Origin of the sequence: Brevibacillus sp. HB1.1 (assembly GCF_013332445.1) — a bacterium.
In the GTDB taxonomy this organism is placed as follows: Bacteria; Bacillota; Bacilli; order Brevibacillales; family Brevibacillaceae; genus Brevibacillus; species Brevibacillus porteri.
On record NZ_JABMIV010000009.1, the window covers coordinates 173,015 to 230,685 of the forward strand.

Here is a 57,671-nt window from a genome sequence, read left to right on the forward strand (position 1 = left end):
CCGTGAGCAATTACCAAAACCACTGTTTTCGCCATCGGATAATCCCCTTATCCAAACTTATTTTGTAATTCATATATGTTTACTCGGAATTATAATTGGGATGGATTGCTCCGTCAATAACAAAATCAATATTCCACTTGAACATAATAAAAAAGCAACCGCTATCTCGTGCGGCTGCTTACAACGTTTGTTATTTTGTTGTAAATACGTCTTTTAAAAACTTCGAAACCTGAGAACGTGCTTGAACCCCTTTATCCATAATCCCAGCCAGCCAAAAGAATCCATGGATCATTCCCTCGTAGCACTTATATTCTACAGGAACTCCAGCTTCCTTCAGACGCTTGGCATATTCCGCACCATCGTCTCTTAAAGGATCGTATTCTGCTGTAATAATAAGAGTCGATGGTAAATTCTCCAAGTCATAGTTCAATAAAGCTGAAGCAAATACATTGTATCTGTGAATTTCGTCACCTAAATAGTTTTGAGCTGCCCAGAAAACTCCCTTAGTCGTAAGCAGATAACCTTCGGCATTGTCACGGTATGATGGTGCCTTGTCGAAAGTCAAAGTAAGATCGAGGTTCGGATAAACTAATACTTGAGCCGCTAATGAGAGATTGTTGTACTTTTGTGCCATGGTGGCAACTCCAGCAGCAAGATTTCCACCCGCGCTGTCCCCACCAATTGCTATTCTTGTTTTATCTGCATTCAGCATGGAACAATTTTCAGCTACCCATTTGGTAGCTTCATAACAATCCTCTAGAGGAATCGGGAATTTATGCGTAAAAGCTTTGCGATACTCTACTGAAACAACGATGCACTCAGCTTCATGTGCTATGTTTCGGCATAGGGTATCCACTTCATGAATGTCTCCTGCCACCCATCCACCACCATGCAAATAAACAAAAACAGGTAATGAATCTCTTTCATTTGGCGTATAAACTCGAACCTTGATATCACCGTTCTTTACAGGAATTTGAAAATCTTCTACTTTCGATACAGCTTTTGGTTCCCCATGCTCTCCACGAAGGGAAGTAACATCATTCACTCGTGCAAGATACGCTTTGGCTTGTGGATCTAAGGCCATAAAATAGTCCTCCTTAAAGTTTTTTATCAAATATTGATCTGGAAATAGCGACGAGCCGCTTCCTCGATCTCGTGTCCTTCCAGTTTTTCTTTTGTTTTCTCTTTGCCGTTGACGATAATCAACGTATTTCCTAACAATGTGATACGTCCATTTTCCGTTACTCTCGAAAGGAAATACATCTTGTTGAACATCGATTCAGGAGAAGTTTCCGTTAAAACACAGATTGGGTGGATGTTCTCTAAATTCCATTGATGGGAAGGTGTCTCAAATCGATATTGATTTTCCCACTCCTCGCCGGTCTTCTTTTGCAAATAGTAAAGCGAATGGGTCTCATCCTTGTATACGCGGTAAACTCCATCACTATCAATAACTTCACCGCCACTCATTGGAACAGGGAGCCGTGGCGAATTACCGCCCATGCCTACATCCACCAAGTATTCCTCGTTATTAAGCGGTACGATGTTGAACAAATGGGCGTTTTCAAGAGCCCAGACTCCATTTCCTACATAGACGGTTCCTGCCATCAGATAAGGCGCAAATCCCAGTTCTTTTAGCAGAAAATAAAATATTCCGTTTAACTCGTAGCACACTCCACCCTTTTTGGCATGGACAATTTTTTGATATAGGTCTTCTTCATGCAAAGACAGAGGTTTTTTTGCAAGAATATCAAGATTCTCAAAATGAACATGGAGGACATGCTGTTTTTGGAGATGGGACAAGTAATCGAGACTCAGCTCACTTCTTCTTTCAGCCTGAATATGTTCTAAATATTTTTGTGTATCCATGATATGATCCACCTCTTTTTATACTTAATCATTTATAATGTTTCTGTTTACGTTTTTATTATAAAGTTGATCATCAATAAATAAAAATATATAATTCATTATCATATTAATAACACTGAATATATCAATATAAGGTGGAAATGTACTATGGAATTACTTCAGCTCAAGTATTTTCAGACAGTCGCCCGTACGGAACATATGACAAAAGCGGCACAGGAACTCCGTATAGCCCAGCCAGCTCTCAGTGTTACCATCGCTCGTTTGGAGGAAGAATTAGGAGTCCCCTTATTTGATCGGATTGGGCGACAAATCCGCCTGAATGTTTTTGGACAAGCTTTTCTCAAGAAGGTGGATATCGCTCTTGGGGCATTAGAAGATGGGAAACGCGAAATTTCAGACCTAGCTGGATTGGAACGTGGAAGTGTTTTGTTAGCTACGACAACCTTGAATCGAGTATCTGAATTACTGGCACCTTTTCTATCCTTATATCCTCACATCAGCTTTCGCATCACCCAAGCAACGACAGAAGAATTGAAGGTTCAACTGCTCGAAAAAGGTGAAATCGACTTTTGCCTCGCTACTTCCTCGATTGATCGGCCGGGAATCTGTAATCTGCCCTTATTGACAGAAGAGATCGTACTGGCAGTGCCAAGTGCTCATCGTCTCGCAGGCCGCCATCGAATCCACCTCAGCGAAGTAGCAAATGATCCGTTCATCAGTCTAAAACCGGGGTATATGTTCCGTGAGATCACCGATGATTTCTGCCGAGAGGCTGGTTTTCTACCCAATATCGTATGTGAAGGGGACGAACCTGCAGCCATCAGCGGCTTGGTACGCACTGGCCTTGGTGTTGCATTTTTACCAATCGCCGCTAAAAAGGAATTGCCACCGCTTACGCTCCTTCATATTGAGGAGCCTGTTTGCCAATGGACTCCTCATTTGGTTTGGCATGAAAAGCACTACTTGTCACTTGCTGCACAGACCTTTCGTGAATTTGTTGTACAGCATTACGCTCAAGAAAAACAGTAATCACAACAAAAAAGCTGTCAGGCCAATACCTGACAGCTCCTCTTATTCCTCACTCTTTTTCCTCGTTCGACGATACAGCAAATCCATACTTTCCTTGAGCGTCTCATATTCGTGCTCGCTCAAGTTTTCGATCTGTTGGATGTTTGCGATCGTCTGCTTTTTGATCTCTTCGGTCAAGCGATCTTTCTCATCCGGGCCTTTGCTTTCATGTGTCTCTGTCCAATGCGTAGCAAAATTCGCCGTCAAAGCTCCTAGCATTCCGATCCCCGTTATCATCAAGATCGTCGCCATGATTCTTCCTCCCGCCGTCACGGGCGAAATATCACCGTAGCCGACTGTCGTGGTTGTCACAATCGACCACCACAACGCATCCGGGAAGCTTTTGATGTTCTCGTTTACACCGTATTCGAGCAAATAAATAGCAGTCGAGCTCCACAGCATGATGATCGTGACGACACCAACTACTTGACGCATCGGGCCTGATCGAATGATTCCCAACAAAAACGGCGAAGCACGCACGATACGCACCAGCCGAAGCACACGCATGATTCTGGCTAAATACAAATAAGAGTCCAATGGAATCATCGCGATCAGGTCGAACCAGTTGGCGAAAACGAATTTTCGTTTGTCTTTCGCCCTCCATAGCCGGACCAAATACTCGACAATCAGCATGATGATCAGCGCATTGTCTACCTTGTCCATCAGTTCATCAGTCAGCAGAGGGTGATTAGAGAAGTCTGCAAACAACAGGATCGCATACGTAATCACTAGCATAATGATAAAAATCTCATACATGACGCGCCAGAACAAAAAGACTCCTCCCCGTGCTCATAAGTGCCTGCTCAAAATATGATCTGTTCCGCATCGAAAAAGAGGCGAGAACCTGAAGCGGGAGGAGCCAAATGTAGAGAACCTACACGAGCACCAGACTTCGAAGGTGAACGCCTCTTTCCATGCTTAGTAGCTGATCAGCGCAGCCATCAACAAGCCCGCTGCAATGCTCAATCGCGAAGCGAAAATACCGACGGCTACGTTCCCGTTCGGAATTTCAGACACGACTTTAAATGGTGTGACCCATTCGAACAAATAAAAAACGATGACTTGAAATACCATTCCTACAATACCCCAGATGACTAAATCCCACAAGTTAACGGAGTGGTATACAGCCGAAGCGAGGACGATTGCCAAACCGATGATTTTCCCTCCCAAATCGTGCGAGGCTGCTTTTGCCGCTGCCATTTTCTTCGGATCGTCAGTCTGTGCCCCCTGCTTGATCAGATCAAATTCTTTGTAAGGAGTCGTGATTGTAAACACAAAAATTCCCACAGCCAATATCGGAATGGTTACTGCCAAATACGCCAAAAAATTCAATACGTAATCCAATTGTCCCAACATATAAATTGTCCTCTCCTTTCGCTACTTGTCTATGCCCACCGGCAAATAATAGGATAGGTTGTTTGTAATCGGTCCTCCGACACGGGCTACAATTGCCGATGCCTCTGTGCCGATCCAAAAGGCCCCCCAGAGTAGCCGCCCAGCATAAGCTCCCTTCATCGTCTGAACCGTTATCCGTGGAAGCTCCACACGTTTCTGATAAATCATCGGTTGCTCCCAGTAAAACTCTTCCTGATCCTTCTCTTGCAGCGTACCATCTGATGCAAACAGCATGACACCGCCACCTTCCCGCCCAAAAATCGGCTTCGTGACATAGTCCTCCCTGCCTGCAAACCGATTTTCAAAATAAGTCGGCAGCATATAAGCTTCGATGATCGCGTGCTCCTCTTCGGTAAAAAATTCATTCGCCTCATGCAAGTTCCAGATGAGTGCCTGCAAAGCCTTCGTCTGAATGAGAAACGCAGAAGGAGGATTCATAATGGCGAGTTTTTTGCGGGCAATCAACGAAAGCACATGCTCACCAGTCGGGTAGCCATCTTCATCCTGTTCTACCGCCAGCTTTTCCAAAGCATGCAGACGGTACAGCACATCGACTGGCAGTAGCTCCTCATTCTCCTTTACATAGAGACGATCTTGCCAAACACGCAAATGCTCCAAAGCGGCAAACCGAGCAGACAGACCCGATTGGTTCAATAAGTACAATGTCGTTCCCTTGTCTTCCTCATGCCAGTCGAGCGAGCTAAACCAGACAGAATCCGTATCATAGCCCTGTGCCCGATACGCGTCGACCACCTTGCTGAATGCCGAACGCAACTGCCGCTCCATCCCTTCATTCGGGTCCTCGCGCTGGAAATGGCGACAAGCACGACCGTTCACATAAAAAGCCTCGACGATTCCTGTAGGGGTATCGCTGTTGCACTCAAGCATCTTCAATCCTTCTGTTGTCTGGGCAAAATCAAAGCGTCCAATCACAGTCGGCACTGTTTGGGAAACGACAATCCTGACTGCCTGCAAAGCCTGCTTTGGCACTCCTAGTTCCAACAACAGGGAGTCCTCTGCACGCTGCAATACCGGAACGACCTTGGTAAAAATTTGCCCAAGCCGCTCGGTTGCCATCGCGATTTCCTCTCGAAAGGAGGGCGGGATCAGGTGGATATCATAAAGCGCATACTCCTCGCCATACATCCAATCCCAGGTAAATACGCCCTCTTCCCGCATCGGGCCATACAGCGCCTCTCGTTCTCGTCGGTTAAGGTCTTCCACTTCCATCACCTCACCCGGAGCTGGAATAGCCCGAGCTGCCGATACCGCCTTTGGAGCTGCTCGTGCTTATGCCACTCGATACTCCGGATTTGCTCTTGTAAGACCTGTAAGTAGAGCTCGAACCCCCACTGCTGCTGCTATCGTCACAATAGCCGTCATTGTCGTTATCGTAGCAATCATCATCATAGTCATCCCCGGAAGAACAACCGCTGATCGCAAGTGCTGCAGCGACGAACATTCCGACTACTTTCTTCGATTTCGTTTGTGCCATCTTTCTTCCTCCTACACTGGCTTCGCGTAGTAAATATAAACCTGCCGATCTTCATCCACCTCGGCTGATGTCTTCTCCCATTCGCGTCCATTCACGTACAAATAGTCGCTTTGCAAATGCAAGAGAGCATCGTCATCGTCCTTGAAATAAAACGTGTGTACGAGCGGATAAACGCGTGCATTTTCTTGATATTCACGCATTTCGATCTGGATGCTGCCCCAGCGTGCAGTCACAGCCTCCGCGTAATCGACAGCTTGCTCTTCTGTTGAGCGCTTGACGTAAATGACATACGTGCCGTTTTGGATTGCACAGGAAGTCTTTTCATAAACGACATGCCCCTTCACCAAATAATCGCAAGCAAAACGCAAGGAGACCTCGTCTTTGTTCACGTTGTCGTAGTAAAACTGAACAGGGTATCCCCTCGCCTCATCCAGCAGCCGATATTCCAGTCGTGCCATTTTTCTCACCTCTTTTACCTATCACAGAATAACAAATCATGCGCAACAATTTTATACGTGCACCGAAACATTTAGTTGCCAATAAATGAAAAGAAATCCAGCTGAGCCATAAACCGCTACATAAGTCCTACTTCTTTTGTTCCCGTTACTGTCGAATCATACCGCGAATCGTTTCATGCAAATGTCCGTTGCTCGCCACTAATGAAGGCGTGTGATCTTGTTGGAATGGCTCATGCTGATACGGTTTTCCAGACCAGTCCGTAATCGTTGCACCCGCCTCCTGGGCGATAACAATTCCGGCGGCCACATCCATAATATTGGAACGTTGCATCACGATATAATCGAGCCATCCGTTTGCCAGCAAGCACCAGTCCAGCGCAGGCGCAATATTTCGCATGAGACGCTTGGTCTGGAATACAAACGGTTCCGTAAAAGCCATCTCTTCTTCCTTCGTTACCGTGTCACGTCCACGGATGTATGTACCGACTGCACGTGTGAGGTCTTGACGGTTATTGACGTTCAATCGTTTTCCGTTCAAATAGGCTCCTTTTCCTTTTTCCGCCCAAAACATTTGACCCGCTACCGGATTGTAGACGACGCCCAGCACCAGCTCGCCCTTGTGCTGCAAGGCAATCGAGATCGAGAAATACGGATAGCCGATAAAATAGTTATTCGTTCCATCTAAAGGATCGATAATCCACAGATACTCTTCCTCGCGGGAAACCAATCCGACCTCTTCAGAAAAAATGGTATGTGTCGGGAAGTGACGATGCAGGACCTCAATGATGCGCTTTTCACTGCCTTTATCCTCTGGCAGCTTCACGTCGTTATGCAATTCCTCATCGGGCACGAGCTGTTCGAGAAAACGTTCCTTCAAAAACGCACCCGCGACACTTGCTGCTTCTTTTGCTATTTCAATCATGACATTTCGCTCCTTTTTCTCTTTGGAACACAATAAGTCGGTTTTTCAGCACCGAGAAGATGGCGAGAACCGAAAGAAAGGAGCGGAGTGTAGGCAATCTACATAAGCACCGGACTTCGGAGGTGAACGCCATATTCGATGTCGAATTCGCTTTCTGGACTACTTCGTGATCAAAAGACGACTTTTTGAACAACCTTCCACTTGCACTTGTGCAGGAAAGATTACTATCATAGAAAGACACCCGAAGGAGGGGGATAAACATGAACACCGACTTCATTCGGCTGAAAAATATGGAAGGTGAACTCAAATTCACCCAAATGAATAATAGCTACGGCTTCTCTGTCACCACAAAGGAGCTCGTTTTTTTCAAGCCACATATGACCTACCATTTGTTTTTGCAGGATATCATTAGCATGGTCCCGATGAAGCTGGACGTTAGCCCTGTCACGTTTCGGCATCAGAGTGAGGCGGTTCATGCCTCATTTGGTTCCGATTACTACAAGCTGACAGCCAAATGGGCGCGGATTGTTTCCCGATCCGGTATCGTCGAAAAAGAAAACATGGAGTTTATCGTGCCGCTTTCCACCAAAATGCTCGCTTATGTTTCGGAATACAGCGGTCTCGTTGTCATCAAATAACACCGTCAACCCTCTCTCTCGCCTTTTTGGTGTGGAGCGAGGGCTTTTTATTTCCGATCATTTCTGGATAGCACGATGAACGTTCCTGTACCATGGGCGATCCGCCTATCCCGATCATCGTAGACACTGCCCTCCATGACGACCAACGTGTGTCCGCGATGCAAAAAGCTCGCTTCTGCGCGCAGCCGCTCTCCTATTCCCGGAAGCAAATAATTGACCTTCAGCTCTGTGGTCACTGCATACTGATTAGATGGCAAGGACCGATTGATCAAGGAGCCCATCGCTGAATCGATCAAAGTCGCGAGAATCCCTCCATGAACAACTCGACCTGAATTGTGCATAAAAGGGGTCAGAGGCAATTCGAAGCGATACGACTGTCTTTCTTCGTCGATGAACTCTCCCTTTAATCCAAGAAATCCAGAGATAAACGCGCTATTCCTTTCCCGCTTCTGCTGAATGGCAGCAACAGCCAGCTCGAGAATGCGGCGCTCTTCTTCATTCCCGTCAGACCAGATGTTTTTTAGCTCATCTAACATTTTGTTCACTCCAACCGAAATGGAATCGATTCTTCTATTTTATCCCAAACAAGTTGATTTCGCTATGATTCCTAAACTTATGCCAATCGAGAGCAGCTGTCCGAACCACTCGAGACTGAGCAAATGTTCAGACTTTTACGGTTGTTTCTGTTATTAAAAATTGATAAGATAGTTCAAAACATAAGACAGGCATTATCCGTATAGGAAGGGAGTTTTTCAAATTGGCCAGACAACGCAGTGACATGATCAAAAAAGGATTCGACCGCGCACCGCACCGTAGCTTGCTTCGTGCAGCAGGTGTAAAGGATGAGGATTTCGATAAACCGTTTATCGCCATTTGCAACTCGTACATCGACATTATTCCAGGTCACGTGCACTTGCAGGAGTTTGGAAAACTGGTCAAAGAAGCCGTTCGTGCTGCTGGCATGGTTCCTTTCGAATTCAATACGATTGGTGTTGACGACGGAATTGCTATGGGACATATCGGGATGCGCTACTCCCTCCCGAGCCGCGAGATCATCGCAGACAGTTTGGAAACCGTAGTCGCTGCTCACTGGTTTGATGGCATGATCTGTATACCGAACTGTGACAAGATCACACCTGGGATGATCATGGGCGCGCTTCGTGTCAACATTCCAACCGTATTTGTAACCGGTGGTCCTATGAAAGCCGGAAAAACGAGTGATGGTCGCTCCATCTCACTTTCCTCCGTATTCGAGGGTGTCGGAGCTCACCAAGCAGGCTTGATCAACGATCAGCAACTCGAAGAGCTGGAGCAATATGGATGCCCGACTTGCGGTTCCTGTTCTGGTATGTTTACAGCGAACTCGATGAACTGTCTGCTCGAAGCCATCGGTTTGGCTCTGCCTGGCAATGGTACCGTACTCGCTGTCTCTCCTGAACGTCGCGAGCTGGTACAAGCATCTGCTGAAAAACTGAAAAATCTGATTGAACGCGACATTAAGCCACGCGACATCGTAACACTCGAAGCAATCGACGATGCATTCGCACTCGACATGGCGATGGGTGGGTCAACCAATACCGTTCTCCATACACTGGCGATCGCACAAGAAGCAGGCATCGAATACCCGATCGAGCGCATCAACGAAGTAGCGAAGCGCATTCCGCATATTTGCAAGCTGGCGCCTTCCTCCGACTATCATATCGAGGATTGCCACGAGGCAGGCGGCGTATCAGCCGTTCTGAATGAAATCGCGAAAAAAGCAGGCGCGATCCATCCAGACCGTATCACTGTCACAGGCAAAACCCTTGGCGAAAACATCGCTGACGCCGAAATCAAAAACGATCAAGTCATTCGTCGCCTGGACAACCCGTACAGCGCTTCCGGCGGTCTCGCTGTTCTGTTCGGCAACCTGGCGGAGCAAGGCTCGATCATCAAAACAGGCGGTGTCGATCCTTCTATTAAAAAGCACGAAGGTCCAGCGATCTGCTTCGACTCCCAAGAGGACGCTCTGGCAGGAATCGCTGCTGGCAAAATTAAATCCGGTCACGTTGTCGTCATCCGCTACGAGGGACCTAAAGGCGGCCCAGGCATGCCAGAAATGCTGGCTCCTACCTCACAAATCGTGGGTATGGGCCTCGGTAAAGAAGTCGCTCTCGTCACAGATGGACGTTTCTCCGGTGCTTCTCGCGGGATCAGTATTGGTCACGTGTCTCCAGAAGCCGCAGAAGGCGGTCCAATTGCCTTCGTACAGGACGGAGATATCATCTCCATTGACCTCGAGGAGCGCACGATGCAACTGCTCGTGGATGAAGCCGAGCTGGCTCGCCGCAAAGAAGACTGGAAAGAATTCGAGCCAAAAGTAAAAACAGGCTATCTGGCTCGTTACTCCAAGCTGGTAACGAATGCGAGCATGGGTGGTATTTTGAAAATCTAGTGTTGCAAGTAAAAGCAAAACCCTTCCTTTGTGAATCACTGTCACTTAGGAAGGGTTTTTGTATTGACTTTTCCAGCTATTCCCTTCTACAATCAAGTTAATAAAATTTAACTGGTTAAAAGGATTGTGATGCATATTGGAGCAAAAGTCGATTTTTATCATCGAAAACTACGATCAGCTAAAAGTGATCAGTGACCCGTTACGCACGAAAATGCTGATGCGTCTGGTGGAAAAGCCGCACACAGGGCAACAGCTCTCCCAACTTTTTGGACTGTCACGCGCGAAGATTCTCTACCACCTGCGTGAGCTGGAGAAGCACGGCATCATCCAGTTGGTTAAAAAAGAAGAAAAGGGCGGCAACATTCTCAAATACTATCAGGCGGTGGCAAGAGGCTTCATACCCGCTGATCATCTACTCACGTATACGGAGTCGAAAGAGGCTACCAGACAATCTTACGTCGAAGTCTTGCAACGTGCGAAAACAAGAGCGCTCAGTGCTCCTGAAGAAGCCTTTGCCCTGACGTCAACGGAAGTCGAGAAATGGCCGCGCATCTCCCTGCAGTCTGAAGTCAGAGTCAGCGAGCAGGCGTTTGTGTCCTTTTTGCAAAAATACCGGAACCTGCTCCACGAATTGCAGCAAAGCTCCCTGGATGACCCATCTTCCATGCAGGATTACTACCTGATGATTACGGGATTTCAAATTGATGAACCGTTATTCAAAAAGGATGGACAGCAGTAACAAAGGAAACTGTCATACGAAAATTCCACCTGTGTATGAAAAACCTATTCGAGTAGGTTTTTCTTTCGGACATTCGGTTAATATTTTTTAACCGGTTAATAATAAGGAGAGTGAATTTCCATGGAAGCTGTCCCCAAGCAATCTAGCCTTCCCTCGGCGGATACATCCCGCTTGTTTACGAAACCCTTTACCCTTCTTTGGTTGTCCGCCCTTTGTTCCGGACTCAGTATCTCACTCTTTCTTTTCTCGCAAACCTGGTATATCATCCAGGTTTTAGCTCAGGAGGCCTCATTAGGCATCGTATTTATGGCGGCAACCATTCCCAGGATCGTCTTCATGCTCATAGGCGGAACGCTCGCTGATCGGATGAGCAAAAAGAGAATCCTATCGATCACAAGCATGTTGAAAGCATGTTTGATGCTGTTGCTTGGAGGAATCATTTGGTGGGGGTATTCCTCGCTTGCGCTATTTGTTTGGTTCGCTTTCTTCTTCGGTACCATTGATGCCTTTTATTGGCCAGCTCAAAATTCGCTTATGCCGTCAATCGTACCCTCTACTTCCCTTTTGCGTGCGAATTCGGTGCTGCAAACGACAAACCAAACCTCACAGCTGCTCGGTCCTGTTCTTGCCGGTTTTGTGATTGAGTGGGGAAGTTACCCCCTTTTATATGGCTTTGTTGGGCTGCTTCTTCTGGTTGCAAGTGTATCCGCATGGTGCATGCCGAAACAGGAACCAGCCATTCTTTCAAAACCACAGCAAAGGCTCAAGGAATCGATAAAGGAAAGCTTCTATTATGTCAGACAATCGGATTTCCTTCCCTTGCTATTAACCTCTATCATCTGCCTGAACGTATTTTTGATGGGCCCCTTATACATCGGCTTGCCAATTTTTGTAGATCAGGTGTTGTCTGGTTCTACCCTGCAGTACAGCTTTTTGGAAGGGGCACTCGCTTTTGGCATGCTTGCCGGTGCAATCGTGCTCGCACTCACGACACTGGGTCAAAACAGGTTGCAGATCGCCTTTCTTTTCATGATGATGCAAGCGCTTGTCTTCTTTGCTTTTAGTCTCACTCAACAGTTCTGGCTCAGCTTGCTTATTCTTTTTACGCTTGGCGTCACGTTTTCTCTCATTAATATTCCGATCCTCTCTTTTGTTCAGGAAAAGGTACCACAAGCCTCGTTGGGGAAAGTCATGAGTTTGGTCTCGCTCTCCTCTTTAGGTTTGCAGCCGATTTCACAGGCGATAACGAGTCTTTTGATCGCATGCGGACTAACGGCCAAGGAAGTGATGCTGCTTGCCTCCATCCCTCTCTTCATTGCTTCCTGTTTCTTTTATTGGCGGCAAAAGTACGCACGGCCTACAAAGAGATCCGATTGAATTATTCGCGAAAGCAAAAAGGGATGATCTGCAATGGATCATCCCTCTTCCGTATCGTATTTACAAAACTTGCATATTCACTCTTCGCAACTTTACAGTGTGCGAGACGTATTAGTAAGTAGAGAGCCAAACAAGTAGATTACAAGACTCGCCGTGCCGAAACGAAGCGCTTCTCCCAGGACGTGCCTTTAAAGGTCGAATACGTCACTCCTGGTTTTCCATATGTATGTAAGAGTTTATTGTTGCCTGCATAAATCGCCACGTGTGTAATCCGTTTGGACGTCGTCGTTGTACTCGCCTTGAAGAACACCAGGTCTCCTTTTTTCAGGTTCGACTTGGACACACTCGTTCCTACCTTGGCTTGATCGCGAGAAGTGCGTGGTATGCTCTTGCCAACTGCGACTTTCAATACGCGCTGTGTAAAGGAAGAGCAATCAAATACGGCTGTGGTATTACTGCTCGCACCGAATTTATAAGGCGTACCCATATACTTTCTTCCCGTGGCAATGACCTTGTCCGCCTTGGATTGCGTCCACGCAGCCTCGGCTACATTTTGCTCCCCTGGCATTGGAGCGACAATCGCTGTGACTCCCAATGCTACTCCCATTACGATTCCTATGAGGGCTTTATGTAATTTCATGCTGTTCATCCTCCCTTTTCTTGTGAAAAAGATCCCTGCTCAACAAGGGACCATTTTATGCAAAGTTTGGCTGACTTCTCACTTGTTCTCTACTTTACCAAAGCCCACCCTCTATGAAATTACCAAAAACTTACCAAAAACTATTTTTCCAACTGGATACGATTACCGCTTGACGCCTTCGCGCTTGATTTAACAGGCATTCCTCAAATTTTCAGTCTATTTCCTTACCATAATGTCCCTCTCAAATTGGCAAAATTTATCCAGCCCCCATTTGTTAAAATCCGCGTCCCATGTGACTTTCGTCCTAGTTCCATTTACAAAAAACCCCTTTTCCCTCCTTTTTCACGTAATCTGCATTTGGAATCTCTCTTTCCTTTCTTCTCTCTCTACTTGCAACTAGCAGGGAGTCATCGTAAAGTAGATAGGAGTTCGTTTTGAAGGAGGCACATATGCGACTGCGTAACATTCCAGGTGCCGAAGCGGCCCTGAGAGAATATCCGACGTTCGTAGACAATCCCCTTTCCTATAAAGGAAATTGGAAGGAACGCTTCGGGAATAACAATCCGATTCATGTGGAGATCGGCTGTGGAAAAGGACGCTTCATTAATACACTGGCCGAGCGTCACCCTGACATCAATTTCATTGCGGTTGAACTGAAGGCGGAGGTCGTTCTGCGCGCTGTCCAGCGTACGGAGTACAAAGCGGTTCCGAATCTGGCCTTTGTCCAGTACGACGCTTCCAAGTTGACCGAGTTGTTTGCCGATCATGAAATTTCTCGCATCTATCTGAACTTTAGTGATCCGTGGCCAAAAACCCGTCATGCGAAACGCCGCCTTACTTACAAAAACTTCTTGAACACCTATCGTCAGGTACTTGTAGCAGACGGCGAGATTCATATGAAGACAGACAACGAGAACCTTTTTGAGTTTTCACTCAACCAATTCGCTGCGGAACGCTTCCAGATGCGCAATATCACCTTTGACCTGCACCAGTCCAAGTTGGCGGCAGATAATGTAATGACGGAGTACGAGGAGCGCTTTTCTTCTCGTGGGCAGCGCATTTATCGGGTGGAAGCGAGCTGTGTGATTAAGTAGACCCTGGTTTGAGTCAACATAGGGGAGGAGAAGAAAAAGCACAGTTCTCTTCGACTCTGACACGCCAGCATGGGGGATTGACTGGCCGTCTCCATTTCAAAAAGGGGACCGTCGAGCCAAAGCCACCCTACGGGCGGAAGTTTCAAGTGTTCGACAAGCGTGGTCCCCTTTTTGAAGTTCCGACTGGGTAGGCGTTGTCAAGGTCTGCGAGATCTGTGCTTTTTCTGCTCGCCAGCTTTGTTGGTTCGTCGGAACCTTTTAAATGCTTAACAGAAATCATTATTATGCATAAAAAAACCCTCCGAACTCTCAAGTAGGCTTTGAACCTTACTTGTGAGAACGGAGGGTTTTTATTATTCTTTTTGCCGCCCGACGCTCTTGTATACGCGCTCTGGTCGTCCGACGACACCGTACGAAAGGTCTGCGATAGCGTCTCCTTTAGCTACTAAATATTCTAGGTATCGCCTTGCTGTTGAACGGCTAATGCCTGTTTCTTTGCTGACCAAATCCGTCGTAGCCTCCTGTATCTGCATGAGAAAGCCTGAAATCTTGTCCAACGTAATTTGATCAATTCCTTTGACTGCCCTTGTCTCGGTTGCCTTCTTTTGTCCCGTCCGGGTAATGAGCTCATCGATTTGGGCTTGACTGATCTGATCGGTGTCTTTTTTCCAATCACTCACCTTTTGCCTGAACTCCTGATAATTCCGTAACGTTTGTTGCAGGCGTGCAAAGATAAGTGGCTTGGTAATAAAATCGAATACGCCATAGCGGATCGCCTCTACGACCGCATCCACTTCTTTGGCTGCTGTCAGCATGATGACATCCGTTGTAGGGAACTGCTCCTTTATGATCGACAAAAAATCAAGGCCGTCCATATCCGGAAAATAAATGTCGAGCAACACGAGATCAGGCTGCAAAATTTCCATTTGGTCCTTGGCCTCTTGCCCATTCGTGGCAATGCCAATCACCTCGTATCCCTCCACTTTTTCCACGAAGCGTCGGTTTACCTCTGCGATTCTCAGGTCGTCTTCAATAATGAGTACCCGAATCATCAATAACGGCCTCCTTCCGTTCTGCCGTGCGTGCGTCCTTTGGTATCGTCACAGTAAAAATCGTTCCGCCTACCGGATTTCCCGTATGTGTAATATTGCCGTGTACATGTAAAACAGCTTGTTTGACTAAGTGCAGTCCGTAGCCATGATTCGGCTGCTGTTTGGTAGAGAAGCCCAGCTCAAAGATTCGTTCAGCATTTTCTTCGGAGATGCCTGGTCCCAGGTCCTCTACCTCTATGAGCAAGACTTCTTCCATATTGAGCAAAAAGATCGTGATTTCTGGTGCAAATGCACCTGGAGCTTTTACAGCGTCCATCGCATTATCTATCAAATTGCCGAGAATGACAATCAGCTGTGAGCGATCAATCGAGGCAGGAATGTCGCGGAAGTTGCTTTCCGGATCTATTTTCAATTCCACTTTGCGCTCGTTGGCTTGATTCAGCTTCCCAAGCAACAAGCCACCTATCAGTGGGTCGGGGACTTCTTGCATAATAAACGTCGTATTGTGGACATGCACATTTAGCTCAGAAGAAATCGTTTCAATGGCTTCCTGATACGATTCAAGCTGGATGAGTCCTGATATGAGATGCAGTTTGTTGGAATACTCGTGCGTCTGGGAACGAAGGACTTCCGCGTACTCCTTTACCCGTGACAGCTCCTGTGTGACCTCGAACAGCTCGGACCGATTGCGAAAGCTCGCTACCGCGCCTATAACATGGCGCTCCTTATCCATAATCGGGACGCGGTTCACGACTAATACGTGCTCGTCCACATTCGTTTCGCGGTCAAATTCGGCTTTCCCAGTCTCAATCACCTCATGAAGGCCCAGCGAACGAACCAGCTCGTCCTGTTTGTCCATGATACTGTCTTTATCCTTCGCTTGCCCCAGCATATGGAGAGCCGTCTGATTCGCGAGCGTGATCGCCCCTTCCTTATTGATCGCCACAATGCCTTCACGAATCGATTCCAACACGGCTTGATTTTCCTGATACAATCGCCCGATTTGTTCAGGCTCCAAACCAAATATCGCTTTCTTTACATTCTGTGAAAGAATGAGCGTAGCCACCACACCCAAGAGCAAGGTGACGATGCCGATGACGAAGATTCGATTGCGATATGATTCAATCGTTTCATTTATATCCTCAAACAAAAAGCCGACAGAAACGACCCCCATCACCTTTCCTTCCTCATCATAGATCGGTGTCTTTCCTCTGAGTCCGGGGCCAAGCGAACCGACTGTCTCAGAGATGATGGATTGCCCCTCAAATACTGCCTCATTGTCGCCTCCCACCATCTTTTTGCCAATCTGCTCTAGATCAGGATGTGAATAGCGGATGCTTTGCAAATTTCCCACTGTGATAAAAGCCGCATTCGTGTCAACGCGTATTTTTTCCACGATTGGATTGATAATCTTGGCAGGATCTTCTGCGTCAAACGCCTGTTTGATCTCGGACATCTGCGCGACGGTCTTGGCGGTATGCAGCGCGCGCGTCCCGATCTCATGCTCTAATACGCCCGCCAGCATCTGTTCAAACATCGTACCGAGTATGACCGTCACACCAAAAAGGAGCGAGCAAATAATCAACATTAGCTTGCTGTGAAAACGCACATCGTTCCCTCCTCTTCTTCTCATTGTATCTCATTTCGCTCGATGACGAAAAAAGAGGCCATGAACAGGCCTCTTTTCTTATTTCTTCCTTCTTATAGTTGACTAGAATGAGATGACTCCGGTAAGAAGAGCAAGCGCAATCATCACGATCGATGTTCCAAACGCCCATTTCAGGATGAACTTTTGGGTTTCCGCATAATCGACCCCAACCATTCCGATCAACAGGTACTGTGCTGCAAACAACGGGCTGAGTACATGCAGCGGTTGACCCAGGATGGAAGCGCGACCAATTTCCGCTGGATCGATTCCGTAAGCTGCTGCTGCATTTGCTAGGATGGGAACGATCCCGAAGTAATACGCATCGTTAGACATGAAATACGTGAATGGCATGCTTGTCAGCGCCACGAGTAGAGGCATATGAGAACCAAGTGAATCTGGAATCCAGGAAACGAGTGTGCTCGCCATCGCATCGATCATTTTCGTTTCAGTCAAGATGCCTGTAAAGATTCCCGCAGCGAAAACCATGGATACCGTAGCCAGTGCGTTAGCTGCGTGGGATGCAATCCGCTCTTTCTGATCTTGCATTTTCGGGTAGTTAATAAACAGGGCTATGGCAAAAGCGAGCATGAACATCGTCGGCAGTGGCAAGAAGCTCGTAATCAGACCGACCATCAGGGCTGCTGTCAACAACAGATTGAACCAGATCAGGCGCGGACGTTTCAGTGCAGCAGTCTCATCCGTAGCCGCTACTTCTTGTCCTGCAAGCGATTGCAAATCTTCATCTGGTATCTCAATAATCCCCAGACGCTTGCGCTCTTGTTTGCCCAAAATACAGGCTACGATCATAACCCACGCAATTCCGCCAATCATCACAGGAATAACAGGAACGAAAATCTCAGAAACATCCATATGGAGTACACTCATGACACGTGCTGTCGGTCCACCCCAAGGCGTCATGTTCATGACACCGAGTGCGAGCATCGGCATGACTGCCAAAATCATCGGTCTAATTCCCAGCTTGCGATACAAAGGCAGCATCGCGGTAACTGTAATCATATACGTCGTGGTTCCATCTCCATCCAATGCGACCAAGGTAGCGAGAATCGCTGTACCTACAATCACCTTCAGTGGGTCACCCTTCACCATTTTCACGATTTTCTTAATTAATGGATCAAACAGACCCGCATCCATCATGACTCCAAAGTATAGAATGGCGAACAACAGCATAATTCCCGTAGGCGCAATTTTCTTGATACCTGCAAGCATCATGTCGCCAATTTCTGTCGTACCAAATCCGCTAATTAACGCAAAAATAACAGGAACAACAATCAAAGCAACCAATGCCGAAAGCCGTCTCGACATAATCAAGTACATGAAAACGGCTACCATGAGAAATCCAAGTAATGCCAGCATACGCTAGTTCCCCCTTGCAAGAATGCGCTTACAATGATGTTGTAGCAACCATTACGAATGCGCTTTCATATTGTGCTGTCATTATAACAATGTTCGTAAAAATCCGAATAGAATATGCGCATAAACTGTTTTAACCGCATTTCCTCTATTAACATCATAAAAATTACGACATGCGCATATGGTGATCGGCCATGCAAGTACATAAAAAAGAGGCCATTGTTCACTGAAAATCATGTGTTAGACTGTGAAAATATAGTTGTAGACTGATAAAAAAAGGCCCCGCCTAAGAGAGAAGAGCTCCCAGGCAAGGCCTTTTCGTCCGTCAAATTAAACGAGCTTGGCGCGATAGTCATCTATGATTCGATGCTCCATTTTTTCCTGTAGGTGGTCGGTCATGTCCTGGCATATCCGGTTGTATTCCCAATCGGATATCTTATAAGCAGGAGGAGCATCTTGATGCAGCAGCATGGCGATCCGCATATGAGTCGCAGGGTGTGTCGTGTCCATGCTTTGTTGACTTCTTTCCAGGATGCGCACTATGCGCATTTTTTCCTTTCCAGGCAGCTTAGAAAAAGTCTCATGCAAGTGCTGACCCAGTGTCATACTTTGCTTTTGCAAAGAATGTCTTGCGATCAGTGGCTCCACCACGTCGTTCATGTGGATGATCTGCAACAGGGAAATGAGATGCTGGCTGCCTGCAAGCTGAGCCGCCATACGATCCGCCTCATATTCAGCACGTTGACTCTGATTCCAATAAAGATGAATGAGAACAGCCAGCAAACGATAGGGAATCCAAAGTAGAAGCCGCATGATGCCTCTGCTGAACGTGGCGATGAATGAAAAATGGTATTCATCATCCTCGTCTTGGATTGGGTCAAGCAAATCGCACCAATTCAGGAGAATACGCTGTGCATGCGATACCAGAGCGCTCCGCCTAATGTCATTGTTACGGCAATGAGCCAGCTCATGGGCAAGCAATGCGGTCAACTCTCCCGGTGTGCACGCAAACAATAGTGGATAACCGATGACAACCACCCGCCTTCTGCGCCATCCATATTCACTGGTATACGCCTCAAAGTAAGGAGAGAGCGCGAACTGTATTCTTTTTTCGACCCCCATCTTTTGCGCCACGGTTTCAAATATCTTCATGGTGGTTGGGTGTTCATCAGCATTCAAAAGAATGGTCATTTTCGGAAACGGATGGGGTCGAGGCCGCGACAACCATGCGAACAGGAGGACTAGCAGACAGCTTATGAGGATAAAGGGGCTGCTATACCAGGCGACAAGTCCGTACAAAGAAAAGAGAAAGCCTGCAACGGAACATCCGATTACGACGAGTGAGTACGCGGATGCCACTCTCTCGCTCACCCCCTGTTTGGTTACGAGCTCGGTGCGGCCCTTTAGCTCTTTGAACAAGGCTTGACCGTATGTATCACGCATTTTCCTCTCAAGGCGCTGTCTGACAGCATTCTACCACGAGTAACTGTTCCTGATAAGATAGTTTGGAAATATAATCCACCCGGCAATTGGGATAAGGTATGTAGTGTTGAATGAAATGTAGTGACAGAAATTTCGGTATAATATAATTGCTTGGTTTTGTGGAGGGCATTAGATCTTTATGACATGAAGAGGAGGATATCTCAATGAAATTAACTGTGCTGGTTGATAATAACACTTACATCGACCGCTACTTTGTTGGTGAGCCAGCTGTTTCTTATTTAATCGAAGATGAAGATATGAGGATACTGTTCGACGTAGGATACTCAGATGCGTTCATTCGCAATTCAGAAAAGATGAGAATTGATTTGAGAAAACTTGATTACGTTGCGCTGTCACATGGACATAGCGATCATACCTGGGGATTAGATCCGCTCATTCGAATGTTTTCTGAAGCGAAACTTGAACAATTAGAATTCAGACTCCCAACCATTATTGCTCATCCCGATGTATTCTACAGCAAACTCTTGAATGGTGAAGAAATAGGGAGTTTGCTATCTGCTGAGAAAATCAGTAGGCATTTTAAATTGGAATACACCAAAAAGCCGTTGTGGCTGACGGAGAAGTTGGTCTTCTTAGGTGAAATTGAAAGGACTATGCCTTTTGAAGCGGATAACGCTATTGGACATATTGCAAGAGATGGCGAAATCTCAGAGGACTACCTGCTGGATGATTCTGCACTGGTTTATAAAGCTGAAAACGGACTTGTCATAATTGTTGCATGTTCACACTCAGGAATCTGCAATACCATTGAATATGCCAAAAAAGTTTGTGGAGACGATAGAATTCTCGATATAATCGGAGGATTTCATCTGCTAAACCCTGGAGAATATCAGATGAATGAAACCGTGGAATATTTTCAGACTGTCAAACCGAAATATTTACATGCTTGTCATTGTACAGATTTGAAATCGAAAATTGCATTATCAGATGTAGCGAATGTAATGGAGGTTGGAGTGGGTTTAACTCTTGAATTTAGATGAGACTCATTGAGCTAACGGGTTTCGATAGCTTAATAAATAACTAAAACGCGGCTGCCAGTATAGATCGGCAGCCGATCTGCGCTAAAGGGCAGATTAACGCAACATTTCAAGAGCTGTAATCGTAATATTATCTGCTCAAGAAGACGGAAACAAGCAATGGCAGTGAGGGGGAACCCAGCACCGCCATTGCTTTATTTTTGCAAAATGATTTGATCAGGCAAGCTATCCGTCAAGTGCGCAAACTTACTTTTGAGACATCCCATTTCACTAAGCAAGATGTTTACCACATGCTTTTCGATATGACGATTTTCCCCCGTTTCGGCAGCTCTTCGCTTTTGCGGTACGCCTGAAGCAGGCCCTGAGCAGTAAAGGGATAGGTCTCATTGATGTGGATACTCAACTTGTTCTTTTGCATATGGCGAACAATAGAATCAAAATCGGCACGGTTGGGTCTTGCATGGAAGAAATGCGCGTCAATGCCCCGGACCTTTGGATATTGATTGATCGCAAATGTCGCCACTGAAATATAGGAGCCGCCATCCTTGATGACCGAGTAGTTTTTCTCTCCCCGATCTCCTGGTAGCCCGGTACCGATTGTGGATGGGTCCATAGCGGAATCAACCACGATATCGATAGGATCGGTTATTTGGGCGGCAAAGTCGACTTTCGTGTAGTCGAACACCTCGTCCGCACCGAGTCCTTTGACGAAATCATGATTATAGTCCCTCGCGGTTGCGATAACATATGCTCCATGTTGCTTGGCCAACTGGACCGCTGCATGTCCCACACCTCCGGCACCAGCATGAACAAGGATACGTTGTCTCGGTTGGAGACGGCCATGCTCAAACAGCGCTTGCCAAGCTGTCAGGGCAACCGCAGGCGCGGCGCCTGCCTCTTCGAAGGAAAGACTCTCTGGGATAACAGCTAGATGATCTTCCTCCACCGCAACGTAGTCCATGTAGGAACCCATCGGAACCAAGCCCATGACACGATCCCCCGACTTGAAATGACGCACTTTTTCGCCAACCTCTTTTACGATGCCGGCTACATCAAAACCAAGAACGATCGGTAGTTGAGCCGGAAATTTATCAGCTATCGGACTCTGAAGAATCGCGCCGCTGCGCATTAGAATATCCGCAGGATTAATGGAAGAGGCGCGCATTTCGACTAGAACTTGTGTATCGGTGAGTGTGGGAACTGGCACTTCCAGTTCCTCTAGTACTTCGGGGATTCCAAAGCTTGTCAAAGCAATAGCTTTCATGATTATACCTCCTCTTAAATTGAACACAAGTTGAATTTTCAACATGTGTTTTATATAGTAAAAACGTATCAGAGCGATAGATGATGTCCAATGGTTAAAACAAGCCCGGTTGTTGATTTTTCAACAGAGGGCTTCAATATGTTCATTTTATATAGGTTAAAGGGGAGAAAGATATGGACAGACGTATTCAAAAATCGAGGCAAGCGATTATGAATGCTTTTATGAGGCTAATGTCAGAAAAGGACTTCGAGAGCATGACGGTCAATCAAATTGCGGAGGAAGCGAATGTCAATCGAGGAACAGTGTATTTGCATTTCGCTGATAAGTACGATCTACTCGATCAATGTATGGAAGATCAAATTAACCAGTTACTGCGGAATTGTATGCCTGAAGAGGGGGTGGTTCATCTCACTTCCAAAACCGCGCTACAGCGCACGTTTGAATATTTGGAGCAGCATGCTTCTTTCTATTCCATAATGCTGAAGAGCAAGGGTAACGCGGTTTTCCGAAGCCAAATGGAGACAATGTTCCGGCAAAGTCTGAGCGAGCATCTGGATTCGATCAATCTCGATCGGAAATTGAACAAGGATATTACGGTGCAATTTTTAATTTCAGCGGGAGTGGGTGTATTGGAATGGTGGATTACCCATTCGATGCCGTATCCGGCATCGGTCATGGTTGAACAATATTGGAATTTGCTGAACCGAATTCAATTGCAAATGTTCGAATAAATAGCGTATTAAAATTAGAAAAATAAATTAATAGACAGTGAAAATAAAGGCTTTAAACTAGCTAACCTCATAATACGAAAGGGCAGTAGTACGAGGGTTCGCCACAGAGAACCTATTTAAAAATACGATCAATTTCGTTGATTTCTTCTTCTGTCAGGTGGACGTCTACTGTTTTTAAATTATCCAGCACTTGCTCTGCTCTTTGTGCCCCGGGAATGACAACATCAATTGAATCATGTGTTAAATACCAAGCAAGGACTATATGAGCAACTTCGGCATTTTTATTATTTGCAATTTTACGGAGCTGCTCTACCTTTTCTAGATTTTTTTTGAATTTATCGCCCTGGAAGTGAGGCATATCTTTGCGTAGATCATTGAATGCCATATCTTTATTGTATTTACCGGCAAGCAAGCCTGATGCTAGTGGAAAGTATGGAATAAACGAGATATTATTCTCTGTCGTATATGGAAAGAATTCTTGTTCCGCTTCACGCTGCAGCAAATTGTAGTTTCCCTGTAATACCTCGACATAACCATCCTTATTTGCTTCTTTCAATTGTTCCAGTGAGAAGTTAGAAACGCCAATTGCTCTAATTTTACCTTCGTCTTTTAGCTGTTTTAAGACTCCAACCGCCTCATCTTTTGGTGTATCCTCATCTGGAGCATGAATATAAAATAAATCTATGTAATCTGTTTGTAGCCTTTTCAAACTATCTTCAACGGCTTGTTTTAAATAAGCAGGCGAATTATCCATGGTAACATCATTGCCGACAAGTGTAAGGCCACCTTTTGTTGCAAGGATATGTTCATGACGCTTTCCTGCTTCTTTTATCACTTCACCTATTAGCTCCTCTGAACGTCCTGTTCCATAAAAAAACGCTGTATCTAAAAAATTCACTCCATGGTTGATCGCAGCCCGCATCAAATCTTTTCCTACTTCTTCATTTAAATTAGGATAAATATTGTGGCCACCTACAGCGCTTGTTCCAAGTCCGATTGGATTGACAATTAAATCTGTTTTACCAATTCGTGTTTGTTTCGTCATTCTCTTCAACTCCCTCTCATTTTTAAGCTTAGCGTACGTTTTCGCGCGAGGTTTTTACCAGTATCTACATCATAATTCATTACGTTACGTAAGTTTCAAGTGCAAAATGATTTTTTGAATATTTGCATAAAAATAGCCCTTTGCCCTGGTGCATGGGAAAATTATGTTGCCTTTAGCAACACTAGTGTCCTTAAATGCCTTCATCGGAAAAATGAATCCAACTATTGATTTTCATGTATTTGCATATGTGGATGTTTCACTAAAAATGCTATTTTAGTATTTTATTGTTACGATCGGGTTCGATAACGAGGACAGGCATGCTGCCGCTCGACCTATGCCGAGGATGAGAATAACCTCTTGTCCGAACAACGGCTCTGCTATAAACGATATATTGCGGCGGTTCGTCGATCCATGGCCGACCCGCGAACTATTCCCTACAGTGAGGAAGGAGTTGCCCCGATGGATTTCGATTTCCCATTGCTGAAGCAAGAAATTAAAACGGCGGCAATGCAGGCCTTTGACGAGATGAATAAGACGTGCCAGGACGATAGGGTAATCGCCTTTGCGTTGTACAGCGACGAAGGCGCCATGACGGTATGTCCTGCTGTCAATACGAAAGCGCATCTTGATGGTATTGTCGAGAGCGATCCGGAACATGCGCTGTATTTCAAATACGAGCCTGCGGAATGGAGGTTCGAAGGTCAAGGGTCTGAGGAGGCCTTCGGTGCGATTTGCGCGAAGTTGCGAAGTTTCATCCTGACTGAGGAGCCCTCGGCAAGGCATGAAAGCGGCCGTTTCGTTGCGTTTCGGGAGGCGTTGTACGAAACGTGTATCGAGGCGCTGGAAGAACTGGTACGCTCGGGCATCTTTTCCGGTGCTGTTGGTCGCGACATCATCGTCTTGTTCGCAGTTTCCGACTATGAGTTCGAGACAGATTCGTATATGCGGATGATTCGAAGGCTGAATGCCGACGACACCATCCGAAAGGAATGCGCGGCTTATGTGAAAGAATGGAGCGATTAGCCCCAAAAGACCTGCCTCCATTGATTTAGTGAAAAGAAAGCAATTCATAAGAAATATCAATTTTCATATTTGCTATGATGGAATGAATGACAACCATTTACAAGCGGAAAGCAGGGTGTACATATGGAGAGTTTAGGATCTAGGAATGTGGATGTCATTACGCTGTTTGTTGAGGATTTTCAAAAGGTGAAGGCGTTCTATCAGGAAGTATTCGGATTTCAAGCCGTATATGAAGACGAGGTCTCGTCGGTGTTTAACTTCGGGAATATGAGCGTGAACCTTTTAGATATTTCCGAGTCACACGAATTGATGAAACCGGGAACAGTCGCAACGCGTGAATCCGGATTCCGTTTCCTACTCACCATCTGGGTCGATGACGTGGATGAGGCCTGTGAAGAATTGAAAAAACGTGGGGTTGCTCTACTGAACGGTCCGATCGACCGGCCGTGGGGAGTGCGAACGGCTTCATTCGTCGATCCGGCAGGACATGCCTGGGAGATCGCGAAACAAATATGTTGTTGAAATTCTCTTCTTTAGCGGATAGCTCGCTGCCTACGAACCATTTATGGTTTTTCATGACTTCTCCGCCCGTTGTCGGCGTGTAGTCCAGCATATAGACAGTGGTTTGCTCGGCTGGATCAATAGACCCAGCTTTTGAAAAGAAAAAGAACGGCACGAATTAGCCGTTCTCTTGTTTTTCTTATACATCTCGCTTTTGAAACACCCGAATGGACAACCCCAGCGCTACGATGCCATAAAAAATGGTGTAGATGAGCATGGCAGTACTCGGAGGAGAAGTCGTACCGAAAATGCCTTGTGAAGCAAAGGACAGCGGATCGTCAGCAGAATCAAATAGCGAAAGCGTGGCTTGCCTAAACAGTGAATCGGCCGGAAAGAGCAGACTGGAAATAATCCCGATGTTGGTAAGTGAGCTATTGCTAAAGACCGCACCGAGCTGCTCGATAAAGCCACCGATGAAGCTGATCCCGTACAGAATGATCAGGATGATGCCCCCCGTTACTGTTGTAGTCATACTGCTCAAGAACATGGCTACACAGACAAGAATGATCGGCATACCTACGAAGAAAGCTGCTGCTTTCAGGATTTGGCTTCCTCCTACCTGAACAGCCAACGCACCACCGCCAACCCATTGGTTGATCGCCAAAAGTCCGAAGAACATCAGGAGCGCGTACAGCCCAAGCATACTTGCCAACCCGAAAAATTTCCCCAGCACATATTTGTAGCGAGGAAGTGCTCGTGCTAGCCACGTATCGATCTGATGGCTTTCGATTTCAGAGGCAATGCTCCCGACACTGCTCAAAATCGCCAAGAGTGCGGTAATGATGGAGCCAAAGTACAAGCCCATCCCTAAGAGCTGCGTGGAAAAGAAGTTTTTTTGCAGCAAAGCATCTGGACTTAAGCCACCGAACGATTCCTTCATTTCCTTGACCGCATAGCCTGTTGCAAGTCCAAACAGCAGCAGGAAGGTCAGCGACATGATCAGCGTAATTGTGAAAATACGCTTGGAGATCATTTCTCTATACGTGATTTTGATGATCGGCCACATGTCGTTCCCCCTCCTTTCTCTGCACCCAGTACAGAAATACGTCTTCTAGTGATTGCTGCTTGCGCACGACTTCATGTACTCCAGCCCCTGAAGCAATCAACTGTTGCAACAGAGTGGGTACGCGATTGTCCTGATCCAGCGTCATTAACCATGTATCACGGTTTTCCTCTTGTCTTACGAGACGACTCTCTGTGACGAAGGAAGGAAGCGCGTTTTGAAAGCCTTCGCTATCCTTGTCCACTGTCAATTCAATTTGTGGTTGGACGGTGCTCAGCTTGCGCCAGTCTCCTTGTACGACCAGCTCACTACGGTGAATGATCCCGACGTAGTTGCACACACTCTCCATTTCACTCAGTAGATGACTGTTGAGAAAAACTGTCTTTCCTTGGTCACGCAGCCGCGCGATCAGCTCACGTACTTCCTTTCGCCCGATTGGGTCCAGTGCGGAGGTCGGCTCATCGAGGAAGATCAGCTCTGGATCGGATAAGAGGGCGCAGGCAATCCCGATACGCTGCTGCATGCCTTTGGAATAGCCCCGGATGCGTTCACGCTCACGTCCAGCCATTCCGACCAGCTCGACGACATTTTTTATCACTGATTTGCTCTCGCGATGTGTTAATCCACACAACTCGGCATGATGCTCCAAGAGCTGCTGGCCCGTCAACCAATCAGGATAGCGGAACAGCTCTGGCAAGTATCCTACCTTTTTTCGCGATTCTACACTGCCAATCAGCTGCCCAAGCATAACCGCTTTGCCATCCGTCGGGTGCAATAACCCGAGCATCGTCCTGACAAAGGTACTTTTACCCGCTCCATTTTGACCGAGGAAACCAAATACGGAGCCACGTGGTACTTGTAGCGTAATATTTTTGCAGCCAGCTTTCCCGTTATATTGTTTGGTCAACTCCCAAGTCTCTATCACATAATCTGACATCGCTTACCTCACTTTCTCCATTGCAAACGGGACAAAGCAGAGCCTTCCTTCTTCAGGAAAACTCTGCCAATGCCCCACTATTTGTTTACTTATTTCAGTTGTTTCGCAAAATCCAACAGCCTATCAGCGTTCTTTTCGCTACCTTCCAGCATGTGAATCTGTCCATCCTGCTGCCACATCAAATGTGTATTGTATTCACCTGTGATCAGCATTCCGTTTTGACCATTCACTTTTACTTCCTTCATCTTGCTCTCGCCGTCTGCCATGTATGGCACAGGGAGGGTATGCTGCCAGTCTTCGATGCTAATCATCTGCTTTTTCACTTGATCCGGTATGAACGGCAGGGCCAAGAGTGTCTCGCGAAGCTGTGCCAGATCAACTCCCTCTGGAGCAGTTAGCTCAGGTGCGTCCACGACAGAGTAGCCATAGCTTTCTTTTCCTGCGGTCATCCAGACGTTCTGCATCTGTGGGATCTTCAAGGAGAATCGTTTGCCACTCAGCTTTTCATCAAAGCGCGCCTCTACCTGCAATTGCCCCAGTAGCTTGTTTGCACGATCGGCATCGATTTCCATGTGCATGGTGTAAGGGGAATTGACGTTTACGCTATCCACCGTGACATCCTGCGGCAGCTGTGGCAGCTTCACGCCTGCCTTTTCAGCGGATTCCTTGTTGTTGTAATAGTAGCTTCTTTGCTCAAGTTTCTCTTGATCATTTTCATCAATCCAGATTTTTCCGATCCCATTCAGTTCCATCTCGCCCACATTGCCGTTTGCGATCCATTGTTCCAGCTCTCGCAAATCCTCTTGCGTCACTTTGACAAACTCTACTTTATCCATGCGGAAAATGGACAGAAAATCGTTCGCTGCTGCTTGTACTTGGGGGAAAGACAGGGACACAGCCAATACTGCTGCTGCCGAAGCGCCTGTCACCCATCTTTTTGTTTGCTTGTTCATCTGATTCCAGCTCCTTCTGATTGTTTCTCGATTGGTTATCATTTGTCGTTCTTGTGCATATGTGTCAGTCGTTTTCTCGATGGATTGCGAAAATCGCTGCCACGCTGCTTCCGTATTGACCTTCACATCGTTTTTCTCGGAAAAAGCATGCTCCATCTTCTCACGCGTCCAGCTATCCAACGCGGACAATTCGTCCAGCTGTGTACGGCAGGTTTCACAGTAGTCCAGATGAAGCAGGAATTGCTCACTTTCTTTTGAGCTGCATTCACCGTCCAAGAACGCCTGGATAAAGCCTGTATCAGCACATTTCATTCCTCTTCCCCCCTCATCCGGTCATAGATGGTACGAAATTTACTTTTCGCTCTCGCAAGGAGTGTTCCCACCGAGCTGATCTGCGTGCCAGTCGCTTTAGCCAACTCCGCATAAGGAAATCCGGAATATTTCATGACCAGCAAGGTTCGTTCCCGCTCGTCTAGCTCCTCTAGCACATCGCGGACGATACTCTGGGACTCTTTTGCAAGCCACATCTCTTCTGTAGAAGGACTGACGTGCTCTTGCTCGGATGGACTTCGCTCTTGTCTTGCGTACCTGCGTTTTTCTGAACGAAGATAGTTGTACGCTGCGTAGAGCGCGGACTTGGACAGCCATGCCGGGATATGTTCGATCACCGAGCGATCCGTATGGTAAAAGGAGAGAAATACATCCTGTGCAATATCTTCTGCCGTTTGTTGATCTTTCACAATACGCATGATCTGTCTGACCACAAACGGATAATAGGTTGTAAACATTTCTTGAAAGGAATCTGCTTGATCCTCTACTCGAGCATGGTTCATCACCAGATTTGCTTGCACCTCCACTGGATTCCTCCTTCCTGCGTGCGCCATTGACGAATGCCTCTACTGCTTCGTTCATCTAATAGAAACCACCAAGGCGATTTTTGTGACAGGAAAGATCAAATTATTTTTCATTTAAAAAGATAGCCGGATTCTCTAGGAATCTCCGCGTTAATTGATAGTGCTCCGTGTCCCGATAATTCACCTCTTGGACGGGGGATTCATCGAAATTGAGAATTTTTGCGTCTGGGTAGCCCAGTAGTATCGGTGAATGCGTCGCGATGATAAATTGTGCCCCTTCCTCCACCAAGTCCTGCATGAGGTACAGGAAGGCAATCTGACGCTTGGGCGACAAAGCAGCCTCGGGCTCGTCTAATAAATAAATGCCCCTACCATTGAATCGGTTAGCAAATAGAGCGAAAAAAGATTCTCCGTGCGACTGGTTATGCAGGGAACGTCCGCCGTAGCCAGAATATCCTGTGCCACGAATGCGCTCAGTCTCGTCAATATGACTGGCAAAATGATAGAAGCTCTCCGCCCGTAGAAAAAAGCCATTCGTCATTTTGGGTAGCCAGGAAAGACGTATGTAGTCACCCAAGCTCGAATCCGAGCGATCTACGTCATAATAATTGTTCCGCGACCCACCAGCTGTATGAAACCCGCATTGATAGGCAACCCCTTCGAGCATCGTAGATTTACCAGAGCCATTTTCTCCTACGAAAAAAGTGACACTCGCTTCGAGGTCAATCGTTTTCAGCTTGCGCAAGGATGGCAGGTGAAACGGATATTCTTTCGTATTAGGAAATTCCTCACGCAGCAGCTTGATCGTTCGCAAATAGACCATTTTTACCTCCACTCTCATTATTTTCCCGACTCACGCCGATACATCCTTATAAGGGCGCCTTTTTAAACGCTCATTTATTTGGGGGAGAAGTATCCGTGGACAAGGTTTCCTTTCTTCAGGAAAAAAGTACATTTCATATGAAATATCCGGATCAGAGCGACCTCGCCTTTTACCGGTGGTATACGACTCAGTATCCAACCGAAGCCATCGGCTGGTTTCACCTTGGCCAAGAACGGGAGACACAAGGAAATACAGAACAGGCTCTCGAAGCGTACAGGCGTGGTCTGGTATCCAAGCAAGGCTCGTACTACAACGAGACCCGTGACGCTTATCAACGACTGCTGCGGGAGCGACAGCGCAATACGTTGGGCCATCGAACACGTTTACTCTTGGCGTCACTCTTGTTTCTCTATTTTCAATTCGCTTTTTCACCAGGACCGTTGAGAGATGCGTCAACCAAGACAACGCCACAGGCTGCCAAACAGCCCGTACCGACAACTGCACAAACGCAGCCACATGTCGAGGTCATCGCAGTTCCTCCTACACTCAGTGCCCGTGAGCTATCTGAGCAGGTCCGGCGCTATGTAGAGTCACGTCGTCCTGCTCTTACGCAGCCTTTTACAGTGATGGTTGTCCCAGAAGTGCCTGGTTCGCCGTTGTTTCGTCCCTTGCTGTTTTATCAGCCGCGCGAAGTCCGAGGGATCTTGCGTTACAATCCGACGAGTCGGACTGTTCTCAGTGAAAAATGGTGGGATAAACCTGTGCAGTTGGAACGAGAACCGACACTTGCCACAGGTAAGACAGAACTCACGGATGAGCAGCTAACCCTCCAGCATGTACTGATCTTACGTAACGCCTTGTATCGCTATTATCAGCAAACGGGTACGTTGCCTGCCCAGCTGTCTGATCTGGCTGGCGCTTATCCAGGCAATTATTTGCCGCAAATTCCAGTACCACCAAAGAGACTTTTACTCAAAAGCTATCCGTATCATCCCAAAGCTTTCTTGCCAGAGTCCGCATGGGACAGCTTGCGCAATGTGCTGCCGCTTCCCGGCTATCCGGAGCCAGTGGCGCCTTTCGAACCGTTACAGCTTCACTTGACTACCTCGACACATACGATGAAGCTCATCAGCGGTTCCCATCTGGTACGCAGCTATCCTGTAGCCATAGGCAAAAACGGTTCTACACCCGAAGGCTACTATACCATTCAACAAAAAATCAATCAGCCCCGCGGACATGACAATATTTATGGAACGAGGGGCATGGTTTTTCAGGAGAACGGGTATGCCATCCACGGGACAAACCATCCCGAGAGCATCGGCTCATCTGTTTCGCTCGGATGTGTTCGCTTGTACAATGCCGCTGTCGAGGAGCTGTACAGCTTTGTTTCATTAGGGACAGAATTCATTATCTCCAATGCCCCGTCCTCTGCCCAGCCTTGGAGCAACCCTGTTCCATTCGTTCTCCCGGCTGGCCCTGAGGAAGAGACACCACAAGTCATTTACAATTGGCTCCATTAATTCTTTAGGCTACGTAAAGAAAAGACGTACGGAACGCTATCCCGTTACGCGCTGATTTTTACCAGACGTTTATCAAACGAAAAAAGCCCTTCTATCCCATTTAAAAAAGGGGGAGAAGGGGCTTTTTTCGTTTGATTGGGGGATTACTCTGCTTTTACGATAACTCTGTACGGAATCGGCGTGTTGTTCGTGTTGTAGACTAACAAGTAATATTTCCCTGGTTTTGCCTCAAATTCTCCAGTCAATTTCTTACCTGCGTTTTCGGGGTAGGCCAGATACGTATCGAGATCATCTTCATGGAACACCACCCAGTTTAAGCCTTCGTCCTTCTCGCTACTTACCGTAACTTGAACGATCCCTTCCTCTTTAACCTGAATGAGGTACGTGTCCTTGTCATCTGTACGATCGGTTTGACCACTTATCTCTTTGCCCAATCGTAGCACATTAGCCTCATCGAATGAATTGTTCGGCTCCGTTTCGGATGGTTCTGATTCTTCTTCTGGCAATTCAGCGATTACTTTGTATGGAATGGTTTCACCGTTAAAGTTGTACACGGACAAATAATAGGTACCCGGAAATGCTTCAAACTCACCCGAGAGCTTTTTTCCTGAGGTATTGGGGTAAGCGACATATTGATTCAGATCATCCTCGTGGTGAACGACCCAGTTCAAACCAGAATCATGCTCACTCGATACGTTGATTTTCACTGTTCCGTTGCCCAATACTTTCAAAGCAAAAATGTCCTTGTCGTCTTGTTTGCTTGTTTGACCACTCAATTCCACATTGCTTTTCAACAGATTTGCCTCTGAAAAGCTGTTGTTTGGTTCTTGTTCCTTTTCTCCAATTTCTCCACCCTGCTCCTCGATCGTGATGCTCATCGATTTCGCAGTAACCGCTCCTTTGTCATCCGTTACGCGCAGTTTCACGGTATATTCTCCCTGATTTTCGTAGACATGCGTAGGATTGGCATCACTGCTGCTTGTGCCATCTCCAAATTCCCACAGATAGGATACGATGCTACCATCCGGATCGGAGCTTCCGTTACTGCTGAATGCAACCTCCTCGTTTACGGCTGCTTTTGACGGACCGTTCATGACAATAACAGGCGGCTGATTCTCCCCATCTCCTTGTTCTGGAAGTACCCCGTGGAAGGTGACATCATATTCAAACTGATTGGACGCATTTACTCTGTAGTTGGTAAAGTAGGCGGTTACGGTTTTGTAGCCGTTCCATGGATGGGAAGTAAGTGTGGTTAGAAACTCGTCTGTGATGCGACTCATCGTTTCCCAGTCTTTCTTCTCCCCTTCTGCCTGCGTACCCGTGTACGTCCCTGTTAACGTAAAGGTTTGGAAGAACCCTGAATCGTGCCTTTTGGTAGACACATTTTGCAATCCGGTGACATCTTCAATTTCCTGGAAGATTTCCGCACTTGCTTTGGGGGCCGGCGTTACCAGATAATCATCCGACACCAGCGGCACGGTCAGATCAGGATAGCTGTCTACCAACGATTCCATGGTACGGTGGTAATCCCGATTTAGCTCTGAATCATTGCTGAGCGTACGGATTAACTGGTCATAACCGTCAACGTTATTGGCCTCTATGTAATCCATGATATCATCGAGCTTGTTCCAGTCCTCTTTCATCATGTGATACTGCAAGGCGTATGAATACGTATAAAAGTCCCACGAGCCGTAGCGTGCGTGCAAGGTTTGAGACGCCGTGTACCAATTTTTTTGTCCAAAGCGAATCAGATTGTTGACCATGGATTTTCGAGGCAGAATACCTGTTGTTCGCGTGGAGCCTGCAAAGAGTTCCGCCCCTCCTTCTTCAAACCACGACAGTCTCTCGTCTTTGTAAATCGGGCCTTCATTCCACAAACCAGGTATAGCATAGCGCCCTTGCAAATAGTGCGTGAACTCATGACGGAACAATTCTTCTAGTGTGTACGTACTCTGCTGCGGTGTTCGTTCGTAGGTGAAGAAAGTTCCTTTCCCCTCGATATACATGCCCCCGTTGTCTGTTTCATAGCCATACAGGGGGTTGTTCATCTTGTACTCTGAAGGACTATTGTAAAGGACGATGGTCAAAATATCGTCGGGGTTCCCTTCTTCCATCGGTTCATCTCGTCCTGCCATCCGATGAAACTGAGCTTTTACCTCTTTTGCCGCCCAATATAACCGTTTCACTTTTTCTTCTGTGACATCTCCACCTGTTTTCATGACGATGCTTCCGTCATCAAACGCATATTCTTTGGGCAGATATTTTTCGATGGCATCCTCACGAATCTTGTTAAACTGGATGTCCCTTCCCTGCGCATCTTTTCCGCCATAGACCGTCTGGATCAGCTTCGCTACCTGCATATACTGTAGTCCCACATACGGATAAAGCACTAACGCTTCTGTGAGGACCTCGTTACCCTTATTCGGATTGGAATGGTATTCTCCCAAATAAGCACTGTGATAAAAACCATTGTCGAGGACCCATTCTTTTGCTTCATCTGTATCGCCATGCAAGGCGAGATTTCCCAACTCGTTCAGATACGTATCTATTTTGCCGTAAAACTCCTGTTGCTTGGTTGGTTCATCCACTCTCCACATCAGAATATAGCTAAACTGGCTCATGATACGGAAAACAGCATCACCCGCACTCCGCTGCGTAATGAAAGTATCCATTTGTTCTTCGTATTGACGGATGATCGGTGCAGCTTTCTCTACGAGGGAAGCGCTTACAAAAGTGTTTCCGATAAGTCCACCAAATGCACCTACTACCTCATTTTGAGCATCTGTCCCTAATTTAAAATTTGGATTGTCTGCAATGGCTTGCAAAGCAGGGAACACTTTTTGATGCTCGCTTCTCTGATTGAGATAGGATAATTCCTGATGGTAGTAGCCGAGGTAATATCCAGAGCGAAGCACCTCAACCAAGGTGTCAATTCCTTTGGAATCGCTGCTGGAGTATTGTGTGCCTCTGACTTGCAATGCGTCAATAATGGCTTGAACACGCTGACGATCGTTGTAAAAGGCATACGAATCGGGGGTAAAATCAAATAATTCAGGAATCTGCTCCCAGTTGATCGTCACCAGTACATTGACCAATTCGTCGTAGCTGAGCTTGTTCAAATCGGACATCGCGTACTTTTCGACATTTGCCTTCATGCTCCGTTGCTGTTCCTTAGAAGGCTCTTGCTCCTCTACATTCCAGGTCGGCTCCACTGGATGCGGATATTCTCCTGCTTCGTCACTGGATTGATGCTGAAACGAGGTGATCGGGTCCAGCTTTCTCTCCACATATTTTCCAGAAGGCGGAACGTTTTGACTCCCATCCCTACCGATCGTACTTGCATAATCGTTGACTGCCAAGGCTTGGACAGGACTACCAACCATCCCCAATAGAAATGATGTCGAGAGAAGGACACCAGCCATCATGCGGCTAGTGTGTACCGTGGAACGCTTTTTCTTCATGAATGAGCAAACCTCCTTTGAATGGTAACCGCATTTTTGTTTGTTGCGAGGAAACCGTATTTTGTTTTGTGCAGACTCACCTTCTCTCCATTTGGAACGCAATAACATACATGCTGATAAAATTGCAATTATGGTGCCAATACATATAACAGAAAAGAAGAGTAAGAATGTATACATTTTTTTACAAATATTCATAAACATGTATAAGATATTAGACACCGTTACTATGAAAAGTGAACTTTGCTTCGTACACGCAAAAAAGCGCGTTCCCGGAAGTGGGAACGCGCCATGTTTTACTTTCACATCTATTTTTCTTCTTCCAATTCTCTCATCGATTCTTCTTGCTCTTCTTCTGGGTTCCAATAATCGAGCACTTTTCCTTGCAGAACTTTGCCTTGAATGAATTCTACCTGCTGCTCACTGAAATCCTCTGTCCACTCAATACCCAATTGTTCAGCTAGACGTACGACGGTCAGCAATTCTGACCAAGCCACGTAACGTTTGTACCAGAAGAACTGTGGCTGTTCGTTCATGTATGGGTAAAGATCATCGAAATCGGTGTGTTTACAGTCAAGAGCTCGCTCAAAATTCACCTTGGTTTGGCGTAACTGTTCCTTGAAAAATGTGGGTAGATCTCTTTGTGCGTAGCCAGACATGGACTGTCCCCCCTGTCTCCCGATTTATTGGTATTGTACCACGCGAAAGAACCTGTGCAAATAGTCGAATCGGTTTTGAATCGTTCTTGCTGGGCTAATCTTTAGCCGTTTGATGCATCTGGGAACTGGTTCTGCCCCTCCTCTTGTGGAGGTGGCGGTAATTGGATTCCGTTGGAGGAGCCATTTGTCTGACTAGATTCTGGATTCACGATATCCGGTGGAACCTCACCTGTTCCCGGATTTGGCGATTGCCCACCATCTCCATTATTTGTATGCTCACCAGTTCCTCCGGTACCTTGGTCAGGTGGAATTTCACCATTGCCATTTTCCGTACCACCCGGATTTTGTCCCTGATCGTTACCTTCCTCATTATGACCTGGATCTTGATTAATCAGATTCTCCAGCTTCTTGGAGTCGATCGGGACTTCTTTTGATGGTGTCCCTTCCTCACCTTGCGCATTTCTCGGAACAACTTGATAACGATATTGTCTTGGACTATCCAGCACATCTACGAACGAGGTTTCCTTCATACCCGCAGAGATGAGTTGTCTTTCGCCGTTTTCACTAATGCGGTACAAATCGTACGTACCACCTTCAGCTCCGCCAATCCAGCTAAGCACTACCTTCAATTGGTTATTATCCAATGTCATGTCTGCAGCCAATTGGATTTCCGGTTCAACTTCCTCTTGTTTATGTTGTACGATGCCTTCTGGTCGAACGAAGTCCGATGACGGCACACCTTTTAAGGCTGTTCCCAACACTTTGGAGAACATTTGCGCCGTCATGCTACTTCCTTGGTGCATCAAATGCTGTTTGTCCTCCGGATCGAAGCCCATCCAGACTGCACCGACGTATTCCGGTGTATATCCGACGAACCAAGCATCCTTGTTTGCTTTGCTGTCGCCTGCTATCGATTGGGTCGTACCGGTTTTACCTGCAACATGGCGGCCAGAGATACGCGCTGCCTTCCCTGTCCCTTCCTGAACCGCTTTCTCCAGCATAGTGTGAATCTCCCACGCTGCTTCAGGCTTCAGTGCCTCAGATTGTTTTGGCTGGTATTCGCGGACGACACCCTCATCCTTGTTCTCAACCTTAGCGATCGAGTGCGCCTCGGACACTACCCCTGCATTCACAAAAGGTGTATATGCCTGAGCCATTTCCAGCGGGGATGTACCTACACTCAAGCCCCCGAGGGCAATTGCCAGGTTTCGATCGTTCGGAGTCAGCTCAATGCCGACTTTCTTGAGGTATTCCAAACTTGCTGGTACACCAATTTCATTTAATAACCAAACCGGCGGGATATTCGCAGAGTCGATCATCGCCCGGTTCATGCTCACCGTTTCCGTGTATCGGTTATTGTAGTTGCGCGGCTCGTAGCCATTGAAGCTCTGCCTTTTGTTGCTCAGTTGCGAGTTCGCGTTCCATTTGTTGATATCTTTATTGACTGCTGGAGCGAACACCGCGATCGGCTTAAAGCTGGAGCCCGGTTGACGCTTCATGTCTGTCGCATAGTTAAAGCCTTTTGCCGCATAGTTGCGTCCGCCCACCATCCCGGCAATTCCGCCCGTTTTCGCGTCGATGACAATCATCGATGATTCTACACCGCGCTTGGCGCCGTCTTTCGGGAAGTTTTTGGCGTTGGCATATTCCGCTACCATGGCATCCTGTACTTTCGGATCGAAGGTCGTGTAAATGTTCCAGCCTCCGCGGTACAGTTCTTCTTCTGTCACGCCAAACGTAGCTTCGGATTCTTCCACCATATGGTCAAAAAACGCGCGATAGCCTTTTTTCAAGCTCGCACCCGCCACTTCATGCGGTTCGGTCGGCAACGCCTCTGCTTGCGCTGCCTCTTTTTGCTCATCGGTAATGATTCCTTGCTCATACATCAGACGAATAACGGTGTCTCGACGCAGTTTCGCTTTTTCCGGATTGTTAAAAGGTGAATAAGTGGTCGGTGCTTTTGGAATGGCCGCCAGCATCGCTGCTTCCGCAACAGTAAACTTTTCATCGCTTACCGACTTGCCGAAGTAATACTGGGCAGCATCCTCTACCCCAAATTCCCCTTCGCCCAAATAAACGCGGTTCAAGTACATCTCTAAAATTTGATCCTTCGAATATTTGCGCTCCAAGCCAATCGCGATACTCATTTCTTTTGTTTTACGCCAGAACGTTTGGTCTAGGGTGAGAAAGACGTTTCTTGCCAGCTGTTGGGTAATGGTACTTCCCCCTTCAGCTAACGATCCTTTTTTGATGTCATTGACGATGGCGCCACCGATCCGGACCATATCGACGCCTTTGTGTTCATAAAAGCGCTTATCCTCTACGGCGAGGAAAGCATTGATCAGAGTCTTTGGCATTTCATTAATCGGTTTGTATATACGGTTCTTCTGACGAATCAGACTCGTCATTTCTTTCCCGTTTTTGTCGTAAATGACAGTTGGTTCTGCTTTTAAGTCCTGTAGCTTTTGTACGTTTTGCTCAATCATCCGATCTCCCGCATACAACAGGGCGAAGTAGCCCCCAATTACACTAAGGAAAAGGAATATTGCAAACGATACGGCAATCATCAGCAAGTTGTTCTTTTTCTTCCTGACTTTCTTCTTGGCCTTTGCTGCCATTATTTACCTCCTGGTCTTCTCTCTCTCCCCCACATCTTATATAGACGGTCCCGTTTCAAAAAAGTTTCTGTTTTGGGTTGTAGTCTATCATTCCATACAAAATTCCGTTTGTCACTGGAAAAGCCTATCTCCTGAAACAGAAGATAGGCTTTTTCCTAAAGGTTAACGATTATTTCAGCAGTTTTTCTGCTTCAGCCACAACGTTTTCTACTGTGAAGCCGTATTCCTTCATGATGCGCTCACCTGGTGCAGATGCGCCAAACTGATCGATTGCGATGACTGTACCGCTATCGCCAGCGTAACGCTCCCAACCCATTGGAGAGCCCATTTCTACCGCCACGCGTGCTTTTACAGCCGGTGGAATTACAGCGTCGCGATACTCTTTCGGTTGACGCTCGAACAGGTTCCAGCTCGGCATGGAAACAACGCGTGTTTCAATACCTTTCGCGAGGAGTTGCTCACGCGCCTGCATCACGAGGGATACCTCAGAACCAGTTGCTAACAGGATGAGCTGCGGGTTGCCGCTTGGCGCGTCTGCGAGAACATACGCACCTTTGCTCACGCCTTCTGACGCTTTCTCAACGGTCTCAGGCAGGACTGGCAGGTTTTGACGAGTCAGCACCAGTACAACTGGCTCATCTGTGCGGGATACAGCATATTTCCAAGCCTCGTTCGTTTCTACTGCATCAGACGGACGAAGAATGGTCAAGCCTGGCATCGCACGCAAGGAAGCGAGCTGCTCAATCGGCTCATGCGTCGGTCCGTCTTCACCAACTGCGATCGAGTCATGTGTAAATACGTACACAACTGGCTGCTTCATCAGTGCAGAGAGGCGAATCGCCGGACGCACGTAGTCGGAGAATACGAAGAACGTACCGCCGTATACTTTTACACCACCGTGGAGAGCCATACCGTTGAGGGCTGCACCCATTGCGAATTCACGAACACCAAACCAAATGTTGCGGCCATCGTAAGAGCCTGGCAGGAAGTTGCCCGCTTCTTTAATCACCGTGTTGTTGGAATGTGCCAAGTCAGCAGATCCGCCCAGGAAGAACGGAACGCTGTTTGCCAATGCATTGATCGCATTACCGGAAGCAACGCGTGTCGCCAGCTTCGTGCCAACTTCGTACGTCGGCATATGGTTGTCCCAACCAGCAGGCAGATGACCTTCTTGTGCAGTCGTAAATTGCAGCGCCAGTTCCGGATACGCTTTTGCATAAGCAGCAAACTGGTCGCGCCAAGCAGCTTCTGCTTTTTCTCCAGCATCAGCCAAGCCTGCAAAGAAGTCAGTCACTTCTTGTGGTACGTGGAACTCACTTTCATGGTGCCACTCGTAGTTTGCTTTTGTCAGCTTCACTTCGTCTTTTCCAAGCGGAGCGCCGTGAGAAGAGCTGGAGCCGCCTTTGTTCGGGCTTCCGTATCCAATGACGGTTTTTACTTCGATCAAGGTAGGACGATCCAAATCTTTTTTCGCTTCTGCGATAGCCGCGTCAATAGCAGCCAGATCATTGCCGTCTTCTACGCGAATGTATTGCCAACCATACGCTTGGTAGCGATCCGCTACGTTTTCAGAGAAGGAACGGGAAAGCTCCCCATCCAGAGAGATATCGTTCGAATCGTAGAGCACGATCATTTTGCCCAGTTTCAAGTGAGCAGCCAGAGAAGAAGCCTCGCTGGATACACCCTCCATCAGGTCACCATCGCCGCAGATTACGTATGTGTAATGGTCAACGATGTCAAAATTGTCGCGGTTGTAAACAGCTGCCATGTGCTTTTCAGCCATCGCCATACCGACAGCCATCGCGATCCCTTGTCCCAGAGGACCCGTTGTCGCGTCAACACCCGCTGTGTGTCCAAACTCAGGGTGACCAGGCGTTTTGCTGCCCCATTGACGGAAGTTATGTAGGTCTTCCAGTGAAACATCGTATTTCATCAGATGCAACATCGAGTATAATAGCATAGAGCCATGTCCTGCTGAGAGGACAAAACGGTCACGGTCAATCCATTTTGGATTGCTCGGATTTACTTTCATAAAGCGGCTCCACAGTACATGTGCCATAGGGGCTGCCCCCATCGGCATTCCCGGGTGACCGGAATTCGCCTTCTCGATGGCATCAATCGCCAACGTGCGGATGGTATTAATGGATAGCTGATCAACAGACGTATGCTGAGTCATCTCGCAAAATCCTCCCTGCGTTTTCTAGAAATAACTACCGAGTATCGGGTAAAAACACACTGTGCCATTATAGCATAGTTCCCATTTAGAATCATGTTCGCTTTGCATGAATGAAGGAGGTCTTTTTCAATGAATTGGCTTTATCTTATAATCGGAATCGTCCTGGGTGCTGCTGGAATTATTATGCTGCTTATGGGCTTGACCAGCTCACCTATATTGAAAAAAAACAGACTGGAACGCCGTAGACAGGCTGCCGAGAATCATCGCCCGGAAGAATATCATTAATAGAGGAGAATTCGCATGCAGATAGAGCGCTTCGCGATGCAGGTAGCCGTTCACCTTTTCCTAGTGAAGGGTGCGCAAGTCCTGTTATTACGCCGCTACAATACCGGCTACGAAGACGGCAATTATAGTGTTCCCGCTGGACATCTGGATGGGAATGAAGAAGTGAAGACAGCCGCGATCCGCGAGGCAAAAGAAGAATGCGGAATTGACATCGATCCAGCGAGCTTGGAGATGGTAGGCGTCATGCATCGTCGCTCCAATGATGAGCGCATCGATTTTTTTGTCGCTGCCACAAAATGGCGCGGAGAAATTATCAATGCCGAGCCGAATAAATGCGATGAGCTCGTATGGGTGGACATGGATAAATTACCCCCGAACGTCATTCCTTATGTGAGACAAGCTCTCTCGAACTTTAGACGAAAGCAGTGGTTTGACAGCTTTGGCTGGGAGTCTGTATTTGAGTTGAAGAAGTAATAAAAAGCAACCAATCCGCCAAAAGCATTGTGCTCGCATTGGCAGTTTGGTTGCTTTTTCACATTATCCTTCGCTTACTTGTAACAGAAGGTGAATCGCCTTGTTCCAACGAGCACGCAGTCTTTCCCTCACCGCTTCGTCCATCTGCGGCTCATAGCGACGCCCTACCTTCATTCGCGCTTCTAAATCGTTCACCGACCACCAGCCGCACTCTTCCCCGAGTAGAAACGCAATCCCCATCGCTGTTGTTTCATTGATCTGGGGCACCTCAATCGGAACACCCAGCAGGTCTGCCTGAAACTGCATCAAATACGGATTGTCCGTCAAGCCGCCATCTACACGCAAAACCGAAATCTTTTGTGCGACTGCCTGTTCCATTGTGACAAACACATCCGCTACACGGTGAGCGATCCCTTCCAGCATCGCTTTTGCCATCAGCGGTCGGTCAGTATGCTGGGAGAGTCCGAGAAACACCCCTCTCGCCTCCGAGTTCCAGTATGGCGTGCCGATCCCATTCAATGCCGGGATAAATAAAAGATTGGTTGGGGCTTCTCCTTTGTGCAGCTCTTCATACCACTGCTCCGACCATCGTTGCAGCTCGTCTATATCCTGATACAGCCCAAGCTGCTCCTTGCCCCATTCGACAGCAGACCCCGCCGCATAAATCGCTCCATCCAGCGCATAAGTATGCTTGGCCCCGCGTTTCCAGACAAGCGTCGTCAAGAGTCCGCTCTCTTTCGTAGCAGGCGGTTCGTTTCCCACGTTCATATAAGCGAAGCAGCCCGTGCCATACGTGCATTTGGACATACCCGGCTCTATGCAGAGATGACCGTAAAGGGCGGCTGGTTGATCCACCTGGCTGACGAGAATCGGTGCTTGAATGCCGCAAAATGTAACCGGATCTGTACGGCCAAACAAGCCAACTGTTGGACGAACCTGCGGTAACCAGTCTTCCTCTATCTCCAAATACCGCAATATTTCCTCATCCCAATTCCCCTGCCGATGAGCAAACAACAGCGTTCGGGCAGCGGTGGAAGCATCGGTTACATACGAGGCACCTCCTGTCATCTGCCAGATCAGCCAAGAGTCAAGCGTGCTGCAATAAGCCTGCCGCTGTCGGATCTTTTCTTGCACCAGAGGCACTTCCTCCATCATCCATCTAATCTTAGTCGCAGAAAAATACGGGTCAATCAAAAGTCCGGTTTTCTCGGCTACCTTCTGTGCCCACACACCATCCGCCTTCCAACGCTCGGCGATTTGATCGGAGCGGCGGCACGACCAGACGACAGCCGGATAAAGCGGCTCTCCGCTGACCGAATCCCAGAAGACGACCGTTTCTCCCTGATTAGCTAAGCCTACCGCTTCCACCTGCTCAGGTTCGATACGTCCCTTGAGCAGCACGTCAGCGACACCCATCAAGACCTTTTCCCATATCTCCTCCGGGTTATGCTCCACCCATCCGGATTGTGGATAATATTGCGTGTGCTTCTGATAGCTTTCAGCAGCAACCCTTCCAAGGTGATTTACCAGTAGCACCTTGGTCCCAGTTGTTCCCTGATCGATCGACAGCAAATACTTCTCCATACAGCAGACTCCTTTTTCATTATTCTAGGCTGAATGATCTTCTTTCTCTTCATCAAATCGGAATGTTCTGTCTTTAATACCAATACGGCCCTCCATAATCCCTTTGCGGAACAGCAGATGATACAAAATGACGCCAACAGCCAGCAAGGTAGCTGCGACGATCGCTACGCTATGGAAATTTTTCGGAATGGTCAAGATGCCAATTTCAAAGATCAACCAAGCGATAGCAAGGAAAGTGAGCGGTGTGCGCCACTTGCCCAGGTCAAAGTACTTCGATTTGGGCAGTTCCTTGCGTTTCCAGGCATAAGCAGCAATCGTTGTCAGATAGAGAAGGGCAGGTAGAACCGAGGTGGCCCCTACCAGAAGGGTTAGGGAATCTGCGAATAACACAGCGAGAATGCCTAGCACTAAAACGAGTAAAACTGCGTTTGTTGGTACGGAAGTCTGGGGTGATACCTTCTTGAAGATGGAGGAAGCGAAGAATACATTGTCGCGTGACAACGCATAGATGAGTCGGGAAGCGGAAGCCATGATGATCAAGCCGCACGCGAAGATGGAGATGAGGCAAAGCACCAAAAAGAAGCTGGATACAGCAGAGCCAAGACTTGTTTGCAAAATGTACGGAATCGGATTCGCTACACCGAGCACAGCCGGCAGATCCGTGATGGCAACTGAAATGACGATCAACAGCAAGAAACCGATCATACCACTTAGTAATACGGATAAAATCATGGCACGAGGAACCGTTTTCTTTGCATTGATCGTCTCCTCAGAGAGATTCGCAGCAGCCTCGAAACCTACCAATGTAAAGGAACCCATCAGCGCAGCCATGATAAAAGCGCCTAGGTATGAACTGTCCGATTGAGTCGCAGCGGTACCCATATCGGTCAGCATGCTCCAATTTGCCCCGTTGTACATCACCACTGCCCCCAGCACCACAACGATCCCGACCATACCGATCACTTCAGTGTATACGGCGATATCATTAATACGAGTAGCCAGCTTCACTCCATAAATGTTTAATAAAGCTTGTACGACCAGTGTACCAATTACGATCCAGATCAGCGTTTTGGAGCCTGTATCCCAGCCAAACATCTCGGCAATGATGGGCGCCAGCGCATAGTCAACAGTTGGAACCACGATAACGAGAAAGCAAAAGGCAATCCAGCCAGCAAACCAACCAAGCCCCGGGTTGGCAAGACGTGTCACCCATTGATAGGAATAACCGCTCAATGGAATGCGTCCAGCCAGCTCTGCAAAAATAATGGCAACTAACAAATGCCCAATGGTTACAATCGGCCAGGTCCAGATACCAGCCGGCCCTGCCGTACTAAGCACAAATCCATAATTACTAAAAATGCCTGTGGTAATGGAAATGAAAGAAAACGCGACGGCAAACGAACTGAACAGTTTTAATGTCCGTCTCAATTCTTGCTTATAATGATACGTTTGCATATCTTGCGAATCATTTGCTTGTACCGATTGTTTCACCATTGATTGCCTCCCTCACCATTTGCTTTACACGGATGTCTTAGCAACGATGACTTGCAATCCTTCCTGAGCGAGTCGCCCAGCAAGAGATTGGTGTAGTTCCTCATCTGTAATGACTACGTCGATGTCGGATAGCTCTGCCACCCTCATAAAAGCGGTTACATTTATTTTGGAATGATCAATCAGTGCATATGTTTCTTTGGCGTTTGTAAGCATCAGCTGCCTGATGTCTGACTCGCCCACATGGTAATCCGTAAAACCAGTTTCTGCTGCCAATCCCCCCACACCAATAAACGCTTTGTCTACAAACAAACCCTCGAGGCTTTTCCTGGCGATCGGACCGGACATGGCCAGATCCCCTGCGCGCAATTCACCCCCACTCATGATCACCTTCGCATCCGGGTGATGAGATAGTTCCAATGCCACCAGTAGCGCATTGGTTATCACCGTAATTCCTTTTTTATGGTAAAGGTGTTTGGCGAACAATTGTGTCGTCGTGCCCAAATCAATATAGATCGCGTCGCCGTCCTCCACCAAGGAGGCTGCGGCGACCGCAATCGCCTCCTTCTCCGCCAAGTTTAATCCACTACGCTTGGCATAAGGAGGTTCCACGTTGGTTTTATTCAGAATAGCGCCACCATGCACCTTTTTGAGTAGTCCCTGCTGCTCCATTTCATACAAATCACGCCTGATTGTTTCGCGCGTCACCATTAATCGGCTGCATAGCTCCGCAATACGAACGGATTGATTTTCTTGTAGCATTTGCAGGATCAGCTGCTGTCTTTCTTCTTGTAGCATGGATGATCACCATCTTCTCTTAATTGTAAATCTCCTGACTAGACTGGAACAGGGTCTGGACGTTCGTCGCAAATTCTTCTGCCTTTTTCTTCACAGTCCCTTTCATTAGTATATCTCCTAATGATGCCAGTCGTCCTGTCATTTGCAAATCCATCTCATATTGCACCCGTGTGGTTCCCGGCTGTTCCTCTTTTAGCTGAAGGTGCAATTGATTGCGGAACAATCCTGCCAACGCTACCGGTTGTCCAGTCATCTCCACTTGCAGGGCTTCTCCATCTACCGCTTCTTTTAATTCCCCCGTGACGCGGAATTGAATCGTCATAAACTGTATTTTCACTTCCATGTTCGCTTCATAACGGGTGGGGCTGCTCATTTTTACTTCTTTGCAGCCTGGTACGCAGCCTGACAGCTTTTCAACATCCATAAAGACGGACCATACATCCGCTTTGCTTGCCTGAATGGTAAACGAGTCGGATAGCTTCATCATGAACTCTCCCTTCTGATGATCGCTTTAAAAGAGGTGCTTGGCTGTTTCTTTCGCCAATTCCATCGAATTGGTGTGATCATCGTCGCCAAGGCAGGTACAGCTCCCTGCTGCATAAACATCTGGCAAATTCGTTTTCCCCGTGGCATCTACGATAATGGCATCGTGTTGATCACGCTCGATTGGCGCTCCTTTCAAGAAAAACGTGCAGGGCACCCGACCCTTTGCAAAAATGAGCGTATCGCACGCCACTTCGTCTATCTCATCCGTCATCCGATTTCGCAGCTGTACTCCTTCTACACGGGACAATCCCTTGATAGAGGTAAGCTCCCAATCTGATTCAGCATATTTGACTAGATTGCTCGTCTCTTTTTCCAGAAGGACCGCTGTACTGCGAGAGATTCTGCCATTCTCGATCAACACAATCTTGCGGCCCGGCTGATATCCTCGCTCGATCAACTGCATCGCCATCATCGGCGTCATGACTCCTGCTGGACGTGTCCCCGGAATTTTGTGCGCCTCACGCGGTTTTTCCAGCGAGCCTGAGGCGATCAGTACCTTTTTTGCCTCAAGAGAATAGGTGCCCATCGGCGATTGGACGTACAACTGGTGCAGTTGACCGCTTGCCCCTGGGAAAAAACCGACGACAGTTGATTGTTCGTGAATCTCGTAGGGAAGGGACGCGGCTTTTTCCAGCAGTTCCCGTTCTGGAGCAAACTCATCAGAGCTCCAATACGGTAAGGTGAAGCCACCTCTTCTCTTCTGGTAATCGATCATCAGAACAGAGCTGACTCCTCTTTCCCACGCTGAAAGGGCTGCTGTCAATCCCGAGATTCCTGCTCCAATGATCACCAATTCATACATCATGCCTGCTTCTCTCCTTGTGCTACAGCTAGATAGGAGTTTCTTACTCCTTTTAAAGGCTGCTTCCCGGTGTGTTCAGGATAGGTCTCGGCCATAACATCGATGATTTTGGGAATACAGCAGTTTCCTTGGCATTCTCCTAAGGTGGCGCCCGTCCGCCGCTTCACTCCATCAATGGTCTGTGGGGTGAGTGGACGCTTTAAGGAATTGACGATCTCACTCCGGGTAATGGAGCGGCACAGACAAATGATTTCTCCTGTTTCCTGCTCTTCTGAAAATAGATCCGGCAGGGCATGCTGTGCCTGTTCGTTTGTTTGCAGCTCAAGCCCGGCTTTCTGGAGAGTTGCCGCTACCAGCTCTGCTATGCCAGGCGAAGCAGAGAGTCCAGTGGAACGAATCCCGGCGGCATGAATCATGCGTGGCTGTACAGCGGATGGACGGATGACAAAATCTCCTTCGCTGCAAACTGCCCTGACTCCGGCAAACTGACGAATCGTAGTAAACTGCCGAGAGTCGGGAACCAGCTTCTCACAGCCTGCCAGTACCGATTCCATGCCGGCCTGAGAGGTGGATCGATCCCATTTGTCCTCTTGATCCTCCGCCGTTGGCCCAAGTAGAAAACCGCCGAACACGACTGGTGAAACCAACACGCCCTTGGAGGTTTTCGTAGGAACAGGCAGGATGATCGAGGAGATGGATATCGCCTCTTCGGTCAGGATAAACTGGCCTTTACGTGGTGAAATCGAGAAGCTCTCATCTCCCACCATCCGGGCAATTTCATCGGACCATAATCCGGCAGCATTCACCACATATCGGGTCGTGACCGTTTCACCATTTTCCAGCGTAAGGCGCAAGTCCTCTCCATCCGGTACTGTCTCGATGTCGGAGACGCCTTGCCCAAGAACAACCTCCGCACCGTTTAGCACTGCTATCTCTCCGAAGGCTCTGGTGGCCCAGAATGGATCGCAGATTGCTTCACCTGGCACTGCCAATCCGCCTGTTACCTTGGCTGTCACAGCGGGATTCATCTCGAGAATCTCCTCAGCAGACATCCAGTGAACATCTACGTCATTCGCCTTTGCATTGGGAACATAGGTGGTTTCGATTATCTGCTTTTCTTCTTCGTTTGTCGCCACCATTACGGCACCACAAGGAATGAAGGGGATTCTCAGATTCTCAACCAATATCGGCCATAAGCTGCGGGAGCGGCGAAGGCACTCTGCCTCAACCGTGCCTGGCTTTGCATCAAACCCGGTATGAACAATCCCACTGTTCGCCTTGCTTGTCCCTTCACAAACGTCAGGCTGCTTCTCGATTAAAAGCAGTTTCAGTTGATAAAACGAAAGGGCGCGTAATATGGCTGTACCGACTACTCCACCACCAATCACCACAACGTCGTACTTATGGTTTTGCATTCTGTTCCACCAACCTCGGATTTTTGTTTGCAAAACATTGCTTTTGTTTGCTTTATTTCGTATTCATTATATTCTGACTTGTATTTTTCTGTCAACAAACGAACTGCTCCCATCGTATGATAGCAGCAGCTCATCATTTTGCATTTTTTTGCAAACAGCGGTTAGATTGTGAAACCGTTGATCATTTGTTGTAATTCCTTTGCCATCTGGTTTAATTGCTCTGCGGATGTAGAGAGCTGGTTCATCGAGATGCGCTGTTCTTCCGTTGAAGCAGCCACATTCGATGCACTTGCGGCAGATTCCTTTGCAATGGAAGACAACTGCAAAATGGATGCGGTCACCTGTTCCGTAGCTGCTGACATTTGCTCTGCAACCGAGGAAATTTCCTGAATCTGATCCGCTACATCCTGGGTAGAATCCATGATTCGGCGGAATGCTTCCCCTGTTTCATGGGCGATCTGGATTCCCGTTTCAACCTCGCGTGTTCCTTCATCCATAGCTTGTACCGCTGACGTCGTTTCCCGCTGGATTTCGGTAATCAGGTTGGCAATTTGGTTGGCCGAGTCGTTGGACTGCTCTGCCAGCTTGCGCACTTCATCCGCTACCACAGCGAAACCTCTGCCCTGTTCACCTGCACGAGCAGCTTCTATCGCCGCATTGAGTGCCAACAGGTTCGTCTGGGATGCGATGCTTGCGATTACTTCCACGATCTGTGAGATTTCTGCTGAGCGGCTATCCAGCGAACGAACGACATCGGCAGAATGGCTTACGGATCGATTAATCGAATCCATCTGTCCTGACACCTTTTCTACGGATTGGTTGCCTGCCACCGCTTCGTTTGCCATATGTTTTGATGATTCGGCCATCGTGGAGGAGGCTTCGGCAATCCGCTGAATACCGATCGCCATCTCTTCCATAGCCCGCGCACTTTCTTCGGCACTATGCTGTTGATTCTCCGTGCCGGTTGCTACTTCTTGGAACGACGAGGCCACCTGGCCAAAGGCAAGTCTTGCTTCATGAGCCTTCTTTGTGGAGGTTTCCGAGACTGTTCCTACTTGACCGGTATAGCCGCTAATATTTTTCATCATTCCGTGCAGATCTTCAATGAATGCATTCACTGCAGTCGCTACGTCGCCAATCTCATCCTTTCGCCGGATTGGGATCGTCTGGGTCAAATCCTTTTTTTCCACCAAATTAACGATGCCTGCTTTCAGTTGCAGCAGTGGACGTGCTACCTGTCGATTAATGAACCAGTACAAGAACACGAGGAAAATGCTGATGGAGACACCAAAAATAATCAGACTGATGTAAAGATATTGGGTAATCGGCCCATTAATCTCTGCTGCGGGCATGACAGTAGCTAGCGTCATGCCCGTTTCCCCGATTGGAGCGAAGGTGACGTATTGCTTTTGCCCACCTATGGTAGCCTGGATCATCCCCGTTGCGGTTGCTTCGGTAATGTTTTGGGCAATGTCCTTAAGCCCCGTCTCAGACTCGTCCGTCATTTTCACTTGCAAGTTCTTTTGTGCATCGCGATGGGAAACGTAAATGCCCGATTTGGAAACGATAAAACCGTAACCTGTTTCGCCAACCTTCAGATTTTCGATGCTTTTGTTAAGCTCCGTAAGTCCGATATCCAATGTCGTCGTACCGCTGATCTTGCCTCCCACTTTAATGGGCGCAATGGCTGTAACCATAGGAACTTTGGAAATCGGGTCGGCATACGGCTCAGTCCACACATATGGTTTGTCAACCATCCCCGCTTTGTACCAATCCTGCGCAAGATAATCATAGCTACCGTCGCTGTAAGCCGGATCGAGCTCTACTTTGTCGTTATTGCGGATAGCGTACCTGCCGTACAGCTTTTGCGAGCTGTCGAAGCTGTATGGCTCCATCCAAAATCCACCGCCCACAATCAACGGCTCAGACGCTACGACATCGACCAGCGTCCCTTCGAGATGCTTGATGGTTTCCTTCGAGCCATGAGAGACAGAATAAGTGAGTGTTTCCGAGAGCTTGCCTGTCTTGTCCAGCATACCATTCAGATAAGCCGCCTCTTTGGCTACCTGCATTTGTAGCTTTGCTTCTACTTCATTCGAGATAATTTGCTCAAACTGGAGAAAACCAAACACTAGCTGAAGAATAAAAATACCGATGGTGATGGCAGCCAAAATGGTTACCAGCACATTTTTTATGCTCCTCATGCAAAAGCCTCCAATCACACAAATTGAAAAAATGGAAATTCATGACACGACGACATTTGGTAATCTACCCCACTATTACCATATGTAAACTTCTTTTTCACAAACTTTTAAAAACGTCAGAACATTAAAGAAAATAAATCTACCTAACAAAAAGGCGCCTGCCATCCGAAAAGTTCGTGGATAGTAGACGCCGTACTCTAGGAATTCGTATCGATTACGAAACAGGTGGTTGCTTATTCGTTCGAGGTTCTTTCATTCCACCAAGACGCTGCAACTGGCGAATCATGAGGAACGAAAACCCTGCGAAACAAACGATCGTCAACGTAATTTTGCTATATTGATAAACTCCCGCAACCATTATTTCCAGTTGATCGGAGAACCAATAGCCTGCGACAAAGTAATGCAAGATCCAAACGATACTGCTCGGCAAAAAGAATAGAAGGAACTGCCGAAACGGCATTCGGCTGCCACCGGCGAGAATAGGCACGATATGACGAATAATCGGAAGAAAGATACCAAAAACAAGTAGCCAGCCCATTGACCCGCGCAATGCCGACAGGAAATCAGCACGCAAGCCCAGATTCCGGACCATCCAGCTAAATGCCTTCGCTCCCAGTAAGTACCCCGCGTAAGAAACAAGGAAAAAAACGGGGTATATGACCGCAAATGCTGTAAAAAAGTCCGCTCCTGTATTGGCAATCTGCGCCCCCACGGTCATGACCGTAATCTCATCAGGAATGAATTTTCCCAGCATGCCTGTAACCATCTCCCAGAATAGCTCGTAATACCCTGTAAACTCCACCTGTGCCGCCTCCTTTCTCTCTGCACTCTATCCTAACGGGTAAACCTTTCAAAAGAAGACAGAATTCCTTAAGAAATGAATAAGGATTTCTGAAGAATTTCTTACGAAGTGCGCAAAAAAGCTCATTCCTCCAAAGTGGAATGAGCTTTTTAAGTTTATCAAGTCACTTCAATGAGGAATCAGGATGATTAACCCTCATTCCACATATAATCCATTAATTCAAGCGTCAGAGAAGAAGTAATGAACCCTTCCTCCGCTAATTTATGCGCTAAAAAACTAGTTGCTTCATTTGACCTTTTCATTGACTCTTCTTTAAACTTTATATAAAAGCCACTTCTATCATACTCATAATCTGCTATATTTAGTTCTTTTAGTAATTCTGCCAAATGAAATCCAGAGACTCCGAATAAAAATAACTCCTCTTTGTAGTTAATAAATTCTATGTTGGTAGGAATCGATTGGCTGTAAATTTTATTAATGGTGTCTTTCGAATCAATGACGTTCTTTTTATCCTTCAGTTTACAATACGATTCAAAATCATTAATGATCATAGAATCAAGTAAAATTTTCTGGCCGCTAGATAATATCTGTTTTTGGACTTCAGGATTCGCTTCCAGATTCTCTTTAATAATTTGTGTGATCTGACTAAGTTTTAAAATAATGCTATCCATGACAACATAGTCAATATTCATGCCTTTACACATATTCTCGAATACAGGTGAAATATAGATTCCTTCTGTGTACTGCTCTATATTCAGCAATATCTTAATCGATAAGCCATTTGTATTCGCAATAAATTTCAATTGTTTTAGATTCCTAGAAGAATTCAAGTTTTTTTCTTCTATGCATATGATTTGCTCATTTTCACTACAACTTATCTTTTCTTTTAAAATTATTTTCGAAAAATCAAGAGTGCTCATTATATATCCTCCTATTTAAGGCAATAAGGATTCATGCAATGGGTACGCAGTAATTATATCTTTTATATTCGTTCCATCACCAGCCAAATACATTTCAATGGTCATTCCGTTTTCTGCTTGTCCTCTATATCTATTAGTCGGTCTACCTAGGGAATCTAATTGCCTACTCTTATTCATATGAGCCTCCATAATCTTGTCTACTACTTCATCTGGCGTATATTTATTACTGAAAAAAGATGAATACTCCGTTTTTTCTACTCCATTAATTTTTACTCTTGCTATTGATGTTCCATATTTATCTGCCTCTCGAACAATTTCAATAATCTCGTTTCCTGGTGGGAGAACTTCGTCGGCATAGTGCCATCCCGATGCTTTAGTGTTTTTGACTTCTCCCTTAAATATATGTTCAGCAGTATTATCTAAAAATTCATACGGCTCCCTAACTTTTGGCATTTGCCATCCATTACCATTTCCAGTTCCCTTCTTCTTTTTCTTAGACGCATCGAGTAAATTCCCGATGTTTTTGCTTCTCCCAAAAGTAAGTGCTTGCAAAGCAAGCCCACCAACCGCAAGTCCGTCCGCGATATTGATTTTATCATCCCGCAACGTATTCAAGTCCTCCTGCATCGGCTCAATATAGCCTTCCCTCACAAACACGTTAACACCCTTAGGTAAATCCTCTGCCGCCTTTTGCAAACCTTTCGGCAAATCATTTGCGGCTTTCTCCAAAGCTCCTGGCAGCTCACTTGCCGCTTTTTGCATTGCAGCAGGAACATCTCCCAGCTTTGATATTCCTTTGACGAAGTTGTCCCACATGGTTGGCTTTTCCTGTGGCTTTTCGCAAGCAGGTCCTTGTCCAAAACCGACATCTGAAGGTCCACTGTTTGCTGACGACTGATTCCCTATCGTTACACCACCCAAATCCTGCCCATCATCTTCAATCTTGATCAGTCCGCAATGGAAACACATATTCGTGGATTTGTTCAGCAATGCGGGGTGTCCACCGACCACTTTATCCGGCTTGCCATCTATCCATGGCATGGTCATCACAGGTGTGCACGGCATCGGTGTTAGTACACCGTTATTTGTTGCGGTAGCAGAAGCAACAGCGGGATTCTTCAAGTTGCTGCACTTTCCAAATGGCATGATATTAACGTTGGGAACGAAGTCCAAGATGTTCATTTGCGGCTTCCCTTTTACAAAAACACCATGACTGAACGGCATTTTCAGCCGACTTAACTGACTTCCGCTGCTGCATGATAAAATGGCACCAACAACCACATAGCTCCTGCGTTCCGCATTCGATTTTTGGACGGAGATACCTTCAATATTGGACATACAGTCTCCTCCTCTCTGTAAGATTCCTATACAGATGGAAGATGCTCGTGCTAATAGATGAAGACCAATATCCACTCTATATATAAAAAGGAAATAATGCCCATATGGTAGATATCGGACACTGGTCTAATCAAAAAAAATAGGTATAAAGTTGCAAAATTACATTTCACGATAGGGTATCGAACACAAAAAAACGTGTTCACCATCTCCCGCATACACACGGCTTGGCAAACACGTTCTTACTCTTTATTCTATTCCCTCAACCTTTCGCTTGCTGCGCAACGCTGACATGGCTTCTATGAACTCTTCCTTGTCAATGACATTCAGCTCATATAGCTCCCGAATTTCATCTTCTATCAACAGCAAATCCCCTTCAGGATCGCCAGTATAAATAACCAATCCGAAACGGTGCAGAAACGCCTTCAAATCGAATTCATTCGGGTTTATTTTCAATGAGCTCCCTCCAGATCGATTTCCATCCTGGCGAGGACGGCATCGTAATCAAACTCGACAGCAAAGCCGGTAATGACGATGATCTTCGCGTGTGGATACGCTTCTTGCCACGCCTCCTCCTCTTCCGGTTTCAATCCGACGATATACAAAGGGTCCACGGACAACTGTGGGTGTTCTTGACACAAGCGTAAAAACTCCTTGCATCTCTCCTGTTCGACAGCCGCATTCAGGACGAGGACAGCTCGCTCAACTTCTCCGGACTCTCTTTGTTTAGCCAGCAACTCAAACGTTTTGACCGAAGGCACAAGGGCGTTGATCTCAGGAAAACGATCGAGCACTTCATCCAGCCAATCATCTTCATGCCAGGCTAGGTAGTAAAGCATCGCAGTAGACATGTAACAAACACCTCATGGATATATACTTGACAATATAAGTAGCCATTCTTATTTCTTTTCTATTATAGCACGTCTCGCCAGAACTGCCCACGTTGCTGGCTTGACTTCACCTTTTCCTTCACGTAAGGTGGAAAAAGCAAACAATCCGCTTGAAAAGATTTTTGTACGAAAAGAGGTAGACGTAGTGAATAAGAAGCACCTTGCCCTCTTGTTCTTTATTGCTTTTTTCATCATGCTCGGTTTTGGCATCATTATCCCCATTCTTCCCTTTTTCGCGGAAAAATTGGGTGCGACATCGTTTCAAATCGGCGTGCTTTTTGCCAGCTACAATATTATGCAGCTGGTGTTTGCACCGATTTGGGGAGCACTTTCAGACAGAATCGGGCGAAAGCCACTCATATCATTCGGGCTGTTCGGCTTTTCCATCACCTTTATCCTGTTTGGACTAGCTGACAGTTATACGGAAATGCTCCTGTATCGCATTTTGGGTGGAATCGTCTCGGCTGCCGCATTGCCAACCGTAACCGCTATGGTGGCGGATCTCTTCCCTTCAGAAGAACGTGCAAAAGGGATGGGAATCATTGGCGCCGGGATTGGACTAAGCTTTGTCTTCGGTCCGGTAATTGGTGGACTGCTCAGTGAATTCGGCTTTGCCGTTCCCTTCTACGCTTCGGGTATCGTGGCGTTGCTTACGTTTTTCCTGATCCTGTTTGCCTTGCCGGAGAGCTTGCCGAAAGAAAAGCGGGCGAATCTACAAAAAGAACAGCGGCAAAATCCGCTTGTCTCTTTGTTTGGTTCCATGTCCTTGCTGTACGGTATTTTGTTCACCGTCTCCTTTGCTTTTTCCGGACTGGAAACGACTTTTGCCCTGTACATAAGTGATTTGTACGGTTTTACCTCCAAAGACCTCGGCTATATGTTTCTCGTCATGGGCTTGATCGCTGCCGCGGTACAAGGCGGGCTCATCGGAAGAATGGTCAAGCAGCTAGGGGAAGCAAGCGTCCTCGTCATTGGGATGATTCTTTACGGCATTGGATTTTTTGCCATTCCGTTGTCGGGTAATTTTTGGGTGCTGGCGCTGATCCTCTCGTTATTCGGAGCGGGACAAGGAATGATCAGAGCGACAGCCACAGCAATGATCACCCAACGGACGACGCAAGGACAAGGCGTAACGAGTGGGGCAATCAGCTCGATGGACAGCCTTGGACGAATCTTGGGTCCATTAGCTGGTGGAGCGGTTTACCAGGTCTCCCACAGCGGTCCGTTCTTCCTCGGAGGAGTCTTGATGGTATTGCTCCTTCTCTGGTTCGTCAGCGGCTATCGTCGCCTGCCAGAGCCAAGCACTCAAGCACAATCGTAAGCGATACAAAATGAAGCACCGCCAGCATTCAACACTTTGCTGGCGGTGCTATTTTTATTGCAGCCTACTGTTCCTGTAGCTCCATCCAAACCGAAAAGGTTCCGTCTATCTCCTGCTGCACCTGATTGACCGATTGTTGCCAAGCCACTAACTGCTCATAATCTGCCCCTTCACTTTGGAGCAAGGCTGTCAATTCACCTTTTCTTTCTTCTAACAAAGCTATTTTTTGTTCAAGCTCTGCCAGCTTGTATGGATTCGGACGTTTGGCTGTCGCATTCGTCACGGCCGTCTCTTGAACTTGCTTGACTGCTGGCTGCTTTCGCTCTAGTTCCTCCAGCTTACTGGCACGAGCTGCGATCCGCTGCTTTTGCTTTTCCCTTGCTTCCTCATAGGTACCCACATCGTGAACCAGCCGCTTATTTTCCACCCAAAACACACCATCTGCCATCTTTTGCAGGAAATAGCGATCATGCGAGATGATAAACAACGATCCGTGAAAATCCGCCAACGCTTCCTCCAATGTTTCTCGCGCTTCAATATCCAGATGGTTGGTCGGTTCGTCTAGAATGAGCAGGTTGATTTCCTGATGCATCATTTGGGCCAAGCGCAGTCGCATCCGCTCTCCGCCGCTCAACTGCCCGATCCGCTTGAAAACTTGTTCGCCGTAAAACATAAACCGCGCCAGTAAATGTCGTGCTTCCGGCTCTGTCACTCTGGCTACCTCACGGAAAACGTCAATCAGCCGCTGATTTTGATCCCCTTCCAAAGCTTGCTGTGACAAGTAGCCCACCTTAACGCTGCTGCCAATTTTGAGCGTACCTACGTCTGGCTCAACCTCTCCTAGTAGCATGCGAATCAACGTAGATTTCCCGCAGCCATTTGGTCCAAGCAGCGCTTTTCGCTCCCCGTAGCGCAACAAAAAGCTAGCGTCCGCAAACAATTGTTTTCCGCCAAATGTTTTCTGTACCCCCGTCGCTTTCAGCACATCCTGCCCGCTTCGGTCGGTCTTCATAAACTGCAAGCCCATGCGATCCGCTTCCATTTTCGGTCGCTCGATACGCTCAATCCGCGCCAGCGCCTTTTCCATGCTTTTTGCCCTTCGGTGAAAAGCCTCGTTCGGCGGATTGGAACGATTGCCCCACTCCTTGAGCCGTTTGATCGTTTCTTTCATTTTCTTGATTTGCTTCTGCTGTTCCTGATAAGCGGCAAACTGGCGCAGCAAGCGTTCTTCACGCTCCGTAGCGAACGCGCTGTAATTGCCGATATAGAATTCGGCTTCTCCTCCGTCCACATGATAGACAGACGTGACGACCGCATCCAAAAAATAACGGTCATGGGAGATGATCAGGATTGTACCCTGATAATTTTTTAAAAACTCCTCTAGCCACTCCATCGACTCCACATCCAAATGGTTGGTCGGCTCATCCAAGAGCAAAACATCGCTTTTCTGGCAGAGTAGCTTTGCAAGGCCAGCCTTTGTCTTTTCCCCACCGCTGAGTTGGGCAAAAGGTGTCGCTAACAGTTCTGCACTAACGCCCAAGCCCTGTGTCACCTGGGTCATTTTCGTCTCCCACTGATAGCCATCCCGTTGTTCAAATTCATCTTGCAGCTTTTGATAGCGTAGCATGAGGCGGTTTAGCTCTTGTTCATTTTCATAAAGCAACCCCATCTGCTGCTCGAGCTCGCGCATCTGCTCCTGTAGCTTGATGACATCGGCAAACGCGCTGGCTACAACATCCGTCCCCGTCCACTCAGCCGGATACTGCGGCGTTTGCGGTAGGTACGCCCAAATCGTTCCTTTTGCCCGAAAAAGCTCACCCGAATCGGGGCCCTCGATACCTGCCAGCAGCTTGAACAACGTGGTTTTGCCTGCTCCATTCGGTCCGACGATCCCAACGCGTTCTCCTGCCTTGATTTCCAACGTGATATCTTGTAAAACCGGATCTGCTCCGTACGATTTCTGCAATTGCTGCGTCGCGACAATAATCATGATTGTTTCCTCCTTCAAATGTTGGTAACGGTTCAAAATAATGGATTTCCTGGTGGCCCCGGCACAATTTTTGAGACCACCCCGCACGTGCGAGTGGACGCAAAAAAGCCGCAGGCCATTACCTGCGGCATCGTGAAAGGGACCGACCTTACGTCAGTTACCCATTATAGACAAGAACAAACCGTCCCTGATCGATGCATGGTACGCCTATGGAAACTCCGTTCAGTTGTATGCGCAAAAAAGGACAGACTGGTCCCGTTGAATACAAAATCATGCGTCATACTGGAAGTTTCTACCACAAACCATGCTTGCAGAGTTCCGGACACGTACACACACCTCCATTTCTCAAGGGATAGGAAATCACAACCATATCTTACATCAGGAGTCACACAAAAACAAGAGGGCCTGCTATAGCAGACCCTGTACTCCGTTTGCCCGATTTTCTTATCGACTTCCGTTGCCATCTGTGGCAAACAGTGGCTTCTTCGTCTCAGCATCCAGGAAGACAA

General features: G+C 47.2%; 55 protein-coding genes and 2 pseudogenes (2 of these 57 running past the window's edge). 15 read left to right on the forward strand and 42 right to left on the reverse strand.

Translation table 11 applies throughout. The features are described from left to right. From HPY27_RS21970 to HPY27_RS21980, 3 genes are all read right to left on the reverse strand, one after another. Positions 1 to 35 carry the start of a sirohydrochlorin chelatase gene (locus HPY27_RS21970; protein WP_174225945.1) on the reverse strand. 778 nt of this gene lie to the left of the window's left edge, so the window shows 35 of its 813 coding nt (coding positions 1–35); its start codon is at positions 33 to 35; its stop codon lies off the left edge, out of view. A 155-nt stretch (positions 36 to 190) separates the two neighbouring features. Then, positions 191 to 1,084 (reverse strand): alpha/beta hydrolase, encoded by an 894-nt coding sequence (locus tag HPY27_RS21975; RefSeq protein ID WP_174225946.1) that lies wholly within the window; start codon positions 1,082 to 1,084, stop codon positions 191 to 193. 26 nt (positions 1,085 to 1,110) lie between these two features. After that, a complete protein-coding gene (locus HPY27_RS21980) occupies positions 1,111 to 1,869 on the reverse strand; it encodes an arylamine N-acetyltransferase family protein (protein ID WP_174225947.1) in 759 nt (252 codons plus the stop codon). 147 nt (positions 1,870 to 2,016) lie between these two features. On the opposite strand from HPY27_RS21980, the gene HPY27_RS21985 reads away from it, so the two are divergent. Next, on the forward strand, positions 2,017 to 2,898 hold the full coding sequence (locus tag HPY27_RS21985; protein ID WP_174225948.1) for a LysR family transcriptional regulator: 882 nt from the start codon (positions 2,017 to 2,019) through the stop codon (positions 2,896 to 2,898). 42 nt (positions 2,899 to 2,940) lie between these two features. Here the strand turns inward: HPY27_RS21985 and HPY27_RS21990 are convergent, their stop codons facing one another. The 6 genes from HPY27_RS21990 to HPY27_RS22015 all read right to left on the reverse strand — a co-directional run bounded on the left by HPY27_RS21990 (position 2,941) and on the right by HPY27_RS22015 (position 7,207). Then, on the reverse strand, positions 2,941 to 3,708 hold the full coding sequence (locus tag HPY27_RS21990; RefSeq protein ID WP_174225949.1) for a potassium channel family protein: 768 nt from the start codon (positions 3,706 to 3,708) through the stop codon (positions 2,941 to 2,943). Positions 3,709 to 3,855: 147 nt separating this feature from the next. Next, positions 3,856 to 4,293 (reverse strand): DUF350 domain-containing protein, encoded by a 438-nt coding sequence (locus tag HPY27_RS21995; RefSeq protein ID WP_017250553.1) that lies wholly within the window; start codon positions 4,291 to 4,293, stop codon positions 3,856 to 3,858. Between the two features lie 21 nt (positions 4,294 to 4,314). Continuing rightward, on the reverse strand, positions 4,315 to 5,562 hold the full coding sequence (locus tag HPY27_RS22000) for a glutathionylspermidine synthase family protein (protein WP_174225950.1): 1,248 nt from the start codon (positions 5,560 to 5,562) through the stop codon (positions 4,315 to 4,317). Between the two features lie 4 nt (positions 5,563 to 5,566). Then, on the reverse strand, positions 5,567 to 5,827 hold the full coding sequence (locus HPY27_RS22005) for a hypothetical protein (protein WP_017250555.1): 261 nt from the start codon (positions 5,825 to 5,827) through the stop codon (positions 5,567 to 5,569). Positions 5,828 to 5,838: 11 nt separating this feature from the next. Continuing rightward, a complete protein-coding gene (locus HPY27_RS22010; RefSeq protein WP_174225951.1) occupies positions 5,839 to 6,285 on the reverse strand; it encodes a hypothetical protein in 447 nt (148 codons plus the stop codon). 145 nt (positions 6,286 to 6,430) lie between these two features. Beyond that, entirely contained in the window at positions 6,431 to 7,207 is a 777-nt protein-coding gene (locus HPY27_RS22015) for an inositol monophosphatase family protein (RefSeq protein ID WP_017250557.1), read from the reverse strand. A 260-nt stretch (positions 7,208 to 7,467) separates the two neighbouring features. Here HPY27_RS22015 and HPY27_RS22020 point away from each other — a divergent pair, with 260 nt between their 5' ends. After that, positions 7,468 to 7,845, forward strand: coding sequence for a hypothetical protein (locus HPY27_RS22020; RefSeq protein WP_017250558.1), 378 nt, complete (start codon positions 7,468 to 7,470; stop codon positions 7,843 to 7,845). Positions 7,846 to 7,892: 47 nt separating this feature from the next. Here HPY27_RS22020 and HPY27_RS22025 read toward each other — a convergent pair whose 3' ends face one another. Further along, positions 7,893 to 8,381: a PaaI family thioesterase gene (locus tag HPY27_RS22025; protein ID WP_174225952.1), complete on the reverse strand. Its 489-nt coding sequence runs from the start codon at positions 8,379 to 8,381 to the stop codon at positions 7,893 to 7,895. 221 nt (positions 8,382 to 8,602) lie between these two features. Here HPY27_RS22025 and ilvD point away from each other — a divergent pair, with 221 nt between their 5' ends. The 3 genes from ilvD to HPY27_RS22040 all read left to right on the forward strand — a co-directional run bounded on the left by ilvD (position 8,603) and on the right by HPY27_RS22040 (position 12,395). Then, positions 8,603 to 10,279, forward strand: a complete 1,677-nt coding sequence (gene ilvD, locus HPY27_RS22030; protein WP_106836032.1) for a dihydroxy-acid dehydratase — start codon at positions 8,603 to 8,605, stop codon at positions 10,277 to 10,279. A gap of 136 nt (positions 10,280 to 10,415) precedes the next feature. Beyond that, a complete protein-coding gene (locus HPY27_RS22035) occupies positions 10,416 to 11,018 on the forward strand; it encodes an ArsR/SmtB family transcription factor (protein ID WP_017250561.1) in 603 nt (200 codons plus the stop codon). Positions 11,019 to 11,138: 120 nt separating this feature from the next. Further along, positions 11,139 to 12,395 carry an MFS transporter gene (locus HPY27_RS22040; protein WP_174225953.1) on the forward strand — a complete coding sequence of 419 codons (1,257 nt, stop codon included), beginning with the start codon at positions 11,139 to 11,141 and terminating at the stop codon, positions 12,393 to 12,395. Between the two features lie 139 nt (positions 12,396 to 12,534). On the opposite strand, the gene HPY27_RS22045 is transcribed toward HPY27_RS22040, so the two are convergent. Further along, positions 12,535 to 13,035: a C40 family peptidase gene (locus tag HPY27_RS22045; protein WP_174225954.1), complete on the reverse strand. Its 501-nt coding sequence runs from the start codon at positions 13,033 to 13,035 to the stop codon at positions 12,535 to 12,537. Positions 13,036 to 13,484: 449 nt separating this feature from the next. Here HPY27_RS22045 and trmB point away from each other — a divergent pair, with 449 nt between their 5' ends. Continuing rightward, positions 13,485 to 14,129 carry a tRNA (guanosine(46)-N7)-methyltransferase TrmB gene (trmB, locus tag HPY27_RS22050; protein WP_017250565.1) on the forward strand — a complete coding sequence of 215 codons (645 nt, stop codon included), beginning with the start codon at positions 13,485 to 13,487 and terminating at the stop codon, positions 14,127 to 14,129. Between the two features lie 353 nt (positions 14,130 to 14,482). Here the strand turns inward: trmB and HPY27_RS22055 are convergent, their stop codons facing one another. The 4 genes from HPY27_RS22055 to HPY27_RS22070 form a co-directional block, all read right to left on the reverse strand. After that, positions 14,483 to 15,181 carry a response regulator gene (locus HPY27_RS22055; RefSeq protein WP_017250566.1) on the reverse strand — a complete coding sequence of 233 codons (699 nt, stop codon included), beginning with the start codon at positions 15,179 to 15,181 and terminating at the stop codon, positions 14,483 to 14,485. Next, positions 15,159 to 16,790, reverse strand: coding sequence for an ATP-binding protein (locus tag HPY27_RS22060; RefSeq protein WP_483296517.1), 1,632 nt, complete (start codon positions 16,788 to 16,790; stop codon positions 15,159 to 15,161). The genes HPY27_RS22055 and HPY27_RS22060 overlap by 23 nt, the downstream gene beginning before the upstream one ends. 102 nt (positions 16,791 to 16,892) lie before the next feature. Further along, on the reverse strand, positions 16,893 to 18,203 hold the full coding sequence (locus tag HPY27_RS22065) for a CitMHS family transporter (RefSeq protein ID WP_174225956.1): 1,311 nt from the start codon (positions 18,201 to 18,203) through the stop codon (positions 16,893 to 16,895). Positions 18,204 to 18,530: 327 nt separating this feature from the next. Beyond that, positions 18,531 to 19,643 carry a M48 family metallopeptidase gene (locus tag HPY27_RS22070; protein WP_174225957.1) on the reverse strand — a complete coding sequence of 371 codons (1,113 nt, stop codon included), beginning with the start codon at positions 19,641 to 19,643 and terminating at the stop codon, positions 18,531 to 18,533. Positions 19,644 to 19,846: 203 nt separating this feature from the next. On the opposite strand from HPY27_RS22070, the gene HPY27_RS22075 reads away from it, so the two are divergent. Continuing rightward, the gene (locus HPY27_RS22075; RefSeq protein ID WP_174225958.1) at positions 19,847 to 20,683 is read left to right on the forward strand and encodes an MBL fold metallo-hydrolase; all 837 of its coding nucleotides are present in this window, start codon (positions 19,847 to 19,849) and stop codon (positions 20,681 to 20,683) included. A gap of 280 nt (positions 20,684 to 20,963) precedes the next feature. Here the strand turns inward: HPY27_RS22075 and HPY27_RS22080 are convergent, their stop codons facing one another. Further along, positions 20,964 to 21,944, reverse strand: coding sequence for an NADP-dependent oxidoreductase (locus HPY27_RS22080; RefSeq protein WP_174225959.1), 981 nt, complete (start codon positions 21,942 to 21,944; stop codon positions 20,964 to 20,966). A gap of 173 nt (positions 21,945 to 22,117) precedes the next feature. Between HPY27_RS22080 and HPY27_RS22085 the strand changes: the two genes are divergently transcribed. Continuing rightward, a complete protein-coding gene (locus HPY27_RS22085) occupies positions 22,118 to 22,675 on the forward strand; it encodes a TetR/AcrR family transcriptional regulator (RefSeq protein WP_174225960.1) in 558 nt (185 codons plus the stop codon). Between the two features lie 112 nt (positions 22,676 to 22,787). On the opposite strand, the gene HPY27_RS22090 is transcribed toward HPY27_RS22085, so the two are convergent. Next, positions 22,788 to 23,720, reverse strand: coding sequence for an aldo/keto reductase (locus HPY27_RS22090; RefSeq protein WP_174225961.1), 933 nt, complete (start codon positions 23,718 to 23,720; stop codon positions 22,788 to 22,790). A 148-nt stretch (positions 23,721 to 23,868) separates the two neighbouring features. Here HPY27_RS22090 and HPY27_RS30665 point away from each other — a divergent pair, with 148 nt between their 5' ends. From HPY27_RS30665 to HPY27_RS22100, 3 genes are all read left to right on the forward strand, one after another. After that, the gene (locus tag HPY27_RS30665; protein WP_371814352.1) at positions 23,869 to 23,997 is read left to right on the forward strand and encodes a DUF6609 family protein; all 129 of its coding nucleotides are present in this window, start codon (positions 23,869 to 23,871) and stop codon (positions 23,995 to 23,997) included. A 182-nt stretch (positions 23,998 to 24,179) separates the two neighbouring features. Further along, the gene (locus HPY27_RS22095) at positions 24,180 to 24,743 is read left to right on the forward strand and encodes a DUF4303 domain-containing protein (RefSeq protein ID WP_173623743.1); all 564 of its coding nucleotides are present in this window, start codon (positions 24,180 to 24,182) and stop codon (positions 24,741 to 24,743) included. A 123-nt stretch (positions 24,744 to 24,866) separates the two neighbouring features. Continuing rightward, positions 24,867 to 25,265: a VOC family protein gene (locus tag HPY27_RS22100; RefSeq protein WP_017250575.1), complete on the forward strand. Its 399-nt coding sequence runs from the start codon at positions 24,867 to 24,869 to the stop codon at positions 25,263 to 25,265. A 10-nt stretch (positions 25,266 to 25,275) separates the two neighbouring features. Here HPY27_RS22100 and HPY27_RS30190 read toward each other — a convergent pair. The 6 genes and pseudogenes from HPY27_RS30190 to HPY27_RS22130 all read right to left on the reverse strand — a co-directional run. Beyond that, a pseudogene (locus tag HPY27_RS30190) lies at positions 25,276 to 25,389 on the reverse strand (DUF1541 domain-containing protein); the annotation flags it as partial. A 54-nt stretch (positions 25,390 to 25,443) separates the two neighbouring features. Then, a complete protein-coding gene (locus HPY27_RS22110; protein ID WP_174225962.1) occupies positions 25,444 to 26,310 on the reverse strand; it encodes an ABC transporter permease in 867 nt (288 codons plus the stop codon). Continuing rightward, entirely contained in the window at positions 26,282 to 27,244 is a 963-nt protein-coding gene (locus tag HPY27_RS22115; RefSeq protein WP_174225963.1) for an ABC transporter ATP-binding protein, read from the reverse strand. Before HPY27_RS22115 ends, HPY27_RS22110 begins: the two co-directional genes overlap by 29 nt. An 89-nt stretch (positions 27,245 to 27,333) precedes the next feature. Next, positions 27,334 to 28,509, reverse strand: coding sequence for an anti-sigma factor family protein (locus tag HPY27_RS22120; protein ID WP_174225964.1), 1,176 nt, complete (start codon positions 28,507 to 28,509; stop codon positions 27,334 to 27,336). Then, a complete protein-coding gene (locus tag HPY27_RS22125) occupies positions 28,506 to 29,054 on the reverse strand; it encodes an RNA polymerase sigma factor SigX (RefSeq protein ID WP_174225965.1) in 549 nt (182 codons plus the stop codon). The genes HPY27_RS22120 and HPY27_RS22125 overlap by 4 nt, the downstream gene beginning before the upstream one ends. A 100-nt stretch (positions 29,055 to 29,154) precedes the next feature. Beyond that, positions 29,155 to 29,874, reverse strand: a complete 720-nt coding sequence (locus HPY27_RS22130; protein ID WP_017250581.1) for an AAA family ATPase — start codon at positions 29,872 to 29,874, stop codon at positions 29,155 to 29,157. 95 nt (positions 29,875 to 29,969) lie between these two features. Between HPY27_RS22130 and HPY27_RS22135 the strand changes: the two genes are divergently transcribed. Beyond that, positions 29,970 to 31,394: a L,D-transpeptidase gene (locus HPY27_RS22135; protein WP_174225966.1), complete on the forward strand. Its 1,425-nt coding sequence runs from the start codon at positions 29,970 to 29,972 to the stop codon at positions 31,392 to 31,394. 143 nt (positions 31,395 to 31,537) lie between these two features. Here the strand turns inward: HPY27_RS22135 and HPY27_RS22140 are convergent, their stop codons facing one another. The 4 genes from HPY27_RS22140 to tkt all read right to left on the reverse strand — a co-directional run bounded on the left by HPY27_RS22140 (position 31,538) and on the right by tkt (position 40,305). Continuing rightward, positions 31,538 to 34,855: a collagenase gene (locus HPY27_RS22140; RefSeq protein WP_174225967.1), complete on the reverse strand. Its 3,318-nt coding sequence runs from the start codon at positions 34,853 to 34,855 to the stop codon at positions 31,538 to 31,540. Positions 34,856 to 35,160: 305 nt separating this feature from the next. After that, positions 35,161 to 35,511, reverse strand: coding sequence for a hypothetical protein (locus HPY27_RS22145; protein ID WP_007721499.1), 351 nt, complete (start codon positions 35,509 to 35,511; stop codon positions 35,161 to 35,163). 101 nt (positions 35,512 to 35,612) lie between these two features. After that, entirely contained in the window at positions 35,613 to 38,129 is a 2,517-nt protein-coding gene (locus HPY27_RS22150) for a PBP1A family penicillin-binding protein (protein WP_174225968.1), read from the reverse strand. A gap of 169 nt (positions 38,130 to 38,298) precedes the next feature. Continuing rightward, positions 38,299 to 40,305, reverse strand: coding sequence for a transketolase (tkt, locus tag HPY27_RS22155; protein WP_174225969.1), 2,007 nt, complete (start codon positions 40,303 to 40,305; stop codon positions 38,299 to 38,301). A gap of 129 nt (positions 40,306 to 40,434) precedes the next feature. On the opposite strand from tkt, the gene HPY27_RS22160 reads away from it, so the two are divergent. After that, complete coding sequence (locus HPY27_RS22160; protein ID WP_167403233.1) at positions 40,435 to 40,590, forward strand: hypothetical protein; 156 nt, start codon at positions 40,435 to 40,437, stop codon at positions 40,588 to 40,590. A gap of 15 nt (positions 40,591 to 40,605) precedes the next feature. Then, positions 40,606 to 41,064, forward strand: a complete 459-nt coding sequence (locus tag HPY27_RS22165; protein WP_017250586.1) for an NUDIX hydrolase — start codon at positions 40,606 to 40,608, stop codon at positions 41,062 to 41,064. 63 nt (positions 41,065 to 41,127) lie between these two features. Here HPY27_RS22165 and HPY27_RS22170 read toward each other — a convergent pair whose 3' ends face one another. The 13 genes and pseudogenes from HPY27_RS22170 to HPY27_RS22225 form a co-directional block, all read right to left on the reverse strand. Continuing rightward, on the reverse strand, positions 41,128 to 42,648 hold the full coding sequence (locus HPY27_RS22170) for an FGGY family carbohydrate kinase (RefSeq protein ID WP_174225970.1): 1,521 nt from the start codon (positions 42,646 to 42,648) through the stop codon (positions 41,128 to 41,130). 24 nt (positions 42,649 to 42,672) lie between these two features. Further along, positions 42,673 to 44,142, reverse strand: coding sequence for an amino acid permease (locus HPY27_RS22175; protein ID WP_174225971.1), 1,470 nt, complete (start codon positions 44,140 to 44,142; stop codon positions 42,673 to 42,675). Between the two features lie 24 nt (positions 44,143 to 44,166). Further along, positions 44,167 to 44,937: a DeoR/GlpR family DNA-binding transcription regulator gene (locus tag HPY27_RS22180; protein WP_174225972.1), complete on the reverse strand. Its 771-nt coding sequence runs from the start codon at positions 44,935 to 44,937 to the stop codon at positions 44,167 to 44,169. 19 nt (positions 44,938 to 44,956) lie between these two features. Continuing rightward, a complete protein-coding gene (locus HPY27_RS22185; RefSeq protein ID WP_238144500.1) occupies positions 44,957 to 45,424 on the reverse strand; it encodes an SRPBCC family protein in 468 nt (155 codons plus the stop codon). A 24-nt stretch (positions 45,425 to 45,448) separates the two neighbouring features. After that, positions 45,449 to 46,288: an NAD(P)/FAD-dependent oxidoreductase gene (locus tag HPY27_RS22190; protein WP_174225973.1), complete on the reverse strand. Its 840-nt coding sequence runs from the start codon at positions 46,286 to 46,288 to the stop codon at positions 45,449 to 45,451. Further along, complete coding sequence (locus HPY27_RS22195; protein ID WP_017250592.1) at positions 46,285 to 47,700, reverse strand: NAD(P)/FAD-dependent oxidoreductase; 1,416 nt, start codon at positions 47,698 to 47,700, stop codon at positions 46,285 to 46,287. The genes HPY27_RS22190 and HPY27_RS22195 overlap by 4 nt, the downstream gene beginning before the upstream one ends. Positions 47,701 to 47,861: 161 nt before the next feature. Next, positions 47,862 to 49,904, reverse strand: a complete 2,043-nt coding sequence (locus HPY27_RS22200) for a methyl-accepting chemotaxis protein (RefSeq protein ID WP_174225974.1) — start codon at positions 49,902 to 49,904, stop codon at positions 47,862 to 47,864. Positions 49,905 to 50,118: 214 nt separating this feature from the next. Continuing rightward, positions 50,119 to 50,706: a DedA family protein gene (locus HPY27_RS22205; protein ID WP_017250594.1), complete on the reverse strand. Its 588-nt coding sequence runs from the start codon at positions 50,704 to 50,706 to the stop codon at positions 50,119 to 50,121. A gap of 188 nt (positions 50,707 to 50,894) precedes the next feature. Continuing rightward, positions 50,895 to 51,626 (reverse strand): hypothetical protein, encoded by a 732-nt coding sequence (locus HPY27_RS22210; protein ID WP_174225975.1) that lies wholly within the window; start codon positions 51,624 to 51,626, stop codon positions 50,895 to 50,897. Positions 51,627 to 51,641: 15 nt separating this feature from the next. Beyond that, positions 51,642 to 52,442, reverse strand: a complete 801-nt coding sequence (locus HPY27_RS30670; RefSeq protein WP_371814356.1) for an EndoU domain-containing protein — start codon at positions 52,440 to 52,442, stop codon at positions 51,642 to 51,644. A gap of 102 nt (positions 52,443 to 52,544) precedes the next feature. After that, positions 52,545 to 52,964: pseudogene (locus tag HPY27_RS30200) on the reverse strand (DUF4280 domain-containing protein); the annotation flags it as partial. Positions 52,965 to 53,210: 246 nt separating this feature from the next. Next, entirely contained in the window at positions 53,211 to 53,417 is a 207-nt protein-coding gene (locus HPY27_RS22220) for a YqgQ family protein (RefSeq protein WP_017250598.1), read from the reverse strand. Continuing rightward, entirely contained in the window at positions 53,414 to 53,812 is a 399-nt protein-coding gene (locus HPY27_RS22225; RefSeq protein WP_069847806.1) for a hypothetical protein, read from the reverse strand. Before HPY27_RS22225 ends, HPY27_RS22220 begins: the two co-directional genes overlap by 4 nt. A 61-nt stretch (positions 53,813 to 53,873) precedes the next feature. Here HPY27_RS22225 and HPY27_RS22230 point away from each other — a divergent pair, with 61 nt between their 5' ends. Further along, positions 53,874 to 55,172 (forward strand): MFS transporter, encoded by a 1,299-nt coding sequence (locus tag HPY27_RS22230; protein WP_483296518.1) that lies wholly within the window; start codon positions 53,874 to 53,876, stop codon positions 55,170 to 55,172. A gap of 64 nt (positions 55,173 to 55,236) precedes the next feature. On the opposite strand, the gene abc-f is transcribed toward HPY27_RS22230, so the two are convergent. Next, positions 55,237 to 57,162 (reverse strand): ribosomal protection-like ABC-F family protein, encoded by a 1,926-nt coding sequence (gene abc-f / locus HPY27_RS22235; RefSeq protein WP_174225977.1) that lies wholly within the window; start codon positions 57,160 to 57,162, stop codon positions 55,237 to 55,239. Positions 57,163 to 57,606: 444 nt separating this feature from the next. Next, positions 57,607 to 57,671, reverse strand: partial view of a stalk domain-containing protein gene (locus HPY27_RS22240; RefSeq protein ID WP_017250602.1) — the 3' portion only. Its footprint extends 733 nt past the window's final position; 65 of the gene's 798 nt are visible here — the last part of the coding sequence; its start codon lies off the right edge, out of view; the stop codon is at positions 57,607 to 57,609.

What these genes read in the sequence shown, in the direction of transcription:
- HPY27_RS21975 (WP_174225946.1), bottom strand. Translation starts at nt 1,084, where the DNA reads ATGGCCTTAGATCCACAAGCCAAAGCGTATCTTGCACGAGTGAATGAT.
- HPY27_RS21980 (WP_174225947.1), bottom strand. Translation starts at nt 1,869, where the DNA reads ATGGATACACAAAAATATTTAGAACATATTCAGGCTGAAAGAAGAAGT.
- HPY27_RS21985 (WP_174225948.1), top strand. Translation starts at nt 2,017, where the DNA reads ATGGAATTACTTCAGCTCAAGTATTTTCAGACAGTCGCCCGTACGGAA.
- HPY27_RS21995 (WP_017250553.1), bottom strand. Translation starts at nt 4,293, where the DNA reads ATGTTGGGACAATTGGATTACGTATTGAATTTTTTGGCGTATTTGGCA.
- HPY27_RS22000 (WP_174225950.1), bottom strand. Translation starts at nt 5,562, where the DNA reads ATGGAAGTGGAAGACCTTAACCGACGAGAACGAGAGGCGCTGTATGGC.
- HPY27_RS22005 (WP_017250555.1), bottom strand. Translation starts at nt 5,827, where the DNA reads ATGGCACAAACGAAATCGAAGAAAGTAGTCGGAATGTTCGTCGCTGCA.
- HPY27_RS22010 (WP_174225951.1), bottom strand. Translation starts at nt 6,285, where the DNA reads ATGGCACGACTGGAATATCGGCTGCTGGATGAGGCGAGGGGATACCCT.
- HPY27_RS22015 (WP_017250557.1), bottom strand. Translation starts at nt 7,207, where the DNA reads ATGATTGAAATAGCAAAAGAAGCAGCAAGTGTCGCGGGTGCGTTTTTG.
- HPY27_RS22020 (WP_017250558.1), top strand. Translation starts at nt 7,468, where the DNA reads ATGAACACCGACTTCATTCGGCTGAAAAATATGGAAGGTGAACTCAAA.
- HPY27_RS22025 (WP_174225952.1), bottom strand. Translation starts at nt 8,381, where the DNA reads ATGTTAGATGAGCTAAAAAACATCTGGTCTGACGGGAATGAAGAAGAG.
- HPY27_RS22040 (WP_174225953.1), top strand. Translation starts at nt 11,139, where the DNA reads ATGGAAGCTGTCCCCAAGCAATCTAGCCTTCCCTCGGCGGATACATCC.
- HPY27_RS22045 (WP_174225954.1), bottom strand. Translation starts at nt 13,035, where the DNA reads ATGAAATTACATAAAGCCCTCATAGGAATCGTAATGGGAGTAGCATTG.
- trmB (WP_017250565.1), top strand. Translation starts at nt 13,485, where the DNA reads ATGCGACTGCGTAACATTCCAGGTGCCGAAGCGGCCCTGAGAGAATAT.
- HPY27_RS22055 (WP_017250566.1), bottom strand. Translation starts at nt 15,181, where the DNA reads ATGATTCGGGTACTCATTATTGAAGACGACCTGAGAATCGCAGAGGTA.
- HPY27_RS22065 (WP_174225956.1), bottom strand. Translation starts at nt 18,203, where the DNA reads ATGCTGGCATTACTTGGATTTCTCATGGTAGCCGTTTTCATGTACTTG.
- HPY27_RS22070 (WP_174225957.1), bottom strand. Translation starts at nt 19,643, where the DNA reads ATGCGTGATACATACGGTCAAGCCTTGTTCAAAGAGCTAAAGGGCCGC.
- HPY27_RS22075 (WP_174225958.1), top strand. Translation starts at nt 19,847, where the DNA reads ATGAAATTAACTGTGCTGGTTGATAATAACACTTACATCGACCGCTAC.
- HPY27_RS22080 (WP_174225959.1), bottom strand. Translation starts at nt 21,944, where the DNA reads ATGAAAGCTATTGCTTTGACAAGCTTTGGAATCCCCGAAGTACTAGAG.
- HPY27_RS22085 (WP_174225960.1), top strand. Translation starts at nt 22,118, where the DNA reads ATGGACAGACGTATTCAAAAATCGAGGCAAGCGATTATGAATGCTTTT.
- HPY27_RS22090 (WP_174225961.1), bottom strand. Translation starts at nt 23,720, where the DNA reads ATGACGAAACAAACACGAATTGGTAAAACAGATTTAATTGTCAATCCA.
- HPY27_RS22095 (WP_173623743.1), top strand. Translation starts at nt 24,180, where the DNA reads ATGGATTTCGATTTCCCATTGCTGAAGCAAGAAATTAAAACGGCGGCA.
- HPY27_RS22100 (WP_017250575.1), top strand. Translation starts at nt 24,867, where the DNA reads ATGGAGAGTTTAGGATCTAGGAATGTGGATGTCATTACGCTGTTTGTT.
- HPY27_RS22110 (WP_174225962.1), bottom strand. Translation starts at nt 26,310, where the DNA reads ATGTGGCCGATCATCAAAATCACGTATAGAGAAATGATCTCCAAGCGT.
- HPY27_RS22115 (WP_174225963.1), bottom strand. Translation starts at nt 27,244, where the DNA reads ATGTCAGATTATGTGATAGAGACTTGGGAGTTGACCAAACAATATAAC.
- HPY27_RS22120 (WP_174225964.1), bottom strand. Translation starts at nt 28,509, where the DNA reads ATGAAATGTGCTGATACAGGCTTTATCCAGGCGTTCTTGGACGGTGAA.
- HPY27_RS22130 (WP_017250581.1), bottom strand. Translation starts at nt 29,874, where the DNA reads ATGGTCTATTTGCGAACGATCAAGCTGCTGCGTGAGGAATTTCCTAAT.
- HPY27_RS22140 (WP_174225967.1), bottom strand. Translation starts at nt 34,855, where the DNA reads ATGAAGAAAAAGCGTTCCACGGTACACACTAGCCGCATGATGGCTGGT.
- HPY27_RS22145 (WP_007721499.1), bottom strand. Translation starts at nt 35,511, where the DNA reads ATGTCTGGCTACGCACAAAGAGATCTACCCACATTTTTCAAGGAACAG.
- HPY27_RS22150 (WP_174225968.1), bottom strand. Translation starts at nt 38,129, where the DNA reads ATGGCAGCAAAGGCCAAGAAGAAAGTCAGGAAGAAAAAGAACAACTTG.
- tkt (WP_174225969.1), bottom strand. Translation starts at nt 40,305, where the DNA reads ATGACTCAGCATACGTCTGTTGATCAGCTATCCATTAATACCATCCGC.
- HPY27_RS22160 (WP_167403233.1), top strand. Translation starts at nt 40,435, where the DNA reads ATGAATTGGCTTTATCTTATAATCGGAATCGTCCTGGGTGCTGCTGGA.
- HPY27_RS22165 (WP_017250586.1), top strand. Translation starts at nt 40,606, where the DNA reads ATGCAGATAGAGCGCTTCGCGATGCAGGTAGCCGTTCACCTTTTCCTA.
- HPY27_RS22170 (WP_174225970.1), bottom strand. Translation starts at nt 42,648, where the DNA reads ATGGAGAAGTATTTGCTGTCGATCGATCAGGGAACAACTGGGACCAAG.
- HPY27_RS22175 (WP_174225971.1), bottom strand. Translation starts at nt 44,142, where the DNA reads ATGGTGAAACAATCGGTACAAGCAAATGATTCGCAAGATATGCAAACG.
- HPY27_RS22180 (WP_174225972.1), bottom strand. Translation starts at nt 44,937, where the DNA reads ATGCTACAAGAAGAAAGACAGCAGCTGATCCTGCAAATGCTACAAGAA.
- HPY27_RS22185 (WP_238144500.1), bottom strand. Translation starts at nt 45,424, where the DNA reads ATGATGAAGCTATCCGACTCGTTTACCATTCAGGCAAGCAAAGCGGAT.
- HPY27_RS22190 (WP_174225973.1), bottom strand. Translation starts at nt 46,288, where the DNA reads ATGATGTATGAATTGGTGATCATTGGAGCAGGAATCTCGGGATTGACA.
- HPY27_RS22195 (WP_017250592.1), bottom strand. Translation starts at nt 47,700, where the DNA reads ATGCAAAACCATAAGTACGACGTTGTGGTGATTGGTGGTGGAGTAGTC.
- HPY27_RS22200 (WP_174225974.1), bottom strand. Translation starts at nt 49,904, where the DNA reads ATGAGGAGCATAAAAAATGTGCTGGTAACCATTTTGGCTGCCATCACC.
- HPY27_RS22210 (WP_174225975.1), bottom strand. Translation starts at nt 51,626, where the DNA reads ATGAGCACTCTTGATTTTTCGAAAATAATTTTAAAAGAAAAGATAAGT.
- HPY27_RS30670 (WP_371814356.1), bottom strand. Translation starts at nt 52,442, where the DNA reads ATGTGGGACAACTTCGTCAAAGGAATATCAAAGCTGGGAGATGTTCCT.
- HPY27_RS22225 (WP_069847806.1), bottom strand. Translation starts at nt 53,812, where the DNA reads ATGTCTACTGCGATGCTTTACTACCTAGCCTGGCATGAAGATGATTGG.
- abc-f (WP_174225977.1), bottom strand. Translation starts at nt 57,162, where the DNA reads ATGATTATTGTCGCGACGCAGCAATTGCAGAAATCGTACGGAGCAGAT.